Raw genomic sequence first — 57,671 nt, 5'->3', positions numbered from 1 at the left:
GGCAGTCGTCCAGCGGGGTGGGGAAGGGGTGTTCGGGGGCGAGCCGATAGTCGACGTGGACCACGGCGCACGGGACGAGCGAGGCGACGGGTCCGCACTCGGCCTCGGCGGTGTCCAGGTTGCCCAGGACCCAGCCGCCGCCGTGCAGGAAGAAGTAGGCGGGGACGGGCGTTTGCGGGTTTCTCGGCCGCCACACCCGCACGGCGATGGTGCCGTCGGCGACGGGAACCGTGTGCTCGGTGACCTCGATGTCGGGCCCCGGCGGGAATGCCGCGAGCCGCATCGTGGCGGCCGACTGCGCGCGCCGCAGCGCCAGATCCCGCGACTCGGGCTGCGCCCCGGCGGCCACACGCTGCAACAGCCGCACCACGGGCGGATCGATCCTCATCAGCATCTCCTTCAACGAGCCGGCCGAACGACCGGGAAATTCGGGGGAATCGGGGCCGGAACGCGGGGCCGGGTCGCCGGCTGTTTCGGCCTGCGCACAGCCGACGCCGGCACCGGAGCGGGTGGCCGGGTCGGTTTCGGGCACGGGCTCGGATGCGGTCGGGTCGCCTTCGGGCTCGGACTCGGTCGGGTCGGCCTTGGCGCGGTCGCCGGCCCAGGGGCCGTCCGGCTCGGCCTCGGTGCGGGTGGGCCGTGTTGTTCCGGTCGCCGTGTCGGGGGCGGGGTCGTGGAGTGCGGCTATGCGTCCGCTCGTGATGACCCGGCGGTAGGCGTGTGCGCTGGGGTGGATCACGCGCTCGAGGTCGTTGTCGCGGTCGATGCCGATCAGGCCGAAGCGGGGGCGGTAGCCGTGTGTCCACTCGAAGTTGTCGAACGCGGACCAGTGGAGGTATCCGCGCACGTCGACGCCGTCCGCGAGCGCGGCCCGGACGGCGCGCAGGTGGCTGTCGAGGTAGGCCACCCGCTCGGCGTCGTCGGTGGTGGCGATGCCGTTCTCGGTGATGTAGATCGGCAGGCCGGTGGTTTCGCCGGCCAGCCGCAGCATCTCGGTGAGGCCGTCCGGGTAGACCTCCCATCCCATCTGGGTGGTGGGCGTGCCCGCCGGCGGCTCGCCGAGTCGCTGCCGTTCCAGGGCCGCGTTCACCCGGGCGCGGGTGTAGTACTGCACGCCCACCCAGTCGCCGGGGTCGGGCGTGTCGCGCAGGTGTTCCAGGTGCCGGGTGACCAGCATCTCGCGGTACCAGTCGGCGAGTTCGACGTCGGCGGCGGTGTCCGGGTCGGCCGGTTGCACCAGCGGGAGTTGCAGGCACACGCCCACGCGCGTGTTCGGCGCGGTCGCGCGCAACGCGGTCACGGCGGCGTCGTGCGCGCGCATCAGGGTCTCGTTGGCGGCGACCATACGGTCGCGATCGCGGTATCCGGGCGGGTGGTTGCCCTTCAGGTAGCCGTTGAACGCGACGATCTGCGGTTCGTTGACCGTGCCGGCGAAGGGGATGCGATCCCCGAGCCGGTGCCCGGCCTCGGCGGCGAACTCGGCGAAGATCTCGGGCGCGTCGGGCGCCGACCAACCACCGCGCGCCGCGAACCACCGTGGCAGGGTGAAGTGTTGGAGGGTGACGAACGCGGTGAGGCCGTGCTCGCGCAGGCCGTCCAGCACCCGCGCGTAGTGGTCGAACGCGGCGGTGTCCCACACCCGCGCGAGGGGGCGAGCCGGGACCACTCGATCGACATCCGGTGTGCGGTGTGCCCGAGTTCGGCCAGCAGCGCGATGTCGGTCGGCCAGCGGCGCCACTGGTCGATGCCCACGCCGCTGGGCTCGGCGGTGTGGCCGGCGTTCTCCCAGTCGATCCAGTCGTTGTCGCTCAGGCCGCCCTCGACCTGGTGGGCCGCGGTGGCCGCGCCCCACAGGAACGCGGGCGGGAAGTCCCGAGCGCCGCCGTCGGTCATCCTTGTACCTCCTCGGGTGCGCCGGTCTCGGCCGGCTCGGGTTCGGTGGCCAGGTCGCGGATCAGCGTCCGGGCGTACTCCTCGATGCTGACCACCAGGTCGACCTCCTCGGGATCGAGCAGCCATTGGGAGGCGATGCCGTCGAGCGCGGCCAGGATCTCGATCGCCTTCAGCTCCGGGCTCACGTCCGCACGCATCTCGCCGCCGCGCTGACCCTCGCGGATCATCCCGGCCACCACCGCGCGCATCTCGCGGTAGCGCCGGACGAAGAAGTCGTGCTCCGGGTCCCCCGGATCCAGGTTCTCCGCGAGCAGCACCGCGAACAGCTTGGCCAGACCCGGCTGTTCGCGGTTGCGGTGGGCGAACGCGGGCATCTCGCGCAGCGCCTGGAGCCCGCCCACCGCGGCGATGTCCCGGGCGAACGCCTGGCTGCGCAGGTCCCGGTGCTCGACCACGGCCCGGAGCAGGCCCTCCTTGCTGCCGAAGTGGTAGAGCAGGCCGGGCTCGGTGATGCCGACCCGCTGGGCCACCTCCGCCATACCGGTGCCGCGAAAGCCCGCGCGGGCGAACAATTCCGACGCGGCGGCGACGATCTCCCGACGCCGTTCCTCCCCCTTCGCGGTCGGCGCCTTGGTGCGGCCGCGAGCGCGGCCGACGGCCGGTTTACGTGCATCCGAATTCTCAGTCACATCGGCACTCTAGATTATTTACTTAGTCCTTAGTAAGTTCCATCCCGTCGAAAGTTCACGACACCCGGATCGGAGCTCACGCCATGAGCAGATCGAGAACCTTCCTCGCCCTGGGCGCGCTGACCCTGACCGTGGCCGCCGCCGTCATCCCGACCGGCACGTCCGCCGCCTCGAACAGCACGCCGAACAACGGCACGAACATCTCTGCGAACAGCGCCACGAACAGCGCCACGAACATCTCTGCGCACACCACGTCGACCGCCGACCCGACCGGCAAAAGCCTGACCTCCCCGCTCAAGGAGACGGTCTGGCTCTGTCGTCCCGGCCTCGCGACCAACCCCTGCAACCAGGACCTCGCCGGCAACCCGCAACGCCCGGGCCCCGACGGCACGTTCAGCGCCCGCTACCTCAACGGGGCCACCACCACGCTCGACGCCACCTCGGTCCGCGCCGACGGCTCGCGCGTACCCGAGCCGTTCGCCGCACCGGCGAACCCGCAGATCGACTGCTTCTACGCGTACCCCACCGTCGACCTGCTGCCCAATCCGCTCCTGCGGGTCGGATCCCTGCCCCCGAGCCCGTCCAACAGCGCACTCGCGGCCGCCCTCGACCAGATCGGCCGCTTCGCCGGCACGTGTCGGGTGTTCGCCCCGATGTACCGGCAGGCTTCGCTCTCCGAACTGCTGGTCGGCGGCCTGGGCGTGCCGCTCGACGCGGAGACCGGCTCGCGCGACGTCCTGGACGCCTGGCGCGACTACTGGGCCAACCACAACATCGACCCGGTCACCCACCAGCGGCGCGGCGTGGTGCTCCTGGGTCACTCCCAGGGCACCGGCGTGGTGTCGCGGGTGATGCAGCAGGAGATCGACGGCAACCCGGCCGTGCAGGACCGGTTGGTGTCGGCGGTGCTGCTCGGCGGCTACCTCCAGGTGCCGATCGGCGGGACCCAGGGCGGCGGCGCCGACCCGGCCTCGACGTTCCAGCACATCCCGATGTGCGTACGCTCCGGGCCCCAGGCGCCGGTCCCCACCGGGTGCGTGGTGGCCTACAACAGCTACGCGCTGCCGCCCGGCGGCGGGCTCCCGGCCGGATCGGCCTTCGGCCGCACACCGATACCGGGGCACCAGATGATGTGCGTCAACCCGGCCGCGCTGTTGCGTGGCACGCCGGCCGACACGGCGACGCCGCTGGACATGTACATGCCCACCCGCCGCCTGATGGACGGCAATTGGCTCAACCCGCGCGGCCACCTCGCACACGTGTTGTCCGCGTACGAACTGGCCGACGACCCGTCCGGCTACACCCGATACCAGGGCAGGGTCAGCGGCAAGTGTGCCTTCACGCAGGACGCGAACGGCACCGCGACCTGGTTCGACATCACCGGCGGCGCCGGGATGTTCCCCGACGGCGGCCTGTCCGTTTCGCTGGGCACGCACACCGTCGACTACAACGTCGCGATGGGCGATCTCACCGCGCTGATCGCCACCCAGGCGAACACGTGGCGGGCGGCCCACCCGGCCTAGCCCGACCGGCCCGTACCGGCCCGGAACCGCCCGGTACGGCCCGCCCGGGACCCACCCGAACCCACCCGGACGCACCGGCCGGGCCCGCCCCGCGCCCCATCCGCTCCACCACACCCCGCACCCCCGCAGCACCCGCCGCGCCCACCCGCACCCCCGGGCCGTCCGGCGGCGATTCGAGCACGCCGCGAGGTCGGCCGAAATGCCCGGCCATATCCATCGACCCACGCAACCGTCGCGTGCCGTGAATACACCGAGTATCCCGACCGCACGCTTCCGTTACGTGTAACGGCCAACATTTCGGCCGGCCGACCGCACCGGGGAATTCGATTCCCGAATTCGTCCCGCGAATTCGACAAAGGACCAGTCATGACCATCCTGGGACGCCGCTGCGCAGCGGCCCTCGCCACCGCCGGACTCGTCGTGGCCGCCGTCGCCGGCTGCGGCGGCTCGAACACCTCGAAGGGCGCCGGCGGCAAGACGCTGACCCTGGCGGCCGCGGCCGACGCGGCCAGTCTGGACCCGGCGAAGACGGCCGGGGGCAACATGCTCGCCTACCTCCAGCCCCTGTACGACGCGCTCACCACGGTCAACCCCGACCAGAGCGTGGGCCCGGGCCTGGCCACCGCGTGGACCTACACCGATCCCGAGCGCCGGCACCTGCGGATGACCCTGCGCGAGGGCGTCGTGTTCAGCGACGGCACCGCGTTCGACGCGTCCGTGGTCAAACAGAACCTGGACCGCATGGCCGCGAGCAACGGGCCCAGCTCCTTCGCCGTCGCCACCGTCGCCGGCGTCACGGTCAACAGCCCCACCGAGGTCGAACTGGCCCTGAAGACCCCGATCCGGCGCTGTTGTTCAACCTCGGCCTGGTCGCCGGGATGATGGTCGGCCCCAAAGCCTTCGCCGACGCCAACGCGCAACCGGTGGGCACCGGCCCGTACATCCTGGACACCGGCCACACCACCCGCGGCGACCGCTACACCTACACCCGCAACCCGCGCTACCGCGCCCCCGCCGCGTACCCGTTCGACAAGGTCGTGATCAAGGCGATCCCGGACACCAACGCCCGCACCACCGCGCTGCTCACCGGCCAGGCCGACGCGGGCATCGGCGCCCCGGCCCGGATGGACGCCGCCAAGCAGGCCGGCCTGACCGTCACCCGCCAACCCGGCCAGGTCACCGGCCTGTGGCTGGTCGACCGCGACGGCAAGATCGCCCCGCCGCTCAAGGACGCCCGCGTGCGTCAGGCGATCAACCACGCCGTCGACGGCCCCGGCATCCTCAAGGCCATCATGGCCGGCGTCGGCACCCCCACCACGCAGATGTTCGCGGCCGGATCCCCGCGTACGACCCGGAGTTGGACCGCAAGTACCCCTACGACCCGGCGCGCGCCAAGCAGTTGCTCGCCGAAGCCGGCTTCCCCGACGGCTTCAAGCTCGGCCTGCCCAGCGAGAACGCCTTCGTGCCCGCGATCTACCCGGTGTTGGCGGAGCAGTTGAACCAGGTGGGCATCAAGGTCGAATACACCCCGGTGAGCACCAACCAGCTCTCCGTGCAGTACTTCAGCGGCCGGTTCCCGGCGTTCATGTACGTCTGGGGCACCACGCAGAACTGGATCGACGCCAACGCGCTGCTGTCGCCGACCGCGCCGACCAATCCGTTCAAGGTGAACGACCCGGTCGCGGTCGACCTGCTGGCGCGGATCGCCAAGGCGAGCGATCAGGAGCAGGGTCCGCTGTACCGGCAGTTGAACGCACACGTGGTCGAACAGGCGTGGTTCGCGCCGCTCTTTCGCGGTGAGACCGTGATGTTCTCGGCCAAGAGGATCACACTGAGCAACAAGCCCGGGCAGACCTTCTTCTCCCTGTCCGACTACAAGCTCGCCGGCTGAGCGCCGCCATGACCACCTTCCTCGCCCGTCGGTTGATCTCGGCCGTCGCCCTGCTGCTCGTGGTCTCCGCGCTGACCTTCTTCCTGATGGACCTGCTGCCCGACCCGGGCCGCGGCATTTTGGGCGTGTCCGCCACGGACGAGCAACTGGCGGCCAAACGCGCGGAGTTGGGCTTGGACCGACCGGTCGTGCCGCGCTACCTGGACTGGTTGTGGGCGGCGCTGCGCGGCGACCTGGGCACCTCGTGGACCACCGGCCTGGACGTCGCCGACTCGATCGGCACCAAACTGCCGGTGACGCTGTCCCTGACCCTGACCGCGACCGTGGTCTGCGCGCTGTTCGGCATCGCCCTCGGGCTGTTCGCCGCGATCCGGCGCGGGATCGTGGACCGTTCGGTGCACGTGCTCGCCGTGGCCGGCTTCGCGATCCCGGGCCTGTGGGTCGGCATCCTGCTGGTGGCCCTGTTCGCGGTCGAGCTCGAATGGCTGCCCGCCACCGGCTATGTGCCCTTCGACGAATCGCCCGTGGACTGGGCCCGTTCACTGGTGCTTCCGGTGGCCACCATCGCCGTGTCCGGGATCGCCGCGATCGCCCAGCAGACCCGCAACGCGGTGGCCACGGTCCTGGAGCGGGACTACGTCCGGACCCTGCGCAGCCGCGGACTGCCGCTGCGCCGCGTGCTGTTGGTCCATGTGCTGCGCAACGCGACCCCGCCCGCGCTGACCGTGGTCGGCCTCCAGTTCATCGGGCTGCTCGGCGGCGCGCTGGTGATCGAGCAGATCTTCGCGCTGCCCGGTCTCGGTTCGCTGGCCATCGGCGCGACCTCGCAGTCGGACGTGCCCACCGTGCAGGGGGTCGTCCTGGTCAGCGTGTGCGTCGTGGTCTCCGTCAACCTGGTCGTCGATCTGGCGACCGGCGTGCTCGATCCGAAAGTCGGCATGAGATGAACGACAACCAGACCGCGGCGGTCGCGCCGCCGACCGCCGCCGAGGCCCCGGCGCAGTCCCCGGATCGGGTGCAGCCGGCGGCCGGGTCCGTCCCGGCCGCCGCGCCGCGCCGGCACGGGCCCGCCGGGCGCTTCCTGCGGGACCCGATCGCGGTCGCCGCGGCGGCCGTGTTGCTGCTGGTGATCGTGACCGGCGTGTGCGCGGGGCTGCTGAGCGAACACGGGCCCAACAAGGCCGCGTTGGACGCGGTCCTGGCCGACCCGTCCGGCACCCATCCGCTCGGCGGCGACGGCTCCGGCCGCGACGTACTGAGCCGACTGCTGTACGGCAGCCGCACCAGCCTGTTCGCCGGCGCCATCGCCACCGGGGTGGCGCTGCTGATCGGCGTGCCCACCGGGCTCGCGGCCGGCTACGTGGGCGGGTGGTGGGACGCGCTGTCGAGTTGGGTGGCCAACCTGTTCCTGGCCCTGCCCGGCGTGGTGGTCCTGCTCGCGCTCGTCGCGGTGGAGGGGCCCGGCCTGGTCGGCTCGATGGTCGTGCTCGGCGTGCTCACCGCGGCCCCGGTCTTTCGGCTGGTGCGCGGCGAGGTCAAGCGGGTGCGCGGGGAGCCGTACGTGGACGCCGCGCGGGTGGCCGGGCTGTCCGACCCGCGGATCATGGGGCGGCACATCCTGCGCGTGGTGCGGGTCCCGATCATCACCCAGGCATCGCTGATCTTCGGCCTCGCGCTGATCATCGAATCCGGTATCGCCTTCCTCGGCCTGGGCGAGGCGGACCGGGCCAGTTGGGGTGCGATGCTCAACGACGCCTCGGTGCACGTGTACGACAACGCGATGTTGTCGGTGTGGCCGGGCGCGGCGATCACCCTCACCGTGCTGGCGGTCACGCTGCTCGGCGCGGGACTTCGCGACGCCTTCGAGGACGCGCCGAAGCCCGCCCCGGCGACGCGGCGCCGGCGGGTGCGGGGGCCGGCCCGGGAGCCGGTGGTGAACGTCGACACCGGCGCGCTGCTCGTGGTGGACGGTCTGGAGGTCGCCTACCCGGCGCCCGGTGGCGAGGCCGCCGTCGTGGACGCGGTGTCGCTGAGTGTGGATCGGGGCGAAATCCTGGGCCTGGTCGGCGAATCCGGGTGCGGCAAGACGCAAACCGCCTTGGCGGTGCTGCGCCTGCTGCCCGCCGGAGGCGAAATCCGGGCCGGACGGGTGGTGTTCGACGGCCGCGACCTCGCCGCGCTGTCCGAGCGGGAGGTGAACGCGCTGCGCGGGCGCCGGATCGGCTACATCCCGCAGGACCCGATGTCCAACCTCGACCCCAGCTTCCGGATCGGCAGCCAACTGGTCGAGCCGCTGCGCGCGCACCTGGGCCTGTCCCGCGACGCGGCCCGACGCCGGGCGCTGGAACTGCTCGACCGGGTGGGCATCGCCGACCCGCCCCGGGTGTTCGCCGCCTACCCGCACCAGGTGTCCGGCGGCATGGCCCAGCGCATCCTGATCGCGGGCGCGGTCGCCGCCGAACCCGATCTGCTGATCGCCGACGAGCCGACGACGGCGCTCGACGTCACCGTGCAGGCCGAGATCCTGGACCTGCTGCGCTCGCTCCAGCGCGAACACGGCATGGGGATGATCCTGGTCACCCACGACCTGGGGGTGGTCGCGGACATCTGCGACCGGGTGGCGGTGATGTACGCCGGGGAGATCGTCGAGACGGCGACCTCGGCGGACCTGTTCGCCCGCCCGGCGCACCCGTACTCCGCCGCGCTGCTCGCCGCCATCCCGGACGGCGCCGGCGCCCGAAGCCGGCTGCCCACCATCCCGGACCGGGTGCCCTCGGTCCACGACCGGCCGAGCGGCTGCCGATTCGCCCCGCGCTGCGCGTACGCCGCACCCGGCTGCGCGGTCCACCCGGAGCCGACCACCCACCGGGACGGCGCGGTGCGCTGCGTCCGGGTGGAGAACGAGGTGATCGTATGGAACCGGTGAACGCGACGCCCGCCGCTGCCCCGGGGGAGCCGCTGCTCTCCCTCGACGAACTGGTGGTGGAGTACCGCACGGGCGGTCGGCGGCGTCCGCCGCTGCGCGTCCTGCACGAGGTGAGCCTGGAGGTGCGAGCGCACGAAACGGTCGGCCTGGTCGGCGAGTCCGGCTCCGGCAAGACCACCCTCGGGCGCGCGGTACTCGGCCTCGCCCCGGTGGCCGGCGGCACGATCACCTTCGCCGGCACCCGGATCGACGGCCTGGGCCGCCGGGCGCGGCGCGCACTGAGCCGGGACATCCAGGTGGTGTTCCAGGACCCCTACGGCTCGCTGAACCCGTCGATGACCATCGGGGACATCCTCACCGAACCGCTCACCGCGCGGCACACGCACACCCGCCGGGCGGCTCGGGAGCGGATCGGCGAACTGCTCGACGCGGTCGGCCTCCCGGCGGACACCGCCGCCCGCTCGGCCCGTGAACTCTCCGGCGGCCAGCGGCAACGCGTGGCCATCGCCCGCGCGCTCGCGCCCGGGCCGCGCCTGATCATCTGCGACGAGCCGGTGAGCGCGCTCGACCTGTCCACCCGGGCGCAGGTGATCAACCTGCTCGTCGAACTCCAGCAGGCAACGGGCGTGGCCTACCTGTTCATCGCGCACGACCTGTCGGTGGTCGGCCACGTGAGCGACCGGGTCGCGGTGATGTCGCGCGGCGAGATCGTCGAATGCGCGGACGCGACCCGCGTCACCACCGACCCCGAACACCCGTACACCCGCGACCTGTTGCTGGCCGCGCCGGTGCCGGACCCGGCCCGCCAGGCGGAACGGCGGGCGGCGCGGCACCGGCTGGCGGCGCGGGGGGCGCCGGCGGGGGTGGGCGCGGCGGGCTCGACGGGGTGACGCGCGGGTCGGCCGGCGGGGCGGAGAGGCGGCAGGCCCACCGGTTCGGCGGCCACGCGGGGATCGACGCGCGATCGTCGCGCCGAGCGGGAGCGGGCCGGCCGTACCCGCTCTGGCATCATGGACAAGCGGAACGCTGTTCCGACGGCGGATCCGGGAGGCGAAAGGCGGCAGGGTGAAGGACGGCGTGGAGCGGCCCAAGCGGGTGGACGCGCGGCGCAACGAGGGGATCCTGCTCGACGCCGCCGCCGCGGTCTTCGTGACCTCGGGCGTGGAGGCCCCGGTGCGCGACATCGCGGCCCGCGCCGGAGTCGGCACGGGCACGATCTACCGCCACTTCCCCACCCGGGCGGACCTGATCATCGCGGTGTATCGGCACCAGGTGCAGACCTGCGCCGAGGCCGGTCCGGAACTGCTCGCGACCAGCGCGACCCCGTACGCCGCGCTGGGGCGCTGGATCGACCTGTTCGTCGACTTCCTGGTCACCAAGCACGGGCTCGCGGCCGTGTTGCAGGCGGACAACGCCGGCTTCGAGGCGCTGCTGCACTACTTCCTCGATCGACTCCTGCCGGTGTGCGCCGAGTTGCTGACCGCCGCGGCCGCCGCCGGCGAGATCCGCCCCGACATCGAGGCGTACGACCTGATGCGCGGCGTCGGGAACCTGTGCATCGGCGCCGACAACGACTCGCGCTACGACGCGCGGCGACTGGTGGGGATCCTGATCGCCGGGCTGCGGGCGACGCCCTAGCCGAGGGCCGTTGCCCGGCGCGGGAACCGGGGGAGTACGGCCGAGACGGCGATCCGGGTCGTTCCGCGGTCGGCCGTGGCGGCGGCGGCCGGGACTCACAACCAGTCGTTGCGGCGGAAGGCGCGGAACATCAGGGCGCAGGCACCGACCATCACGACCAGCACGGTCGGATATCCGTACGTCCACTTCAATTCGGGCATGTGTTCGAAGTTCATCCCGTAGATGCCGACGATCAGCGTCGGGACGGCCAGGATCGCCGCGATGGCGGCGATCTTGCGCATGTCGGTGTTCTGCCGCACCGTCACCCCGGCCAGGCTCGCCGACAGTATCGAGTCGAGCAGTTCGTCGAACGCCACGAGCCGTTCGCGCACCTGGGCCAGGTGGTCGGCCACATCGCGCAGATACGCGTCGAAGACCGTGTCGTCCCCCGGCAGACCCCCCTCGGCCAGCCGCTCCAGTGGCCGCGCCAGCGGCAGTACCGCGCGCTTGAACTCGATCAGCTCGCGTTTGAGCTGGTAGATGCGCTCCGCGTCGTTGCTCGGCCGGGGTGAGAACACCTCCTCCTCGAGGCGTTCGAAGTCGTCCTCGACCTTGTCCGCCACCAGCAGGTAGTCGTCCACGACCCGGTCGGTGATCGCGTGCACCACCGCGGCCGGCCCGTGCGCGAGCAGCTTGGGATCGGCCTCCAGGGACTGGCGCAGCTCGACCAGCGGCGGCGCGCTGCCGTGTCGGACCACCACGACGAACTTGTCGCCGGCGAAGACCATGATCTCGCCGGTGTCCACCACCTCGCTGGTCGCGGTCAGCGCGTCGTGCTCGACGTAGACGATCGTCTTGAGCACCAGGAACAGGGTGTCGTCGTAGCGCTCCAGCTTGGGCCGCTGATGCGCCTCGACCGCGTCCTCCACGGCGAGTGGGTGCAGGTGGAAGGCGGCGGCGATCTCGGCCAGGTCCTCGGCGAGCGGGGCGTGCAGCCCGATCCACACGAAGCAGTCCTCACTCGCCTCGGCCGCGTCGAGCGCGTCCTGCAACGGCACCTCGCCGGGGCGCCGGATCCCCTTGTCGTAGAGCGCGCAGTCCACCACCACGGGCGCCCGCCGAGCCCCCGCCGCCTCCGCACCCGCCGGTATCGCGCCGCCGGGCCGAAAGCGCTTCGTCGTCCGCCACGAGCTCATCGTCCTGCTCCCGAATCGAGGATGTCCCGCCCGATCGTAGGCGGCACCACCCCTTGGCGGGGGGCCTACATCACAGGAATCCCGGCGGCCCGGCCCCCGGCGGGCGGGCCGGAGCGCCGTCCGTGCGGACCCGCCGGCCCGGGGCAGGGGCGCGGCCGAGCGCGAGCGGTGGCGTCCTGCGGATTCGACCGAAGGGGCAACCGTCGGACGGCGATGGCGGGTTGCGATCACCGACCGACCCGGACCCCAAGGCGGCGCCGCTCGCGGGCGGCGAGCCCGTGCCGCGCCGTGACGGGCCGCCGTGGCGGCGGCGGTCGTGGATTGGGGAGCGGGGCCGCCGTCGGGGCGGAGCCGGGCTCCGGGTGTTGCTAGATTGGGCGCGCCCCCGCCGCACGTGTCTGCGGCCTCCGCCTATTTTGGGGATCTCGTGCCGCTCAGCACCGACGTGTCCAGTCCGGAAATCGACCTCGCGGCCGTTCGCGAGGAGTACGCGGCCCTGGCGGCCGAGGGACTTCGCCTCGATCTCACCCGGGGCAAGCCCTCGCCGCAACAACTGGACCTGGCGAACGGGCTGCTCTCGCTGCCCGGCGGCGACGACTTCAAGGCCGCCGACGGCACCGACTGCCGCAACTACGGCGGCCTCGACGGCCTGCCCGAGCTGCGGGAGATCTTCGCTCCACTGCTGCAGGTCCCCGCCGCGCAGCTGCTCGCCCTGGGCAACGCCAGCCTGACCCTGATGCACGACGTGATCGCGCACGCGCTGCTGTCCAAGGTGCCCGGGGCCGAGCGGCGCTGGGTGGACGAGCCCGAGGTGCTGTTCCTGTGTCCGGTGCCCGGCTACGACCGGCACTTCGCGCTGTGCGAGCGGTTCGGCATCGGCATGGTCCCGGTCCCGCTCACCGGCGAGGGCCCGGACCTGGACGCGGTCGAGGCGCTGGTCGCCGCCGACGCGCGGATCAAGGGCATGTGGTGCGTGCCCAAGTACAGCAACCCCAGCGGGGAGAGCTACGGCGACGAGACGGTGCGCCGGCTCGCGGCGATGCCCACCGCCGCGCCGGACTTCCGGCTGTTCTGGGACAACGCCTACGCGGTGCACCACCTGACCGACAAGCCGGTCGAGCTGCTGTCGATCCTGGACGCCTGCGCCGAGGCGGGCAATTCCGACCGCGCGTTCGTCTTCGGCTCGACCTCGAAGATCAGCCACGCCGGCGCCGGGGTGGCCTTCTTCGGCTCCTCCGCGGCCAACACCGCCTGGCTGACCGGGCTGCTGGCCAAGCAGACCATCGGGCCGGACAAGGTCAACCAGCTGCGGCACGTGCGCTTCTTCGGCGACGCCGAGGGCGTGCTCGCGCACATGGAGCTGCACCGCGAGCTCCTGGAGCCGCGCTTCGCCGCGGTGTACGAGGTCCTGGATCGCGAACTGGGCGCGCTCGGCATCGCGAGCTGGACCCGGCCCGAGGGCGGCTACTTCGTCAGCCTGGAGGTGCCGGACGGCTGCGCCGCCGAGGTGGTCCGGCTGGCCAAGGAGGTCGGTGTCGCGCTGACCCCGGCCGGCGCCGCGTTCCCCGAGGGCAACGACCCGCGCGACCACCACATCCGGCTGGCCCCCAGCTACCCGACGGTCGACGAGGTGCACCGCGCGATGCGGGCCGTCGCGGTCTGCGTCAAGCTGGCCGCCGCCGAGGCCGCAGCGAAGTAACGCCACCACACCCGCCGACGACCCGGCCCGCCCCCGAACCGAACCGGGGGCGGGCCGGGTCGCGTTTGCGCGCCGCCGCCTGGCCGTGGGGACCCGTGTCGGAGTGCGCGGGCGCGGTTCGGAGCGGCGGGCTCGATCAGCCGATCGATGGTGCGAGGTATTCCAGCGCGTAACCGTCGCCGGAGGGGGTCACGCGGGCGATGCCGGGCGAGTCGAGGTGGGCGCCGGCCACGAAGTGGTTCGGCCGGCTCAGTTGTTCGAGCAGGGCCGCCCGTGCGGCGCGGGCCTGGGACTGGTCGCCGTCGAACTCCCAGGCGACCTCGGGCCGTTCGAATTGGAGCGTGGGAACGTGCACGGTGTCGCCCCAGGCGAGCAGTCGGCCGGCGCCGCTGTCGACCTCGTAGACGGTGTGACCGGGGGTGTGGCCCGGCGCCGGGATCGCGGTGGTCCACTCGTTGATCGCGACCTTGTCCGACACGGGTACGACCCGGTCGCGGAGCGGTTCGAGCCGGCCCGTGAACACCGAGGCGTCGCCCGCGCCGATCCATACGCGCTCGAGCTCGGGGAACGCCTCCGAACCGTCCGGCGCGATCAGGCCGCTCACGTGGTCTTCGTGCCTGTGGGTGATGGCCACGTCGGTGACCTGTGCTCGGTCGATTCCGGCTTCGTCGAGCGCGTCGTGGAGCAAGCCCATGGTGGGCTCGTGCCAGACGTCGGACGCGCCGGTGTCGACGAGAACCGACCGCGTGCCGTCGGTGACGAAGAAGGCGTTGACCGACAGCCGCAGGTTGTCGCCGGCCAGTGGTTCGGCGGCCGGCAGCTCGGCGAACGTGCACCCGTGCTCGTCGCGGAGCCGGGTCGGCGGCATGTCGATGTACCCGTCTCGCAACGCGACCACCCGCAGATTGCCGAATGCGAACGTGGCATGGTGCCGGCCACTCGAGACCAAACGCATGGAACCCCTCCGTCGTGTCGGACGCACACTGCATGTCTTTGATGGAAGACGAAATCTCTTATAGAAGAAACCCTACACTGTGCGCAGCGAGGCATCCATCGATCGAGGAGCACGGTGGTCGAGCGAGACGAGAACGCGGCCGAGCCACGGCACGGTGACGACCTGGCGGGCGCGTTCGGCGGCAATGTGCGGCGACGCCGCGAGGAGGCGGGCCTGACGCTGGAGCAGTTGTCCACCCGGTCGTCGGTCAGCCGGGCGATGTTGTCCAAGGTCGAGCGCGGCGAGAAGAGCCCGACGATCGGCGTCGCGTCCAGGATCGCCCATGCGCTCGACGCGTCGCTCTCGGACCTGATCGGTGCGCCTGCCGCCGCCGTGTCCGGTGTGGCCGTTGCCATGCGCAGAAACGATCGCCCCGTTTTCCGTGACCCGGAAACCGGCTTCGAGCGGCACATCGTGTCGGCGGCCCCGGGTGCGGGACGGGCCGAGATGGTCGTCCACCACCTTCCGGCGCAGGTCTCCACGGGGTTGCTGCCCGCGTATCCGCCGGGTACGGAGAAACAACTCGTGGTGCTCGAAGGCACCCTCACCGTCGCGATCGGCGGGATCAACGAAACCCTGGACACCGGCGACTCGCTGTTCTTCCAAGCCGACGCGGACCACGGCTTCGCCAACCGAACGAACACCCCCTGCGAATACCTCATGGTCATCTCCCGCAGAACCTGACCCACAGCCACCCCCAGGCCCCCGCAACGCCACACCCACAAAAGCGAGAGCCGAACCCGACCCACCCCGGCACCCACCCCCGGCACCCACACGCGCGCCCGCACCGGACTCCGCGCCCGCGCCCGAGCGTCGGTGCGCGCCCGCCACCGTGCCTGCGGTCTGCGCCTGGTTTGTCGTGCTTTGGGGTCGTTCTTGGGGGTGGGTGGGGTCGTTGACTTTGTTTGGCTAACGGTGTTAGCTTCGGGGTGTTCGAGGATGTGTCACGGGGAAGAAGGCGGCGGCGATGACCGAGTTCCTGGAGATCGAGGGTGGGCGGCTTGCCTACGATGTGCGCGGCGAGGGGCGGCTGGTGGTGCTCTCGCCCGGCATGGGCAACAACCGGTCGGCCTTTCGGGACCTTGCGGACATCCTGGTCTCCGGCGGATACCGCGTCGCCTGCATGGACCTGCGCGGGCACGGCGAGTCGACCGTCGGATGGGCCTCCTACTCCCGTACCGACACGGCGAACGATCTGCTCGCCCTGATCCGGGAGTTGGACGGCGGCCCGGCCGTCATCGTCGGACACTCCTTCTCCGGCGGTTCGGCCACCATCGCCGCGGCGCGGGCTCCCGAACTGGTGGACGCCATCGTGGAGATCGCCCCGTTCACCCGGGCCCAGAAGGTCGACTTCCGGGCGCTGGCGTCGAACGCCCGCTACCGCAAGGGCATGACCCTGCTGATGGGTACCGGCATGTTCCGCAGCGTCGGGGTGTGGAAGCGCTACCTCGACCACGCCTACCCGGGTACCAAGCCGGCCGACTTCGCCGCCCGGGTCGCCACGCTCGACACCGAACTGCGCCGCCCGGGACGGATGGCCGTGGTGGCCAGGATGGGCATGGCCCCGCCCACCGACGCCGGCGCCGAACTGGGCAACATCCGATGCCCGGCGCTCGTCCTCGAAGGCACCCTCGACCCCGATTGGCCCGATCCCGCCGCCGAGGGCAGGGCCGTCGTCGACGCCATGCCCAAGGGCCTCGCCCGGCTCGAACTCGTCGAGGGCGCGGGCCACTACGCGCACGCCCAGTTCCCCGACCGGGTGGCCGAGACGATCCGCTCCTTCCTGGAGCAGCCGGCCCACAAGTGACGTCCGCGCCGATCCCCAGCGGGCCGCCGACCACCGCGCCGACGGCCCGCACGTGCGTAACCCCTCCGTCAGCGATCGCGCAGGCGGGTGATTGCCTCGGCCTTGGGGGTGTAGGGGCCGCGCGCCGGCCGGCCGGCGACCGCGTTGAGCACCCACGGCGACGGCGAGTCGACGGTGGACTCGATGGTCTGTCCCATCCCGCCCTCCCGCGCGCCGAGTCCGCCCGAACCGCGTCGAAGTTCCCTGCGCAGGAAACGAATCGGCGCCGACGCGTCGACCACCTCGAGCGGTGCGGCGGACACGCCGGTGGGGTACGACGTGGTGGACAGCCCGGGTTTGCCGGCCCGCGCGCCGACGCCGCCCGCGTAGGTGAACATCGCGGTGACGAACGGCCCGCCCTCCGCGTCGTGTCCGCTGACCTGCATGGTCCACACGGCCGCCGAACCCTCGGCCACCACCGCTTCGGGCAACGCCTCGGTTTCGCCTGACTCGCGCGCGGTGCGCACTGCGGGGCATTTCGACCACGCCGACAGCACGATCCGTGCCGCGAAGACGGCCCTGGTCGAGGAGTTCGCCGCGATTGCCCACGAAGCCGGGTGCAGCCTGCCCGAGTTGGTCCTCGCCTTCGACCTGGCCCACCCGCAGGTGACCTCCGCCATCCTCGGCCCGCGTACCCCGGACCAACTGACATCACAACTCGGCGCCTGCGAAGTGACGTCGACCTCGTCCACGCCGGCTCGCCTGGATGCGTTGGTACGCCCCGGCGCCGACGCCGATCCGGCCGATTCGCCCTATCCGCAACCGGTTTCGCGACACGAGTGAGCCTGACGCCGTGTGGTCGGAGCCGCGCGCCGCGCGGCCGCCGGCGCACTGCTGTGCGAGGAATGCGAGCGCTCGTCGGCGGAGCCGGGTACGATCCGACGATCAACCGCCTGGGGGGCCGGTCTGCACAGGGTTTCCGCAGGTGGGGGTGCAAAACAGCCGTGATCGCGCATGCCCTGGATCGGTGGTGCGGGAGGCCTCGTGTGTCGGGCTTCCGCGCGCCGGGCCGGGTAGGCGGCTCTTCGCTCCGATGGCAGTCGGCATGCCGTGAACGGCGTCTCTCTCCTAAAGGGGTTCAGTGCACATACGTCGCATACCCACCGAGCTTCGGCCGAGCGTGCCCGCCGACGAAGTGATCTCGGATTCGTCGCACTCGTCACTCACGGCGCCACTCGCGTCGCACTTCGTACAGATCGTCGCGCACGAGGACGACGACCTGCTGTTCATGAACCCGGACATCCAGGTGGGACTTTCCGCCGGGATATCCACCACCACCATCTATCTGACCGCGGGTCAGGGCTTCAAGACCGGCGACGACGCGGCCGCGTACACGGCCGAACGGCAGGCCGGCGTACTCGCCGCCTACGCGCAGATGGCCGGGGTGAGCGGTTGCGACGGTGCCGCGGCCGGACCGGCGGGGTGCTGGGATGCGACCGCGGTCACCGTACTCGGCCACACCGTGCAGAAGTTCGCGCTCAAGCAACGGCCCGACGTGCATCTGATCTTCCTCAGCCTGCCGGACGGGCTCGGCTCGCCGACCGGCTCGCTGGAGGGCCTGTTCGCGGGCACCGAGACCTCGCTCCAGACCATTCGGGTCAACGGCCAGGCGGCCGGGGTGGTCTGGCCGCAGAGTTACACCAGGGCCGACCTGATCAACGTGTTGCGGGAACTGCTGAGCACGCTCGGCGCCACCTCGGTGCGCATCCAGGACACCGCGCCCGACCCGAACCTGTTCCACGACCACGCCGACCACGTGGCCGCCGCCCGGTTCGGCGAGGCCGCCTACATCGCGTACGGCGCGACCAACAACCGGGTGTTGTTGGATCGCTACCGCGACTACAACATCACCAACATGCCGGTGAACCTCTCGCCCGCCGAGAAGGCCGCCAAGTGGGCCACGGCCAACGTGTACATCGCCCACGACAGTGTGTTGGTGGGTACCGACCTGACCCAGTACGAGGAGTGGTCGAGCCGCGAATACCCGCGCTCGCAGCGCGGTACGAACTGGATCGGCCCGGACTCGGCCGGTCGGCTGCGCGCGTTCGTCGTCCAGAGTGGCGACCTGCTGGAATGGTCGCAGGACGACGCCTTGGCGTGGAGCGGGCCGGTCACCCACGGCAACCCCGGCGGACCGCTGGACGCGGGCCTGACCGTCGCGGCGGACGAGGACGGCCGCCTCGAGGTCTTCGGCCAGCGGCGGGACACCGGCGAGATCGTCACCCGCTTCCAACTCGGCGGCGGTGGCTGGGCCTGGGGTGCCCTCGGCAACCCCAACGGCGGCGCCAACGCGCTCCTGGTGAGCGTGCCGGCGGTGATCGCCAACGCGGACGGCCGACTCCAGTTGTTCGTCCGCAACGCCGGCGGCGGGATCAGCTCGCGCTGGCAGACCCAGATCAACGGTGTCTGGAGCGGTTGGGCCGACATGGGCGGTTCGAGCATCCAGGGCCCGCCCACGGCGATCGTCACCGCCGACGGCCGGATCGAGCTGTTCGCGCCGACCGTTGACCACGTCCTGCACTGGTACCAGTCCACGCCCAACGGCGCGATGACCACGAACACCACCTTCCCGGTCGTGGTGCCCGCGAGTCGCCCGATGCCGGCCCGGGACCAGGACGGCCGGATCGAGCTGTTCTACCGCCAGCAGGGTACTGCCGAGGTCGCGGTCCGCTTCCAGACCGCCCCCGGCGGCGGCTGGCCCGGATCCACGGTCGTCGGCAGCGGCCAGTCCGGAATCGGCGAGCCCGCCGCGGTCACCGACGGCACCGGGCGGATCGTGCTGATGGCCCGCAACCGAAGCGGTGGCGTGAGCTACACCCGCCAGAGCACGCCGAACAACGTATTCGGTGCCTGGGTCAACCGGGGCGGCTTCCAGGTCGGTACGCCGGCTGCCGCGGTGGACCGCGACGGCCGGGTGGAACTGCTCATCGTCGACCCGCGCGGTCAGGTCCTGCACAGCCGCCAGGACGCCAACGGCGTGTTCCCGGCGTGGACGCTGATCGGCTGATCCGCAGATCCATCCATCGATCCATCCGGGCCGAAGCGCCGATCCGCACCGACGCGGATCGGCGCCGCGGCCGCCTCGTCTTCTCGGAGCGGTGGGGTAGGGACGGCCACGGCGGACGCGCGCCCTTGGGCGGCGTCGCCGAGGTCGAGGAAGCGGCGCGGTCCGGCCGCGTACTCGGGGTGGGGCTCGGGGCCGGGCGCGGGCCACCAGCGCGCGCCGGCGCCGGCGGCCAGGGCCGCGCCGTACGCGGCCAGGTCCGTCTCGGCGGGCACCTCGACCGGAACCCCCCGTACCGAGGCCTCGATCGAGCACCACAGCCGGCTGCGCGCGGGCGAGCCGGCGCACACCAGGGTGTCCAGGCGAACTCCCCGCGGGCCAGATTCGTTGCGATGTGCGCGAGGCCGTACGCGGTGCCCTCCAGGACGGCCCGGGCCGGTTCACCCGGTCCGCTGCCCGAGGTCGGTCCGAACACCTCGCCGCGCAACTCGCGGTTCCAGCGCGGCGCGCGCTCGCCCTCGAGGTAGGGCAGGACCAACACGCCCCGCGCGCCCGGCGGTACCTCGGCGGCCACAGAAGTTCGGCGGGGACAGCGGTGACCGAGACCCGGCGCAACGCGGGCGCCTACCTCGCGGCACTGCCGGTGACCGTCGCCGACGCGTGACCGCGCACGCCGGCCCGACCACGGCGGACGGGCTCCGGGTGTTCCCCCCGGAGCCCGTCGGCGGGTCAACCCCCGGCCGTCGCCCCCGCGAGCAGCCGCGCGCGCAGACCCTCGTCCAACGCGGCGTCCACGCACGTCCACGCCATCGCCAGACCGCCCTCCAGCAGCGCCCGATCCGCGGCCGGCCGGGCGGCATACGCGGCGAACTCGGCCTGGTGCAGCCCCACATCGCCGGAGTCGATGGAGACCAGCGGCTGGATGGACGGGATCGCCAGCGACACGTTGGCCATGTCGGTGGACCCGGCCTGCCGGTCGTCCTCGGCGGTCACCGTCGGGAACTCCCGCCCCGCCACCAGTGCGTTGCGCTCGTACGCCGCCAACAGACCCGGGTCGTGCCGGAATTCCGAGTACGCGGGCGAGGTCGAGGACAGCGTCAACCGCGACCGGGTGGCCACCGCACCCGCCCGGAAACAATCGCGCACCCGCTCCTCCAGGTCGGTCACCCCGGCCAACGTGGCGGCGCGGACGTAGTAGTCGGCCTCGGTGTGCTCGGGGATCACGTTCGGCACCTGCCCGCCGGTGGTGGTGATCCCGTGCACCCGCTGATCCGGCGTCATGTGCTGGCGCAGCAGCCCGATCGCCACCTGCGCGACGGTCAGCGCGTCGGCCGCGTTGACCCCGTCCTCCGGACAGGCCGACGCGTGCGCGGCCCGGCCGTCGTACTCGACGTGCAGTTGCGCACGGGCCAGGCAGGTCGGATCGAGCCGCTCCCGGGGCGACGGGTGCACCATCATCGCCGCGTGCACCCCGGCGAACACGCCGCGCTCCAGCATCAGCACCTTGCCCCCGCCGTTCTCCTCGGCGGGGGTGCCCAACACCCGTACGGTCACGCCCAGGTCGTCGGCCACCGCGCCCAGCGCCAGCGCGGCGGTGACCGCAGCGGACGCGATCACGTTGTGCCCGCACGCGTGCCCGATCCCCGGCAGCGCGTCGTACTCCGCGCAGATCCCGAGCACCAGCGGCCCCTCGCCGCGCTCGGCGACGAAGGCGGTCGGCAACTCGCCCACGCCCGCGGTGACGGTGAAGCCGTGTTCGGTCAACTGCTCACCCAACCATCCGCAGGCGCGCTCCTCGGCGAAGCCGAGTTCGGGATGGGCGTGCAGACGGTGACTGAGTGCAACCAGATCCGGTGCGGCGGCGTCCACCGCCGCCTGGGCGGCGGCCTTTGCGGACGCCGCGAGGTCGAAGGCTCGCATGGGCGCATCCTGCCCCACGACGGACGTAACGGGAAGTGACCGAACGAAGTACCCGTTCCGCGTGACAACGACCGGCCAAGGTGCGGAAATCCATGATCGACAAGGCGGAAGTTCCGGAAACCCGGACCTCGGTGCCGGACCGGGCCGAGGTGTTCGAGCGTGAGCTGAACGTCCTCGCCCTCTCCGGCGACGGCCGGCTCGCGATCCTGCGAGCCCCGGCCGGGCGCACCGGGCGCACCGCCCGACTGGTGGGCGTGCACGGTGGTGTGCTCGCCGCGACCGACGACGGCACCGAGTCGATGACCCCGGTCGCGGTGGCCCACGTGTTCGTCGAGGACCGCGTGGTCGAGGTCACCTGCGACGAGGGCCGGCGGGCCTCGGCGTTGCCCGTACGGGTCACCCAACGCCGGTTCGGGCTACTGCTGTTGGGCGAGCCGGACGGCGCCCCCGACGACGAGCCGCTGCCGCGCGCCGCGGTGACGGCGGTGGCGATCGAGGCGATCCGGCGGGACGCGGATGGCCACCGCGACCGCCGAGACCGCGGGTCGGCTGATCGACGAGCCGCGCTACGGCGCGCTGCGCAACCTGGGCGATGTCACGCGCACCGCCGCCCGGTTCGGCCTGCGCCTGGACCGCCCGCACCGCGCCGTCGTCTTCGCCTACTCCGGACCCAACCAGCGCACCCGGACCACCGCGCTGTCCTGGCTGGAGATGCCGGTGCCAGGAGGGCGAACTGGGCCTCACGGTGCTCTCCGGCAACGTCGAACGCGAGATCAGCCGAATCCGCATCCGGCTCCAGGGCATGGTCGGCGACGTCCCCGTACCGGCCGCGGCCGGCCCCACGGTCAGCGACCCGCGCGGGACGGCCCGCTCCTTCCGCGTCGCGGAGACCGTCCTCGGCCTGCTGCGCCGCCGCCCCGGCGAGGTCCAGCCGATGTTCTCCAGGCTCGGCCCGGCCCAACTGCTGTTCGGCGTGCCGTCGGCCCGACTCCAGGCGTTCGTGGACCAACACCTGGGCCCGATCCAGGAACGTGAGGGATGGGTGGCAACCCTCAGCGCGTGGCCGGCCACCAACGGCAGCCGCGCCGCGGTCGCCGAGCTGCTGCACCTGCACCGCAACTCGGTCGGCTACCGGATCGGCCGGATCCGCGAACTCATCGGCGCCGACCCCCTCGACCCCGAGGTCACCCTCCGACTCCAAGCCGCCCTGACCGCCCGCGAACTCCTCCTGGCCCTCCGCGAGGTCCCGTAACACCCCGCAGACGCGAGCAGGTACCCCGGGCCGTCCGCCCGCCGGCGCCCGTGTGGGGCCATCCGGATGACTCCCGGGCGAGAGTTCGCGTCGATCGGCCGCGCCTCGGCGGGATGGCGCCGAGTGTGGGTCACAGTCGTTCCAGCCCCGGTGCGGACCGCCGGGACGTCGACGAGCGGGCCGATTCGATCGAGCCCGCCGGATGCTCGGGGTGTTCCAGCGGTCGAGAGGCGATCAGCATGACCGAAACCGACGTGACCCGTACTCCGCAGGCGGCCACCCGGCTGCGCGAGCTGGCGTTCGGCGCGATGTCCGCCGGCGCGCTCCGAGCCGCGCTGCGCCTGGGCCTGCCCGACGCGCTGGGCGAGACCCCGGCGACCGTCGCGGACCTGGCCCGCGCGGTGTCCGCGCACCCCGGGGCCCTGCACCGCCTGCTGCGCGCACTCGCCTGCCAGGGCGTCTTCGCCGAGGAACCCGACGGCCGCTACACGCACACCGAGGCCTCCCGCCTGCTGCGCGCGGACGCACCCCGCAGCATGCGGGACGTGGCGCTGTGGACCACCGAGCCGTGGACCTGGGAGGCCTGGCCGCACCTGGACCGCGCGGTGCGCTCCGGCGGCAGCGTCTTCCCCGAACTGCACGGCAAGCAGTTCTTCGACTACCTGCACGAGGACGCCCCCGAGTCGGCCGCCGCGCTCGATCGGGCGATGACCCAGTCCAGCCGGACCTCCGCCCAGGACGTCACCGCGGCGCTCGACCTGACCGGCGTGGACACCGTCGCCGACATCGGCGGCGGCCAGGGCCTGGTCCTGGCCACCCTCCTGGAGCGCAACCCCACCCTGCGCGGCACCCTGCTCGACCTGCCCGGCGTGGTCGCCTCGGCGGATCGCCGGCTGCGCGACGGCGGCGAACTCGCCGACCGGGCAACCCTGGTGGGCGGGGACTGCCGGGTCGACATCGGCGTCCGGGCGGACCTGTACATCGTGAAGAACATCCTCGAATGGGACGACGACAGCACGCTCCGCACGCTGCGCAACATCGTCGCCGCGGCCGCGCCCGGCGCCCGGGTCGCGGTCATCGAGAACCTGGTCGACGAGACCGCCTCGATGCGCTTCACCGCGGCGATGGACCTCCTGCTGCTGCTCAACGTCGGCGGCCGCAAGCACACCAAGGACAGCCTGCTGACCCTGATCGAGCAGGCGGGCCTGCGCGGCCGGGACGTGCGCGCGGTGAACCCCTCGCTGCACATGTTCGAGTGCACCGTCCCGGCCTGATCGAGCCCCATCCGACCCGACCGACCCATGGAACCGGCCCCGACTACGGAACGTCATCCATGATCACCATGGGCTAAACATGCGACTGCTCCCCGGGGGTGAAGCCGGTCGGGATATCCGCCCGGCAGGCCCAGAGCGCGGCCCCGAATGCAGTCACGCGGGTCGCGGGGTCGCCGGCGCCGTTCGAAGGTGGTGAAGGCGTCTCGCCGATCCCCGTTGCCGATGCCCGTCGGCAGTTCGCGAGCGCCGGAAGGAATACCACGATGCGTCGTGCACGCGCTCTCGTCGCCGGTTCGGTCCTCGGCTTCGCTGCTCTGACCCTGGCGGTTCCGGCCGCCTACGCCGATGTCCCGGCGCCGGTGAAGCCGGACAGCGCCCCCTCGGCCCCCGGGAACGGCGGGCAGGAGAAGTCCTGGTCCGGTGAAGGAAAGTGGACGCCCGAAAAGGGCGGCGAGTCCAGCGAGGACAAGGGCGGCGAAGGCGGCTCGCACGAGAAGTCCTGGAAGGAGCACAAGAGCCCGCACGGCGGCGTGCACACCGGCATCGGCGGCTCCTTCCTCGACGACGGTGCCGCGCTCGGCACCGGTGCGGCCCTGATCGCGGGTGGTGTCGGCGTCGGCGTCTACGCGCTGCGTCGTCGCCCCGCCGTCTCGGCGGCCCGGGCCTGACCCGTCCCGCCCCGGACAACACCCGCCGTGGCCACCACCCTTCCGGGGCGGTGGCCACGGTGACGTCGTCCCCGCCCCGGCCCCCGACCCGCCGGTTCCCCCCGGAACCCGGCCCAGGCACCCTCCGGCCAGGAAAGAGGCATCGTCTTGTTCGACCCGGCCCCGCCCACCGAGACGTCCGAGCCCGCCGCGCCGCGCCGCGTCAGCGGCGCTCGACTGATGCTGATCGCCGCGGTGGCGATCCTCCTGGGCGCCCTGATGATCAAGCACGACCTGAGCGGCGACTCGGGCCCGCCACCGCGACCGGTGCCCGCCGCCGCGCAACCGAGCGCCTCGTCGAGCCCGGCCGCCGAGGGTGTATCGGCGATGAAACGCTCGGCGCCGGTGCGGATCAAGATCCCCCGGATCAAGGTCGACGCCCCGTTCGTCGGCCTCGGCCTGAACTCCTCCGGGGTCCTGGACGTCCCGCCCGCGGGCAACCCCAACCTGGCCGGCTGGTACGAGGACGGCGTCGCCCCCGGCTCCCGGGGCAACGCGCTCGTGCTCGGCCACGTCGACACCATGACGGGCCCCGCCGTCTTCTGGGGACTCGGCAGCCTCAAGTCCGGCGACACCGTGGAGATCTCGCGCGCCGACGGCAGCGTGGCCAAGTTCGCGATCGACTCGGTCGAGGCGTTCCCGAAGGACGACTTCCCCGACGAGCGGGTGTACGGGAAGACCCGGGACGCCCAACTGCGGCTGATCACCTGCGGCGGCACCTACGACCGCAAGGCCAAGGACTACAAGGACAACGTGGTCGTCTTCGCCCACCTGCTGCCCCCGGAGTAGACACCCCCGCCCCCGTACACCTGCCCGAACACACCGCGGCCGGCCCCGGATTCCCTCCGGGACCGGCCGCCGCGCATCCCGCTACACCTGCGCGCCCCCGCCGACCGTCGCGGCCTCACCGCCCCGCTCGCCCCGCAAGGTCCGACATGCCACCGCGCCCAACACCGCCATCAGGGTGTCCTCCGGATCCGGTTCGGCGACCGGGACCCGCCACGCGACGAACCCGTCCGGGCGTACCAACACCGCGCCCTCGTCGGTGACGCCGTGCGCCTCGGCCCAGTCCACGTCCGGCGCGGTGACCAGGTCCACCACCGCGGCCTCCGCCTCGGTGCCCACCCGGTACACCGCCACCGGCACGCCCAGGCGCCGGCTCGCGCGCTGCGCCGACCGCTGCCACGCGGCCCCGGCCGAACCCGCGCCGACCAGCAACACCGGCGAGGTCTCGTACAGGTCCAAAGTGGACACGCGAGCGTCGTTGCGGCGCAGCCACAGATGCGGCGCCCGGGCGCCCGGCTCGCCGCTCGGCGGCCGGAACCGCTCGGGCAGCACCGGCAGTTCGGGGTCCGCCCCGAGCACCGCGGCGGACGCGTAGCGATAGCCCAGGACCACTCCCAGCACTCCCGGCTGCCTGCCGGCGCCGACCGTCGGCGCGGCGTACCCCGGGTGGCTGTGTTCGGCCGAACGGGTGGACGCCCGCGCGGCCGTGGCCACCGCCACCGGCCGGCGCTCCGCCTCGTAGGTGTCCAACAGGCCGGCGTCCGCATGCCCGTTCAGCACCGCGGCCAGTTTCCAGGCCAGGTTGTGCGCATCCTGGATGCCGGTGTTGGACCCGAACGCGCCCGTGGGCGACATCTCGTGGGCCGAGTCGCCGGCCAGGAACACCCTTCCGCAGCGGTAACGTTCGGCCACCCGCTCGGCGGCGTGCCACGGCGCCTTGCCGGTGATGGTCACATCCAGGTCCGGCACCCCGGCGGCGGCGCGGATGTGCGCCACGCAGCGCTCGTCGGAGAACGCCTCGATCGGCTCGTCCTCCTCCGGATGCCACGGCAGGTGGAAGACCCAGCGCTCCCGGTTGTCCACCGGCAGCAGCGCGCCCTCGCCCCGAGGGTTCGTCAGATAGCAGACGATGAACCGGCGTTCGCCGACGTGCGCGGCCAGGTCGCGCGAGGTGAAGGTGACGCTCACGTTGTGGAACAGGTCGCCCGGACCGGTCACGTCGATGCCCAGCGCGTCGCGCACCGGACTGCGCGGGCCGTCCGCCGCGACCACGTAGTCGGCGCGTACGGTGAGCCGCTGCCCGGTCTCGCGGGTCTCCACGATCGCGGTCACCCCGTCCTCGTCCGGCACGCAGGACCGGAGTTGGGTACCGAAGCGCACGTCGCCGCCGAGTTCGCGGGCGTAGTCGGCGAGGACCGGCTCCAGGTCGTTCTGACTGCACAGGCACCACGACGACGGACTGAACTTCGCCAATCCGCCGCCCGGATCGATCTCCTTGAACAGCCACTCCTGGATGTCGCCGGCGATGGTGTCCGCCTGGAGGATGCCGTGGTTGTCGGCAAGTACGGCGGACGCGGCGCGGATTCGATCCTCGATCCCGGCGGTGCGGAACACCTCCATCGTGCGCACGTTGTTGCCGCGCCCGCGCGGATGCCGCGAGGTGTCGGCGTGCCGCTCCACCAGCATGTGCGGGACGCCGAGTCGGCCCAGGAAGACGGACGTGGACAGCCCGACCAGCGAGCCGCCCACGACCAGGACCGGCACCCGGTGTTGGATCTCGGGGTTCATTCCTACTCCTGCGTTGGCGAGGACTGCGGACCCGTTCCGCCGTCGCGGGCGGAGGAGGGTCCGTCGGGGTCCTCCTGTTCCCGCTGATCGCGGCCGGCCGGTCGTCGTCGCCCAATGTCACTCATATGCCCTCAAAAGATGCACAGGGTGATGATCGGCCGCCACGCTCGAAGTCGAAGCCGGGTCCCGACGGACGGATCGGGCGGATATCCGGGTGTGATCGCGCGAGCGGCGCGACCGCCCGGACCCGCTCGACCTCCCCGTTGCCCGGGCGGCGTCGGCGCGACCCGGTCCCCGGGAGCGCCCTCGGCGGGCGGGCACGACGTTCGAATCCCATGACCAAAGGACTGACATGGACACCCTCGTCCACTCCACGGCGAATCCCACCGCCGACACCACGTCCAAGCTCCGGGTGCTGCTCATGCTGGAGCTGCACGAAGGGTCGGAACAACGTTTCCTCGAGGCCTACGAAGGCATCCGCCACCAGGTGGCCGCCGTTCCGGGCCACCTGCGCGACCAGCTGTGCCAGTCCATCGAGGACCCCAGCCAGTGGCTGATCACCAGCGAGTGGGAGGGCACCTCCCAATACCTGGCGTGGGTGGACAGCCCCGAGCACCAGGTGATGGTCCAGCCGCTGCACGGCTGCGTGCGCGGCACCCGTTCGCTGCGCTTCTCGGTGGCCCGCGAGACCGACCTGCGCGCGCCCGACGGACCGGTGATCACCACCGGCACCCGCGCCCCGAAGGGCAAGGCGAAGGCCGGTACCACGACCAAGACGAAGGCGGCGGCCGACAAGGCCCGCGCCGCCGCGCCGGCCGCCGACGACGTGGTGCGCTGCGCGCTCACCTTCACCGTCAAGCCCGGCAGCGAAGCCGAGGTGGCCCGCATCCTCTCCGGCTACGAGTCGCCCGAGGCCCGGGTCAACCCGACCACCTCGCTGCGCCGCACCTCGGTGTTCATGCTCGGCAACCGCGTCGTACGGGCCATCGAGGTCGAGGGCGACCTGCGCGCCGCACTGCGCCATGTGGCCGAGCAGCCCCAGGTCCGCGCCGCCGAGGAGGCGCTGAACCCGCACCTGGAGGAGGCGCGCGACCTGAACGACTCCGAGGCCGCCCGCGCGTTCTTCATGCGCTCCTCGCTGGCCGAGGTCTACCACCTGAGCGCGCCGGCCAAGAAGTCGGCCGGGAAGTCGGCCGGGAAGTCGGACAAGGCGTCGGACCGGAAGGCGGACGCCACGAAGACCACCCGCCGCGCGTTCCTGTACCCGGTGCGGCACGGCTGCGGCGAATCCGCCGCGACGCTGCTGCGGCGGCACGACGAGCAGGCGATCGCCGTCGCCGGCGGGCCGATCGTGCACAGCCAGGTCTTCCTGCGCGGCGACACCCTGATTCGTGTGCTGGACCTGCGCGGCCCGACGGACGATGACCCGGCGCTGCTGCTCGGCGTCGACCGCCGCGAATCCGCCGCACGCCTGAGCCGACTGCTCGAACTCGGCGAGGACGGCGAGTTGGACACCGACGACGGCCTGCGCCGACTGCTCGCCGCGTGCGAGACGACCCCCGTCACCGACCGTCGCGCCGCCCGCGACGTCTGATCCCCCCGGGGCGGCGCCCGACGACGCCGCCCCGCCACTTGGAGGTGGCACAGATGACCACGCAGACCGTACGCATCGTCAACCTGGACGAGATCGAGCCGAACCGCCGCCGCGGCGGTGACCTCCGGGTCATGCTCGGCCCGGCGACGGTGGGGTCCACCAGCGGCTTCATGGGCCTGGCCCTGATCGAGCCCGGGGACATGATCGCCGAGCACTACCACCCGTACTCCGAGGAGTTCATCCACGTCGTGGTCGGCTCGATCGAGGTCGACCTGGACGGCGTCACCCACGAACTGCGGCCCGACCAGGGCCTGATGATCCCGAAGAACATGCGCCACCGCTTCCGCAACGTCGGTCGGGTCCAGGCGCGGATGGTCTTCCAACTCGCCCCGCTCGCGCCGCGGCCCGAACTCGGGCACGTCGACACGGAGGGAATCGAACCCGCCGAGACCGTGGGCGCCGACTCTTGAGGCGCCGGGTCGCGGTCACCGGCGTCGGGGTGGTGGCACCCGGTGGGGTGGGCGTCACCGCGTTCTGGGACCTGCTGATGGCGGGCCGCACGGCGACGCGCGGGATCACCTTCTTCGACCCCACCGGGTTCCGCTCCCGGATCGCCGCCGAATGCGACTTCGACCCGATCGCGTGCGGCGTCGACCCCGACCGGGCCCGACGCGCGGACCGCTACGTGCAGTTCGCGCTCGCCGCGGCGGCCGAGGCGGTCCGCGGCAGCGGCCTGGACCGCGACGCCGAGGACCCCTGGCGGATCGGCGTCTCCCTCGGCACCGCCGTGGGCGGCACCACCCGGCTCGAACACGACTACATCGCGGTCAGCGGCCCCGGCAAGACCTGGGCCGTCGACCACCGCAGGGCCGACCCCTTCCTGCACCGGGCCTTCTCGCCGAGCACCCTGGCCGCCGAGGTGGCCGAGGAGTTCGCCGCCAAGGGCCCGGTACAGACCGTCTCCACCGGCTGCACCTCCGGCCTCGACGCGATCGGCTACGCCGCGCACGCGATCGAGGAGGGCCGCGCCGACGTGTACATCGCCGGCGCCGCCGACTCGCCGATCTCGCCGATCACGGTTGCCTGCTTCGACGCGATCAAGGCCACCTCGACCCGCAACGACGACCCGGCGCACGCCTCCCGGCCGTTCGATGCGGACCGCGACGGGTTCGTCCTCGGCGAGGGCGCCGCGGTGCTGATCCTGGAGGAACTCGAACACGCCCACCGGCGCGGCGCCCATGTGTACTGCGAGGTCGGCGGGTTCGCCACGCGCGGCAACGCACACCACATGACCGGCCTGACCCGCGAGGGCCTGGAGATGTCCGAGGCGATCGACCGCGCACTGGCGGACGCGGAGGTCGCCCCCGACGCCGTCGACTACGTCAACGCGCACGGCTCGGGCACCAAGCAGAACGACCGCCACGAGACCGCGGCCGTCAAGCGCTCGCTCGGCGCGCACGCGCACAAGATCCCGATGAGCTCGATCAAGTCGATGGTCGGCCACTCGCTCGGCGCCATCGGCGCCATCGAACTCGCCGCGTGCGCCCTGGCGATGGAGTACAAGGCGGTGCCGCCCACGGCCAACTACGAGACGCCGGACCCCGAGTGCGACCTCGACTACGTGCCGGGCACCGCCCGGCCGATGGGCCTGACGACGGTGTTGTCGGTGGGCAGCGGGTTCGGCGGCTTCCAGTCCGCGGTGGTCCTGGACCGTCGGGAGAGGAGACCCCGATGAACAGCTCCGCAGCACGGCGCACCGTGGTCACCGGCGTCGGCGTCGTCGCGCCCAACGGCATCGGCGCCGACGTGTTCTGGAAGGCGACCCGGGAGGGCCGGTTCGTGTTGGACCGGATCTCCCGCGAGGGCTGCGGGCACCTGCCGCTGACCGTCGCGGGCGAGGTACGCGACTTCGACCCCGCCGCCGTGGTCGAGGAACGCTACCTGGTCCAGACCGACCGCTTCACCCACTTCGCGTTGGTCGCCGCCGACCAGGCCCTGGCCGACGCGGCACTGGGCCCGACGTCCACCTTCGGAGTCGGGGTGACCACCGCGAGCTGCTCCGGCGGCGGCGAGTTCGGCCAGCGCGAACTGCAGAACCTGTGGGGCAAGGGACCCGGCTTCGTCGGGCCGTACCAGTCGATCGCCTGGTTCTACGCGGCCACCACCGGCCAGATCTCCATCCGCGGCGGCTTCAAGGGCCCGTGCGCGGTGCTGGCCAACGACGAGGCCGGCGGCCTGGACGCGCTCGCGCACGCCGTCCGGACCATCCGCCGAGGCACCGACGCCGTCGTGGTCGGCGCCGCCGAGGCACCGCTCGCCCCCTACTCGATGGTCTGCCAACTCGGCTACGACGCGCTCAGCCTCGCCGTCGACCCCGCGCGGGCCTACCTCCCGTTCACCTCCGCCGCCCGCGGCTTCGCCCCCGCCGAGGGCGGCGCGATGTTCGTCGTCGAGGAGGCCGAATCGGCCCGCCGGCGCGGCGCCCGGATCCGGGCCGAAGTGCTCGGTCACGGCGCGACGTTCACCGGCACCTCCGGCTGGGGCCCCTCCCGGCACGGACTGGCCCGGGCGATTCGCGACGCACTGGCCGAGGCCGAATGCGGACCCGCCGACATCGACGTGGTCTTCGCCGACGCGCTCGGCACCCCCGAGGCCGACCACGCCGAAGTACTCGCCCTGTCCGACGCGTTGGGCGCCCGCGCCGCCCGGGTGCCGGTGACCGCCCCCAAGGCCGGCATCGGCCGGGCCTACTGCGGCGCGCCGATGCTCGACTGCGCCGCCGCGATCCTGGCCATGGAACACGGCGTGCTGCCGCCCACCCCGGGCGTGTTCGACGTCTGCCACGACCTCGACCTGGTCACCGGCCGGGCCAGGAGCGCCGAACTGCGCACCGCCCTGGTACTCAGCCGCGGCCTGATGGGTGGCAACGCCGCGCTGGTGCTGCGCCGAGGCGACGGCCATCCCGACACGGCCTAGCCCGCCGGCAACCTCTGCGGCCGGTACGACCCGAGCCCCCTCGTACGCCTCATCCGACTCATCCGAAAGGAAGCCCGTGATGAACGGACCGCTCACCCACGAAGAACTCGCCGCGCTGATGAAGTCCTGCGCCGGCGTCACCGCCGACCCCGAGCAACTGCGCCGACCCGACGCCACGTTCGACGAGTTCGGCCTCGACTCGCTGGGCCTGCTCGGGATCGTCTCCGAGCTGGAGCGGCGCTATCAATTCCCACTCGGCGCGGACGTGGACCAGTGCAAGACCCCGCACGAGTTCCTGGAAACCACCAACTCCCAACTCACCTCCGGAGTGTGACATGGCCGGCCATACCGACAACGACATCGTCATCGCCGCCCCGTTCGACCTGGTCTGGGACATGACCAACGACGTGGACAACTGGACGAACCTGTTCAGTGAATATGCCTCGGTGGAGGTCATCGCGCGCGAGGACGCCAAGGTCACCTTCCGCTTGACCATGAAGCCCGACAAGGACGGCAAGGTCTGGAGCTGGGTGTCCGAGCGCGAGGCCGACCGCGAGACGCGCACGGTGTGGGCCCGCCGGGTGGAGACCGGGCCGTTCGCGCACATGCACATCCGCTGGGAGTACCACGAGGTCCCCGACGGCGTACGGATGCGCTGGGTACAGGACTTCGCGATGAAGGAGACCGCGCCGGTCGACGACGCGTGGATGACGGACAACATCAACCGCAACTCGCGCGTGCAACTCGAACTGATCCGGGACCGGATCCAGGAGCGCGCCCGGGAGACGGGCGTCGCGCCCACCGTGCGCACCTGGTGAACCCCGCGTCGTCGCCCGCCCCGGCGCGACGACGCCCCGCCGGCGGGGCCGCGCTGTCGCGGCCCCGCCGGCCCACCCCTCGACAAGGACGGCAACCCATGCACCGCACCCTGATCGTCGCCCGGATGAAGCCCGACTCGGCGACCCCGATCGCCGACATCTTCGCCGCCTCCGACACCGGCGAGCTCCCGCACCTGGTCGGGGTCACCGGCCGCAGTCTGTTCCAGTTCGGCGACCTGTACCTGCACCTGATCGAGGCCGACCGGCCCCCGGGGCCCGCGGTCGCGAAGGTCGCCGGACACCCGGAGTTCCGCGACATCAGCGAACGGCTCTCGGAGCATGTGAACGCGTACGACCCGCAGACCTGGCGCTCGCCCCAGGACGCGATGGCCCGCGAGTTCTACCGCTGGGAGCGCGACGCGCGGCGGTGACGTCGCCGCCCGTCCCCGCCGTCCGGGGCCCACCGTCCAAGGCTCGACCGTCCAAGGACCAGATGCCATGATCGAGACCCGTCCGGGGCTCACCGTCGACAGCCGACCCGACTGGGTCAAGTGCGGACGCTGCGCCGAACTCGTATACGGCAAACGTTTCACCCGGGACCTGCGGGTGTGTCCCGACTGCGGCGAGCACGCGCGCCTGACGGCGCGTGAACGCCTGGATCAACTCCTCGATCCCGGCTCGGAGACCGCGCTGCGCGCCGACCCCGCCCCGCACGACCCGCTCGGCTTCGTCGACTCCCGCCCCTACCCGGAACGGCTGGATCGGGCCCGTGCGGAGACCGGCATGGACGAGGCCGCGGTGTGCGCGCGGGGCGCCATCCACGGACAGCCGGTGGTGGTCGCCGCGATGGACTTCCGCTTCCTCGGCGGCAGTCTGGGCTGCGCGGTGGGCGCGCTGGTCACCGCCGCCGCCGACGAGAGCCTGCGGACGGGGATCCCGCTGCTGCTGATTCCCGCCTCGGGCGGGGCGCGCATGCAGGAGGGCGTGCTCTCGCTGATGCAGATGGCCAAGACCGCGCACGCCCTGGCGGAACTGGACGAGGCGGGCGTGCTGGTGTTGTCGCTGATCACCGATCCCACGTACGGCGGGGTGGCCGCCTCGTTCGCGACGCTCGCCGACGTGATCCTGATCGAACCCGGCGCGCGGATGGGCTTCGCGGGGCCTCGGGTGATCGAGCAGACCATCGGCGAACGGTTGCCCGAGGGGTTCCAGACCGCCGAATTCCTGCTCGAACACGGGATGGTCGACACGATCGTCGCGCGCCCCGCGCTGCGCGCGACGTTGCGGCACTTCCTTGCGGTGGGCGGGGCGAAGACGGGGCGGCGGGACGGGGGGAGAAGCGGGGCGGCATCGAACGGGAGCGATGCGAAGGGCCTCGGCGCGAAGGGGACTGCCGGGGATGGGCCGGGTGGGAACGAGTCGGGCGCGAACGGCTCGACGTCGAACGGGACCGATGGGTCCCCCGCGTATGGGTGCGCGTCGGATGAGCCGACCCTCGACGAGCCTGCGGGGGAGCCCTGGGAGGCGGTTCGGCTGGCGCGGCATGCGGGTCGGCCGACGATGCTCGACTACGCGGGTCGGCTCCTGGAGGACTTCCACGAGTTGCACGGGGATCGGATCGGCGCCGACTGTCCCGCGATCGTGGGCGGCATCGGTCGGCTCGACGGCCGGCCGGTGATGCTGATCGGGCATCAGAAAGGCGGCGACAACCTCGCCGAGCGGCAGTACCGCAAATTCGGCATGGCCACCCCGGCCGGCTTCCGCAAGGCTGCCCGATTGATGCGGCTCGCCGCCAAACTCGGCCTGCCGGTGATCACCCTGGTCGACACGCCGGGAGCCAACCCCGGACCGGACGCCGAACGTGACGGCCAGGCCGTCGCCATCGCGGAGAACCTGCGCCTGATGGCCCGGTTGGCCACCCCCATCGTCACGGTGATCACCGGTGAGGGCGGCAGCGGCGGCGCACTCGCACTGGCCGTCGCCGACCGGGTGCTGATCGGCGAGCACGGCGTCTACTCGGTGATCAGCCCCGAGGGCTGCGCCGCCATCCTGTGGAAGGACCCGTCGGCGGCCCCCGCCGCCGCGGCGGCGCTCCGTATGGGGCCGCGCGACCTGCTGCGCCTCGGCGTGGTCGATCGGATCGTCCCCGAACCGCCGGGCGGCGCCCACACCGACCCCGGCCGCGCCGCCACACTGCTGCGCACGGCCCTGATCCCGGTCCTGGACGAACTCCTCGCCCTGAACCGCACCCGCCTGCTCCGCGAACGCGGCGAGCGCTTCCGGCGGTTCGGCGCCCCCGAGGCCGCGCGCGCCGAGGCGGACCGCACCGAGGCCGCTCGTGTCGAATCCGGCCACGCCGAGACCGTTCGCGCCGAGGATGTTCGGGCCGACTCCGTTCGTGCCGGCTCTGTCCGAGGCGACGTTGCTCGTGCTCGTCCCGCCCGGGTCGACGTCGCTCCGGGTGAGGCCGCGCGGGTCGAGCCGGTCCGTGCTGAGGCCGTCCCCGTCGAAGTCGCCCCTGTCGAAGGAAGTGCCCGATGAGTTCGCCCCATGGACCGTCCCAGGCGCGCGACGCGCACGCCGACGATCGACCCGACCGTCACCCCGCCGGTTACGCCGACGAGCGCTGGGTCAGACCCTTCGATCCCGCGCACGCGTCGGGGCACCCTCGGCCGGCCGCCCCCGAGGCGCCGGGCCCGGTGCAGCCTGCTTCCGTGCCGCCGCGGTGGATCCGGCTGCGCTGCGGCGACACCAGCATCGAGATCGAGTGGCCCGAGGCCGCCGCGCCCTCCGGCGCCGCGCCCGCCGCCCCCGGTGCCACGCCCGTGGCCGCCATCCCCGGCGAGCGGCCGGCCGAGCCGGACGGCGGACGCCGCTACGTACCGGCTCCGATGGTCGGCACCTTCTACCACGCTCCCGAGGTGGGCGCGAAGCCGTTCGTCAGCGTCGGCGACACCGTCCGTCCCGGTCAGACGGTGGGCATCCTCGAGGTCATGAAGATGATGAACACCATCACCGCCGAGGTGTCCGGGCTGGTGGTGGAGGTGCTGGTGGCCGACGCGCAACCGGTCGAGTACCAGCAGCCGTTGTTCGTGATCGAAACCGGCGGCGCCGATCCGGACACGGCCGCCGACGACCGCCCCGGCGGCTCCCACACCCGGCACTGACGACGACCCGAGGTGGTCCCCGTGTTCTCGACCGTGCTCATCGCCAACCGCGGCGAAATCGCCCTGCGGGTCGCCCGCACCTGCCGCGAAATGGGCATCCGCAGCGTGGCCGTGTACTCCACCGCGGACCGGGAATCCGCAGTGGTGCGCTTCGCGGACGAGGCCGTGCACATCGGTCCGCCGCCGGCCAGGTCCAGCTATCTCAACATGCCCGCGATCATCGAGGCGGCCCGGACCACGGGGGCGGAGGCGATCCATCCCGGCTATGGATTCCTGTCCGAGGACCCCGACTTCGCCGAGATCTGCGAGGCGAACGGGATCACCTTCATCGGTCCGCCGCCGCACGTGATGCAGCGGCTCGGCGACAAGAGCGATGCGCGTGCGGTGATGGCGGCGGCCGGACTGCCGGTACTCCCGGGCAGCGACGGCGCGTTGGGCTCGCCGACGGAGGCCGCCGAGATCGCCGCGCGAGTCGGCTATCCGGTGATCCTCAAGGCGGTGGCCGGCGGCGGCGGTCGCGGGATGAGCGTGGTCCGCGACCCGGACGAGCTGGCCTGGGCCTACCAGGACACCCGCGCCCGTGCCCGAGCCGTCTTCGGTGACGAACGGCTCTACCTGGAGCGCTACATCGACGGCGCCCGGCATGTCGAGGTGCAGGTGTTGTGCGACGGCCGCGGCGGCGCCGTGCACCTGGGCGAGCGGGACTGCTCCGCGCAGCGCAGGCACCAAAAACTGGTCGAGGAGTCGCCTGCCCCGAACCTGCCGGCCGAGACGCGCGAGGCGATGTGCGCGGCGGCGCTGCGCGGGGCGACGGCGGTCGGCTACGTGGGTGCGGGCACCTTCGAGTTCGTGGTCACGCCCGCGAACCGGTTCCACCTCCTGGAGATCAACTGCCGGATCCAGGTGGAGCATCCGGTCACCGAGATGGTCACCGGCGTGGACATCGTGCGCGAACAGCTCACCATCGCCGCCGGCGCGCCGCTGACGTTCGGTCAGGACGACGTGGTCCCACGCGGGGTGGCGATCGAATGTCGCGTCAACGCCGAGGATCCGGCCCGGGCCTTCGCGCCCACGCCGGGCCGATTGGCGGAGTTCGTGCCGCCGGGCGGCCCGTGTGTGCGGATCGATACGCACGCCTATGCGGGCTGGACGGTCGGTCCGGACTACGACTCGCTGCTCGCCAAGGCGATCGTCTGGGCACCCGACCGGGAGCGGGCCATCGCGCGCGCCGAACGGGCGCTGGGCGAATTCCGGGTGGCCGGTGGCGGGGTGCACACCACGCTGGGCTTCCTGCGGCGACTGCTGGCACACCCGAGGTTCCGGGCCGGCGAGCACACCACGGACCTGGTGGACACGATGACCTCGGACGTCACCGAGCCCGCACCGGCCGAGCCCGCATCGGTGCCGTGAGGCCCGGCCCGGTCCGATCCGGTGCCCGGACCTGCTCCCGTTCCCGGACCCGTACCCGCTCCTGTTCCCTCACCCGTTACGGCTTTTCCCGGTTTCCCGGCTGTCCATCCCCGGTTTTCTGCGAAGGCGGATCATTCCCCATGCACTCCATGCACCCCTTGCACGCTCTGCCCGTACAACGGCTGCTTCCCCTCGGCTGCGTCACCGCGCTCGCGATCCTCGGCTCGGTGTTGGCGCCGACCGCGCGGGCGGACACCCGGCACGTCGTCCATCCGGGCGAGTCGATCCAGGCGGCGGTGGATGCCGCCGCGCCCGGGGACATCATCGAGGTGGCGCCCGGTACGTACGCCGGCAGCGTCCTGGTCCGCACCGATCGGCTGACGATTCGCGGGGCGGGTGAGCGTACGGTGCTCACTCCGGGTGAGGAGGACGCCACGAACGAGTGCGCGGCGGCCGGGAACGGTCTGTGCGTGGTCGGCACGGCCGAGCATCGGGTCGCGGACGTGCGGATCCAGTCGTTGACCGTCACCGGCTTCACGAAGACGGGTGTGATGGGCAGCGGCACCGAACGTATGCGGGTACGCCGGGTGTTCGCGCATCACAACGGTGAACACGGAATCGGCCAGGAGGATTCGGTCCGGGGCGAACTCACCGACAACACCGCCGAGGACAACGGCCAGGCCGGATTGTTCCTGGCGGACACCGCCGATGCGATGGGCGCGAGTATCGCCCGCAACCACTCGACCGGCAACCGGCTCGGCGTACTGATCCGGCGCGGACGGGAGTTGGCGATCGAGCGGAACGAGCTGACCGGGAACTGCGCCGGGGTCTTCGTCGTGGGCGACGACAAGGAGCCCGCCGCCGGGTCGCTGGCGATCCGGGGCAATCGCATCGACGAGAACAACAAGTATTGCCCGCCGAATCCGCGACTGGCCTTCATCCAGGGTTCCGGCATCGTGCTCACCGGCGCCCGGGAGACGCAGGTGACGGACAATCAGGTGCGGGACAACCAGGGGGAGTCGCCGATGTCGGGCGGCATCGTGGTGATGCCCAGTCAGGCCGGGCGGCCGACCGTGGGCAACCTGATCCGGGGCAACGTCGTGACGGGCAACGCGCCTTCGGACCTGGCGAATCGGGTCGACACCGAGATCAACACGTTCGAGGCGAACGTATGTGAGCGGTCCGAGCCCACCGGGCACTGCTGACGGGCCGTCGGGAAGGGGCCGACCCACCCGGGCCGGAGGCGCGTCGGCGTCTCCGGCCCGGGTCAGTGCCGTTCGGGGGCCATGCCGGGCATGATCGTGTCGGGCGGGGCGTCGCCGTAGCCGAGGGTGGCCATCATTCCCAACTCGCTGTGGTAGACGTTGTGGCAGTGCAGCATCCACTCGCCGGGGTTGTCGGCGAGCAGGTCCACGGTGACGGTCTCCCGGGGGCGGACCACCACGGTGTCCTTGAGCGGCCCGCCGCCGCCGGACCGGCGCACCCGGAAGGTGTGTCCGTGCAGGTGGACGGGGTGCCAGATGCGGGAGTTGTTGGTGAAGGACAGGCGGACCCGTTCGCCGTCGGCGACCGCCACCCGCACCGATGTGTCGTCGGGCGCGTCCGCCGTGCCGATCGTCCACGACGTGCCGCGCGCACCACCCGTGCGCAGTACCAGGTCCACCTCGCGGGCCGGTTCGTCGCCCGGGTCGACCGACGGGTCGGCGGTCAGGTCGGCGAGGTCGAGCACCCGGCGATCCAGTTCCGGGACGTCGGCCGAGGCCGGCGGGGCGTCGCCGGTCGAGGTGCGGACCACCGCGAAGGCCCGGGCGTTCTTGCCCTCCGCGGCGGCGACCAGCGGGAACACCCCGTCCTCGAGGGTGACCAGCACGTCGTAGCGCTCGCCCATCCCGATCAGCAGCGTGTCCACCCGCACCGGCAGCACCGGGAAGCCGTCGGTGTGGGTGACGGTCAGCCGGTGGCCGCCCAGCGCGACCCGGAACGCCGTGTCCGCGCCGGCGTTGATCAGGCGCAGGCGCACCCGCCGACCCGGTGCCTCCTCGAACACCTCCGGGGCCTCCGGGGCGCGGCCGTTGACCAGGTAGTGGGGGTAGGCGACGTGTCCGGCGCTGCCGCCGAGGAGGGTGCTTCGCATGTCCTGCGGTGATTTGGGGTTGCCGCGCAGTTCCGTCAGGACCGCGTCCGGGTCGGTGCCCGTGCCGTCGATCCAGTCGTCGAGCACGACGGTCCACTCCGCGTCGTAGGACAGCGGCTCGGCCGGGTCCTCGACCACCAGCGCGCCGTAGAGCGCGCGGTCGAGTTGGGTACCCACGTGCGAGTGGTAGAAGTACGTGCCCGGGTCGGGCACGACGAAGCGGTAGTCGAAGTCGCCGCCCGCCGGAACCGGGGCCTGGCTGAACCCGGGGGCGCCGTCCATCCGCTGGTCGATCCGTACTCCGTGCCAGTGCACCGTGGTGTCCTGCGGCAGGTCGTTGCGCAGCCGAGCGGCCACGGTGCCGCCGGCCGCGACGCGGATCTCCGGGCCGGGGATGCGGTCGCCGAATCCCCAGGTGGCCACGTCGCGCGCGCCCAGGTCGACCGTGGTCGGCGCGGCGGTGAGCAGGACCGCGACATCGGCGGCCGAGCCGGCGCGGGAAACCGGCGCGAGGGTCGCGGGGGCGCCGGTGCCGAACCGGGTGCCGGTGCCGGCGGCGAGCAGCGCGGCGGTGCCGGCCGTACCGAACAGCAGCGAGCGGCGGGTGGGGTGGGAGGGGACAGGCAACGGTGCGGCCCTGCTTCCTTGAGGTCGGCTCGCGATGGGGGCGTCGCCCGCCGGAGGTGCCGGCGGGATCCGGCGCGAGTACCCCGCCCCGGTCCCGCGAACACGCCCTGGCGCCGGGCCACTCCGTCGGCCGCGATCCGTGCCGCCGGTCGGGTGAACGAGCGCGAACGCCAGTTGCCTCCCGGAATTCCCCTCGTTGCACCGGTCGATCGCGCCACCCGCGGCGCCATCCGAAACGGAGATCACATGTACACGTTCAAGAAGTCGGCCTCCGTGGCCGCCGGTGTCGCAGCTCTCGTCATGGCGGGTGCCGGCGTCGCCAGTGCCGGGTCCGAGGCGAATGGCGCGGCGGTCGGCTCGCCCGGCGTGTTGTCCGGCAACAACATCCAGGTTCCGATCCACGTGCCGATCAACCTCTGCGGCAACAGCATCAACATCATCGGGCTGTTCAACCCGACGATCGGCAACGTCTGCGCGAACGTCGACGGCGGCTACGGCGACGAGCACGGCAAGCACGAGGCCCCGCACCACGGTGACCACCACGAGGCCCCGCACCACGGTCAGCACGGCTGATCCGAGGTTCGTGCCGTCCGTCCTCCGCTGACGGCGCGTGACACCGATGTACCGGCGGCCCCCCGATGCGGACGGATCCGAGGGGCCGCCACACGCGGCCGGTGGCGGCGCTCCCCCTGCGGCGCGGCCCCGGCTTCGTCGTGTGCGCGACGGGCTACGGTTTGCGGCCCACCGCGCCCCACATGGCCACCTCGGGGGCGCGGACCGCGGTGTCCGGCCGCCAGTGGGAACAGGTGACGACGCCCGGTTCGAGCAGTTCCAGGCCGTCGAAGAAGCGGGCGATGCCCTCTGGTGAGCGCTGCTTGAGCTTGGGCGTGCCGTGCGCGTTCCAGAAGGCCACCGCGTCGTCCACATCCGGCGGCGCGGGCGGACTGGTCACCGTGTGGGACAGCGCGAGATGGCTGCCGGACGGAAGCGCGTCCAGGAGGCGGCGTACCGTGCCGTAGGCCTCGTCGTCGTCGTTCACGAAGATGATCACGCCGAGCAGGACCAGGGCGATGGGGCGGTCGAAGTCGAGGGTCTTCGACGCCCGGGCCAGGATCTCGTCGACGTCGCGCAGATCGGCGTCGATGTAGCGGGTGGCCCCCTCCGGACTGCTGGTCAGCAGCGCCCGGGCGTGCACCAGCACCAGGGGATCGTTGTCGACGTAGACGATGCGGGATTCCGGCGCCACACTCTGTGCGATCTCGTGGGTGTTCCCGGCCGTCGGCAGTCCGGTGCCGATGTCCAGGAACTGCCGGATGCCCAGATCGTGGGCCAGATAGCGGATCGCCCGACCGAGGAACTGCCGGTCGGCGAGGGCGTAATCGCGGGTGCCGGGGTGGATCGCGGCGATCTGGTCGCCGGTCTCCCGGTCCACGGGGTAGTTGTCCTTGCCGCCGAGCCAGTAGTTCCACACCCGGGCGGTATGCGCCACCTCGGTGTCGATCTTCCGCTCTGGTAAAGCCGATTCGGCGTCGGGTATGAACTCGGCCACGAACTCTCAACTCCGGATGCCGTGTGGGGTGGTCCAGGCCAATCTAGGGGCCCGTCGCCCCGAGACGGCAGGCGTGGCGGTGAATCTTCCGTCGCGGTCGGCAAAGTTTTCCGGGCGGCGGCGGAACGCCCCGTTTCGGTGGGCCTGTTCGGCCACCATCGGACGTGGCGTTCAGCCGGAACTCGTGGACATCGTCCCCGGGTTCGTGGACATGGCTTGTTCGGGTGGTCGATGGGTGTTGATGACCGTTGGGCGAACGATAGCCGTCCATTGGCCGACATGGGGCGATTGTGCTCATCGGATGCCCCCGGACTGCCACCGCCGGCCGGTCGGGGTCGGGGGCGGGATCGTGGATGAGCGAGGAAATCGTGGCAGACGAAACCATGGAAGATGTGCGTGCCGGGGTGCGCGCGACCTACGTGGCGGCAGCGAGCGCCGTGCCGGCCGGGGGCACCGGGCCGACAAGCCGCAGGTGTGTTGCTGCGATCGGTGATTTCGGGGTCGGCGGCGGGGGCGGGGATGTGACCCGCCGTCGACTCCGCCGCCGCCCGGTCGGTGGGGCGGTGCGGCATCCTGGAAGGGAACCGAAGTCGTCGTGCGGAGGAGGAGTTCCGTGACCGAGCGCAAACCGCCCGAGGTTCCGTTCGATTCGTGGGTGGACCGGCAGATCGACGCCGCCGCCGCACGGGGCGAGTTCGACGACCTTCCCGGGGCCGGCAAACCCTTGGCCGCGATCGATGCGCCCTATGACGAGCTGTGGTGGGTGCGCCGCAAGATGCAGAGCGAGGGCATCTCCGTACTGCCGCCGACCCTGGCGCTCCGCAAGGAGGCCGAGGACACGATGGCGGCGATCGAGCGGGCTCGCTCGGAGCGTGAGGTCCGGCGCATGGTCACGGAGATCAATACCAAGATCGTCGCCGCGTTGCGGATGCCGCCGCCCGGACCGGTGTTGGGCCTTCGGCCGTTCGACGAGGAGGAGGCCGTCACCCGGTGGCGGGCGGCGCGGCCGGAGCCGGCGGCGCCGGCTGATCCGGTGGGTACGGACGGGCGCCGGCGCGGGTCGTCGGGGTGGCGGCCCTGGCGGCGGCGTCGGGTGGGGTAGGCGCGGGGCGGGACCGCCGGCGGGTCGGCGCCCGGCCGGGACGGAGACCGCCGGCTCGACGTGGCCCCGGTGGTGCCGAGGCGGGTCGTCGAGCCGGCGATCGTCCGCGGAACCGGGCGGACCCGGGCTGGTTCAGGCCGCGGGGCCGGTGAACAGGCCGCGACCGGTCTTGACCGCTCGTCCGGCCTTGACCAGACCCTCGGTCGAGGTGCGCACGCTCTCCATGCGGCTCTTGGTGGCGACCTCCCCCAGGGCCTCGGTGAGCTGACGTACGTTCATCGGCTCGCCGGTGCCCGCCAACAGCGCGGCGATCTCGTCGCGCAGGTGGGAGCGGACCGGACGGGTCGCCGGCGCGGCCTCGGGCGCGGGCGCCTCCGGAGCCTTGGCCTTGGCGACCGGGGTCGCCTTGGCGGCCTTGGTCGCGGTGCCCGCCTTGGCGCCGGCCCGCTTGGTGGCGCTCGGCTTGGCGGTGCTCGGCTTGGCGTTGGTCGCCTTCGCCGCGGCGCCGGCCTTGGCGCGGGTGGACTTCCTGGCCGCCGGCTTGCCGGCCGGAGCCTTGCGGGCGGAGGCGGACTGTATCCGCGTCTGCTCCGCCACCGCCGCGACCGCCTGCTTCTTGCGGCGCGGGGCCGGAACGGTCGCCGCCGGGGTCTCCGGAGCGGCCGGTTCGGGCGTTGCCTCGACGACCGGCTCGGGCGAGGCGGTGGCCTCGACCTCGGGCGCGGCCGCCACGGCGGGCTCGGCCTCGGGCACCGGGGCGACCTCGGCGACCGGCTCCGCCGCGGCCTCCTCGGCCGGCGCCGGCGCGGGCGCGGTCAGCGGGCGAATCAGCGCCAGTTGCTCCACCGCGCTCAGTCGAGCGCTCAACTGGGCCTCGACCAAGGCCAGTTCCTCTTGCAGCCGGTCCCGTCGCCCGGCGAGTTCCGTGGCCTCCTTTTCCAATGCAACTCTCAGTTCGTCAACCGACGATGCGACCATCCGGCGACTCCTTTTCGTGGTTCGGCATCGGGTCGGGGCAGTCGTGTTCCGGCGGACCGGAGCACGTTGTTCCCCCTCGGCGGGCGGGGGCATCCCACCCGCGCTGGGTCCATGATCGCCCGTTCCGCGCGTGACATGCACCAAAACACGTTTCCGCGTGCGGAATTGCCCGAAGAAAGCTTGGATCGGCCGCTCTGTGTGCGGTGTTGCGGACGGGTTGTGACATGGGAAACCGGGTTCGGGGGTTTCGCGGCGGTGTCGAGGCCCGGATTCGGCAGTGCCGATGTGATGTCGAGCGCGGTTCGGGTGTGGTTTCGGCGCGGGAGTGAGGGACGGGTGCCGGTGGGTGCGGTGGGTGCGGTGTGCGTCGGCGGGTGCCGGATCCGGGCCGGAAGCGCTGCCCGGTGGCGACGGCTTCCGTTGATGTTGTATTGAAAATGAAAACCATTCCCGATACCGTCGCGACGGATCGATGCTCTGCGAGAGAGCCGTCGCCGCGGTCGGAGAGGGAGTTCGGTGGGTCATCTGTTGGTTGTCGAAAGCTGGGTCGGGGCGATGAGCGGGTTGTTGCCCCGGGCGATCCACGAGGCCGGACACGAGTTCACGTTCCTCACCCGGGATCTGCACCACTACCTGCGCGCAACGTCCGGCGCGGCGCCGCATCCGCTGTTGTCCGCGCGCAACATCGTCACGACGGAGACCAACGACGCGGCGGAACTGCCGGCCGCGGTCGAACGACTGCACGAGGTGTTCGCGTTCGACGGGGTGTTGTCCGCGTGCGACTACTACCTGCCGGCCACCGCGCGGATCGCCGCCCGGCTCGGGCTGCCCGCTCCCGCGCCGGAGGCGGTGGAGGCGGCCTGCCGCAAGGATCTGACCCGACTGCGCCTGGCCGACGCCGGCGTCCCCGGCCCGCGCTTCGCGCTGTGCGCGGACCGGGCGCGGGCACGTGCCGCGGCGCGCGAGATCGGCTACCCCGTCGTGGTCAAGCCGGTGGACCTGTGCGCCGGGATGTTGGTCCGCGTCGTCCACGACGAGGTCGAACTGGCCCGCGCACAGCGGGCGATCACGGACCTCACGGTGAACGCGCGCGGACAGCGCCGGGCGCCGGTGGTGCTGATCGAGGAATACCTGACCGGCCCCGAAGTCAGCGTCGAGACGGTCACCCGGGCAGGGCACACCCACGTCGTCGGCGTCACCGACAAGAGCCTGGGCGCCGAGCCGACGTTCGTGGAGACCGGACACATGTTCCCGGCCGCCCTGGACCCGGACGGGATGCGGGCCGCCGCGGACACCGCCGTACGCGCGGTGGAGGCGCTGGGCCTGGACCACGTCGTGGCGCACACCGAGATCCGCCTCACCCCCGGCGGGCCGCGAACGATCGAGGTCAACCCCAGGCCGGCGGGCAATCGCATCACCGAACTGATCCGGCACGTCACCGGCGTCGACCTGGTCGTGGCCTGTGTCGACGTCGCGCTCGGCCGGCGTCCCGACCTCACGGTGCGCGAGACCGGCGTCGGCAGTGCGGCCATCGGTCTGCTGCTGCCGGACGAACGCGACCTGTCGGCCGACGGGACGGGTACGCTCGCCGGCATCGACGGCGCCGACGCGGTACGCGGCGAGCCGGGCGTGGTCGAGCTGACCCTGGCCGAACCGGGGCGGGCGGTACGGGCCGCGACCAGCAACAACGAATACCTGGGCCACGTGCTGACCGCCTCCCGGGGCGCCGGGGCGCGCGAGTCGGCCGAGCGCATGCTGGGTCGGCTGCGCCCCCGCTACGCGGCCGTGTCGGCGGTGTCCGGGTGAGCCGGCCGCGATCCGTGCCCAAGCCCCCGGGCACCCTCGACGAACTGCTCGTCCGGGTCCGCGCCGGGGAGTTCGGGGCCGACCCGAACCAGGAGCGGGTGAGCACCGCCTTTCGCACCGTGCAGGCCGTCCGGCACGCGGAACGCGCCACCGGCTACCGCAACGAGGTGCTGAGTGTGCGATTGGGCGCGGTGGTCGGCTCGTGTGGCGCCGAACCGGGCACGCTGCCCGCCGACACCATCGACGACTGCGTCGGGGCCCGCGTCGCCGACCTGCTGGCGCATCCGCTCGCGCCGGTCCGGATCGCCGCCCTGGACGCCCACCTGATGCGGGCCCGCCCGCACGGCCCCGAGCACGGCGCCAGGGCGTACCCGCTGCCGGCCGGGAGCTCGCTGACCAAGTCCCGGGCCCGCGCCCGCGCCGTGGTCGACCTGCTGCCGCCGGAGCGGGTGCGCACCGTACTGGTCGTGGGCGTGGTCAATTCGCTGCTGGAGCGGCTGCGCACGCTCGGAATCGGCTGCGTGCCGTGCGATTTCGCGGGTGGGCGCACCGAATGGGGCGAGGAGATCCGCCGCGACGCCGAAGCCGAACTGGACCGCTGCGACGCGATCCTGGCCTCCGGCATGACGCTGGGCAACGACACCTTCGAGCCGCTGCGCGTCCACGCCGCGAGCACCGGCAAGCCGCTGGTGATGTTCGCCCAGACCGGCAGCGCGATCCTGCCGCACTTCGTCGGCGCGGGGGTGAGCGCGGTGTGCGCCGAGCCCTATCCGTTCTTCTGGCTGGACGGCGGCCCCGGTGTGGTCCACCGCTACGGCGGGCCGAGTGCCGGGCGCCGGTCCGGAGATCCGGGCGCGGTGCGCCGGGCCGAGGGTGCGAGTGCGGCGCGTCGATCCGGAGGTGCCGCGTGAACACCGTCCCGTTTCCGCGCGCCGCCGGTTCGACCGGTGCCAACCCCGACCTGCTGGCGCTGCTCGGCCACACCCCCGTGGTCCGCGTGGGCATCGAACTGCCCTGCCCGCACCCGGGGTTTTGGGCCAAGCTCGAATACCTGGGCGCGGGCGGCATGAAGGCGCGGGCCGCCGTGTCGATGCTGCGCGGCGCCCGCCGACGCGGCGAACTGCGCCCGGGCGCGCTCGTGGTCGAGTCCACCTCGGGCACGCTGGGCATCGGCCTGGCCTTCGCCGGCCAGGCCCTCGGCCATCCGGTCCGGCTCGTCGGCGACCGCGAACTCGAACCGTCCATGCGGCAGTTGTTGCGCGCGCACGGCGCCGAATTGGACCTGGTGGAACAACCGGCGGCGGTCGGCGGCTGGCAGGCCGCCCGACTCGCCCGGTTGCGCGAGATCCTGCGCGGCATCCCCGGCGCCTATTGGCCGGACCAGTACAACAACCCCGACAACCCGGCGGGCTACGCGTCGATGGCGGCCGAACTCGTCGATCAGCTCGACCACGTGGACATCCTGGTGTGCAGCGTGGGCACCGGCGGGCACAGCGCCGGACTGATCGGGCCGCTGCGCCGGCGCTGGCCGGCGCTGACCGTGATCGGCGTCGACTCGGTCGGCTCGACCATCTTCGGCCAGCCCGCCCGACCACGCCTGATGCGCGGCCTCGGCAGCAGCATCCGGCCGCGCAACGTCGCCCACCACGCGTTCGACGAGGTGCACTGGGTCGGCCCGGCCGCCGCCGTCGACGCATGCCGTCGGCTGGCCCGGGGCAGCTTCGTCAGCGGCGGCTGGAGCACCGGCGCGGTCGCCCTGGTCGCCGCGTGGGCGGCCCGGGTCCACCCCGGCACGACCGTGGCCACCATCTTCCCGGACGGCCCGCACCGGTACCTGGGCACCGTCTACGACGACGCGTTCTGCGCCGCGCACGGCCTCGACGGCGTGCGCGTGCCCACACACCCGGTGGAGATCCTGGACCCGGGGATCGTCGAGGTCGGCGGCTGGGCGCGCTGTCGGACAGTCGCGCGCACGCCGGGCGGCCCGGGGCCGTCGGCGCGGGAACACGCGCCCGCGTCGGCCGCCGTGCCCGTGCCCCGCGTGGCGAGCACGCCCGAGACCTCCATATCGGGGTCCGCATGAGGCTCACATGGCAGACCACCCGGCTCGAACTGGCCGAGCCGTTGCGCATTTCGCGGTCGGTGATGGCCGGGCGCGATGCCGTCTGGGTGCGTGTCGAGCACGAGGGCACGCACGGGTGGGGTGAGGCGCTGGGCAGCACTCGACTGGGGCTGGCGGCCGATGACATCGGGGCGGCGCTGGCGCGGGTGGCTCGGCCGTGGCTGGGGCGGTTCGGCGAACCGGAGAGTGCTTCGAGGGAGTTGGCCGGAACCGGACCGAGCGGGCTGCCGCTCGGGGTGCGGGCCGCGCTCGACGCGGCGTTGCTCGACCTGGTGGGCAAGCGTGCCGGGCGGCCCGTACATCGGCTGCTGGGCGCCGAACGGGCGCCCGTCGCGGTGACCGCCAGGACCATCGGGCTCGGCGGGATCGAGCACGCGGCCCACGCGGCGACACGGTGGGCCGGACTCGGGTTCACCGTGCTCAAGGTGAAGGCCGGTGCGCCCGATCCGGCGCACGATCTGGCCCGGGTCGCGGCCGTGCGCGACGCGGTGCCGGACGCGCGGCTGCTGCTCGATCCCAACGGCGCGTGGAGCGAGGCACGGACACTGGAACTGCTGCCGCGATTCGCCCTTCTCGGAGTCGAGGCGGTGGAGCAGCCGATCGCCGCCGGGCGGCCCGATGTGCTGGCGCGGATCGCCCGGCACGCGCCGATTCCGGTGATCGCCGACGAGGACGCGGTCACCCGTGAGGACGTACTGCGACTGGCGGGACGGATTCCCGGGGTCAACCTCAAACTCGCCGAATGCGGCGGTCCGCGCGCGGCGTCGCGGCTCGTCGAGGAACTGCGCGGCAGCGGTACCGAGATCATGTTCGGCTGCCTGACCGGCAGTTCGCTCGGCATCGCGCCCGCCGTACACCTCGTCGACCGGGCCCGCTGGGTCGACCTGGACGGGCATCTGCTGCTCGCGCACGATCCGTGGACCGGCGTGGGCGGCACCGACGGCACGGTGCGCGCCGCCGCACACACGCCCGGGCTCGGCGTGCGGCGCACGATCGGGGCCGACCGATGAGGACACTTCGCGCGGTGCGCGAATTCCCGCTCGCGGTGCGGCTGTTGCTGGTCAACCAGCTCGGCGTGAACACCGGCTTCTACCTGCTGATCCCGTATCTGGCCACGCACCTCACCGACGACCTGGGAATGTCCGCCGCCGTCGTCGGAATCGTCCTGGGCGTGCGCAACCTCGCGCAGCAGGGCCTGTTCATCCTCGGCGGATCCGCCGCCGACCGGCTCGGCGCGCGCGGCGTGATCATCGCCGGATGTGCGCTGCGCACCGTGGGGTTCGGGCTCTTCGCGCTGGGCGACGGACTGCCGGTACTGCTGGCCGCCGCGCTGCTCAGCGGACTGGCCGGCGCGCTGTTCAACCCGGCGGTGCGCACCTACCTCGCCCGTGAGGCGGGACCGCGCCGGGCCGAGGCGTTCGCCCTGTTCAACGTCTTCGCCACCACCGGCGCCCTGCTCGGCCCGCTGCTCGGCAGCCTGCTGCTCCTGGTCGACTTCACCGCCGCCGCACTGACCGCGGCCGTGCTGTTCGCGGCGCTGACGATCGCCCAGGCGCTCGTCCTGCCGGCGCGTCCGGTGCCCGCGCCGGAGCGGTCGGTGATCGCCGACTGGCGCGAAGTCGTGGGCAACCGCGCCTTCGTGGCGTTCTCGATCGCGATGGCCGGGCTGTACGGCCTGGAAACGCAGCTGTATCTGCTGCTCCCGGACGGGGTTCGGCACGCGACCGGCCAGGAGGCCGCGGTCGGGCTGCTGTTCCTCACCGGGACGGTCGCCAACCTGCTGCTGCAACTGCGGATCACCCGCCTCCTCCAGACCCGCGGCGACCGGACGCGGTGGATCACGATCGGAACGGTCGTGACGGGCCTGGCCTTTCTGCCGCCGATGGTGGTCGCCGGCGGCGCCGGCCCGGACGGGACCTTGGACGCGGTGGTGCGGATGGTGCCGCTGATCGTCGCCGCCCTGCTGCTGCATCTGGGCGTGATGATCGCCCAGCCGTTCGTGCTCGAACTGGTTCCCGCCTTCGGCCCGGACCGCTTGACCGGCACCTGCTTCGGGTTGTTCTACGCGGCGTCCGGCATCGCCGCGGCGGCCGGGAACGCCGGGATCGGCTGGGCGATGGACACCGGTTCGGACAGCGGCCGGGCGTGGTTGCCGTGGGCCTGCTGCGCGCTCCTCGGCCTGGTGTCGGCCTCGGCGATGGGATGGCTGCGCCGGGGCGGGACGCTGCCGCCGATCCCGCCCGGAACCGCCGCCGCCGAGCCGGCCGCGGCGCCGCGTACCCCCGACCACCCCGGGGCCGACCGCCGCGCGGCCGAGAACCCGCCCCGATGAGCATCCGCGACCAGTACGAAGCCGAGAGCGAACCGACGTGAATACCCGCAACCTCCTGACCGATACCCCCGAACTCTACGAACGCCGCTTCCCCGACCCCGGCCGGCTCGCCGCCCGGTGGACCGACGCGACCCTGCGGCGCCACGGCGCCGGGCCGCGCGTGCTGGACGTGGGGTGCGGCACCGGACGCGACGCGGCCTGGTTGCAGGCGCACGCCGGCCGCGAGGTGATCGGCATCGACACCTCGGCGGCGATGGTGCGCCACGCCCGCACCCACCACCCCGGCCCGGACTACCGCCTCGCCGACATGCGCGACTTCGACCTCGGCCGCGTCTTCGACGCCGTGGTCTGCCTGGACAGCGCGCTCCTGTACTGCCACGAGAACACCGACCTCGCGGCGTTCCTCGACCGGTGTCGGCAACACCTCGTGCCCGGCGGCCTGTTCGTCGCCGAGCTGCGCAACGGCGCCTATTTTCTGCAGGGCGCCGAGGGTGCCCGCCCCGAAACCGAACCCCGTACCGACACCGTCGTGCGCGCCGGGGTCACCTACACCTCGCGCACCACCCTGTGGATCGACCACAGAGCCCAACTGCTGCGCCGGCGACGGGAATGGACGTCGAACGACGGAGTGCCGGCCCGGGTGCAACTCTCCGCGTGGCGGCTGCTGTTCCCCCGCGAGCTGGGCTACTTCCTCGACGTCGCCGGCTTCGACGTGCTCGACCTCCACGACCGCCCGGGACCGCGTACCGACCCGCCCTGGACCGAGGGCGCCCCGTCCGCCACGACCGGGCACGGCGACCGCATGCACGTGGTCGCCCGCCGCCGCTGACCCGGCACCACCTCGCCCATTCCCACCGCCGACACGGAGAGAACGACCCATGAGCCGGATCCACCCCCGCATACCCCTCGGCGCATCCCGCGCCGGCACCTCACGCCGGGCCTTCCTGACCGCCGGGGGCGTCGCCGCGCTCACCCTGGCGGTGGGCTGCACCGGCGGCACGGCCGAGCCCGGGGCGCGCGCCGGTACGCCGGGCGAGGGAACCCCGAGGCGCGGCGGGCGGTTGCGGGCGGCCTTCCCGGGCGGCGGCGCCAACGAGACGCTGGATCCGCACCTGGCCAATCTGTTCGTCGACGTGGCCCGGGCCAAGGCGCTGTTCGACAAGCTCGCCGACTACGGCGCGGACCTGGCCCCGGTACCCCGACTCGCCGCCGGGTGGGAGCCGAACGCGACGCTGGACACCTGGCGGGTGCGGCTGCGCCCGGCGACCTTCCACGACGGCCGGCCGGTGACCGCCGAGGACGTGCTGTACAGCTTCCGCCGGATCGCCGACCCCGCGCGGGCGTTTCGGGCCAAGGCCGCGCTGGAGTCGATCGACCATGCCGCGAGCCGGGTGGTCGACCCGGCCACGGTGGAATTCCGGCTCAAGCTGCCCTATGCCGAGTTCCCCAACGTGCTCGCGGCTTTCGGCGCCTATATCGTGCCCGCCGGTGCGGACTCCTTCGAGCGGCCCGTGGGATCGGGGCCGTTCGTGTTCGGGTCGTTCAAACCCGGGAGTTCGCTGCTGCTGCGGCGCAACGACGGCTACTGGGACGGCGGTCCGCACCTGGACGAACTGGAGTTCGTGATCGCGGGCGAGGAGTCGGCGCGGACCAACGCGCTGCTCGGCGGTCAGGTCGAGTACGCGCACGAGTTGAACCCGGCCACCGCGCGGGTGCACGAGGGCCGGGGGCGGATCACCGTGCTGCGGCTGCGGAACAGCGCGATGCAGGGCTTCGTGATGAAGACCGATCGGCCGCCGTTCGACGACCGGCGCGTCCGGCAGGCGTTCTGCCTGATCGCCGACCGTCGAGAACTGGTGGACGGGGCGCTGTCGGGAGCCGGAGAGGTGGGCAACGACCTGTTCGGCAAGGGATATCGCTACTACGCGGCGAGCCTGCCGCAGCGCACCCAGGACCTGGCCCGGGCCCGGGCGCTGCTGCGCGAGGCCGGTGCCGAGGGATTGACGGTCACCCTGGACACCGCGCCCGCCGCCACCGGATTCGTCGAGGCCGCGGGGATCTTCAAGGAACAGGCGGCAAAGGCCGGGGTCACCGTGCAGGTGCGGATCGGCAACAAGGACACCTACTGGAAGGACATCCTCACCTCCGGCACCCTCGCGTCCTACCGCTCGGGCGCGATGCCGATCGAATCGCACGTCTCCCAGCGGCTGTTGACCGGATCCACCACCAACGCCACACACTGGCGGGACCGGGACTTCGACGAGTTGTACCGGCAGATCCAGTCCACCCCCGACGAGGCGTCGCGCACCGCGCTGTACGAGCGCATGCAGCGCCGCCTCCACGATGAGGGCGGGTTCTTGATCTGGGGCTTCGCGGACTGGATCGTGGCCACCGCGAACCGGGTGCGCGGGGTGGCGACGAACGCGCCCGCCAATACGCTGGACTGGGCCCGATTCGACAAGGTCTGGCTCGGGTGAGCGCGGATCGTGGCCGCCCGGCACGCCGACTGCTGCTCGGTCCGGTCCAGATCGCGGCCGTGGTGGTGCTGATCTTCGCGTTGACCGAGGCGCTGCCCGGGGACGCGGCGGTGGCCCTGGCGGGCGACCAGCCCGACCCGGAACGGATCGCGCGGATCCGGGAGTCGATGGGTCTGGATCGTTCGGTCGGTGGGCGGCTCGGCGCCTGGATCGAGCGTCTGGCGCACGGTGACCTGGGCACCTCGCTGGTCTCGGGCCGGCCGGTCGCCGACCTGCTCGCCGACGGGTTCGGCCCGACGCTGGTACTGGCCGGGGTCACGGTCGTGCTGCTCGTGCCGCTGTCGGTGGGTCTGGGGGTGCTCGCCGCGCGGCGCGAGGGTGGTCCGGTGGATCGCCTGATCAGCGCGCTGACGGCGGCGGTGCACGCGGTTCCGGAGTTCGCGCTCGGAGTGTTGCTGGTCACGCTGTTCGCGCTGGAACTGCGGTGGTTGCCGCCGACGGCGGTGGGCACCGACGGTGATCTGCTCGGCCGTCCGGCAGTGCTGGTGCTGCCGGTGGTGGTGCTGCTGTCCCGGCCGGTGTGTACGATCGCCCGGCTGGTGCGGGCGGGCATGATCGAGGCGATGGCGTCGCCGTACGTGGCACACGCGCGACGGCAGGGCCTGTCCGGTGCCCGGGTGTGCTGGACGCATGCGCTGCCGAACGCCCTTGCCCCCGCGAGCCAGCAACTCGCCCGTACCTGCGACTGGTTGCTGGGCGGCGTGATCGTGGTCGAGGCGCTGTTCGTGATCCCCGGACTCGGCACCGTGCTGGTGGACGCGGTCGCCGCCCGCGACATCCCGGTGATCCAGGGGCTGGCGCTGGTGTTCGGTGTGGTGACCGTTTCGGTCAACCTCGTCGCCGACCTTGTGACGTTGCGGCTGGCGCCACGCGTGGAGGTGGCGGCGTAGTGAACTCGACTCCCGAAAGGCCTAGGCGGGGCGAGCGGGCCGGCCGGCGGTATGCGGTGGCGCTCGGGTTGATCGGGCTGCCGCTGCTCATCGCGTTGATCGGGCCGGAGTTCGCGGGACCGGTGCAGCCGCGGGCGGTGTCGTTCAGCGCCGGCGAAGGGCATTGGCTGGGCACCGACTTCGCCGGACGCGACGTGTGGCGGCAGGTGTTGCTCGGCGGGCGATCGGTGGTGTTGGTGGCGGTGGCCGCGACGGTCCTGGCCTACGTGGTGGCGGTGCCGCTCGGGCTGGCCGCCGCGGCGACGCGGCGCGGATGGGTGGCCGAGGCGCTGATGCGGCCGCTGGACGTGCTGATCGCGGTGCCGTCACTGCTCGTCGTGCTGCTCGTGGCCGCGCTGTTTCGGCCGGGACCGGCCGAACTGGTCCCGGTGATCGCCCTGGTGGCGATGCCGGACGCCGCACGGGTGGTGGCCGCGGCGGGCACCGAGGTGGCGGCGCGACCCGCCGTCGAGGCGCTGCGGATGCAGGGCGAGTCCTGGTGGCGGATCACCGTCGGCTACCCGCTGCGGGCGATCCGGCGCACGCTGGCCGCCGACGCGGGGACCCGGCTCGCGAGTGCGCTGTACCTGGTGGCGACCGCCGCGTTCCTGGGCGTGGGCGTGGCCCCGGACGCCGCCGACTGGGCGGTGATGGTGGACCGCAACCGGCCCGGTCTGTTCCTTCAGCCGTGGGCCGTGGGAGTACCGGCGGCGCTGATCGTGGCGCTGTCGATGGGCACGAATCTGGCGTTCGACACGGCTCTGCGGACGCCGCCGGGCGGGCGGGGGAGGAACGATGAACGACGCTGAACCCGTGGCGGTCGTCCGCGCGTTGCGGGTGGAGGCGGGTGGTCGGACGATCGTGGACGGGGTGGATCTGACCCTGCGGGCCGGGCGGATCACCGCGCTGGTGGGGTCGTCGGGCAGCGGCAAGACCACCACCGCGCTGGCGCTGCTCGGCGAATTCCCGCCCGGCGCCCGGGTGACGGGCGAGGTACGGGTCGTGGGCGGGGGAGCGGTCGGGTACGTCCCGCAACATCCCGGCACGGTGCTCAACCCGGTGCGTCGGGTCGGCGTGTTGTTGCGGGACATCGCGCGGACACGCGCGCGGGGCCGGGGTTCGCGCCGGGCAGCGGTGGACGCGGCGTTGCGGGCGGCGCGGATCGAGCACCCGGAAGAGGTCGTACGGCGCTTCCCGCATCAGCTCTCCGGCGGGCAGCAGCAACGTGTCGTGGTGGCCCAGGCGTTGCTGCTCGGAGCGCGGGTCGTGGTCGCCGACGAGCCGACCACGGGACAGGACGCGCTGACCAAGCAGGGTGTCGTGGAGCGGCTGGCGGCCCTGGCCGGGGAGGGGATCGCGGTGTTGTTGCTCAGCCACGACCTCGACGTGGTGCGCCGAATCGCGGACGAGGCGGTGATGTTGGCCGATGGGCGGCCGGTCGGGTTCGGGCCGCCGACACGGGTGCTGCCGGCGCCGGAGCGGGTGGAGGTTCGGCCGCCGGCGCCGGGGGCCGACACCGACCCCGACACCGACACGGACCCCGACACCGCCGTTCGGCTGGAGGTTCGAGACCTCACGGCCGGATACCCGGCGGGCATGCGACGCCGGGTGAGCGTACTGGATCGGGTGAGCCTGTCCGTCGCGCCCGGCGAATGCCTGGCCCTGGTGGGCCGTTCGGGCAGCGGCAAAACGACGCTGGGACGCTGCCTCGCGGGCCTGCACAGCGGATACCGAGGACGGGTCCGGTTCGAGGGGACCACGTTGCCCCGCTCGCTGCGTGGTCGTACCGCCGGTCAACTGGCGTCCGTGCAATACGTGTTCCAGGACGCACGGGCCTCGTTCGACGAGGGACGGCCGGTCGTGGACCAGGTGGCCCGAACCGCCGTGCGGCTGCGCGGGGCGCATCCGGACGCGGCTCGGACGCAGGCGCTGGACACGTTGGCCGAACTCGGTCTGGCCGCGCCCGTGGCGCAGCGGCGACCGGGCGCTCTGTCCGGAGGCGAGGTGCAGCGTGCCGCGTTGGCCCGAGCACTGCTTGCCCGACCCGGCGTGCTGGTCTGCGACGAGATCACCTCGGGCCTGGACGGCGCGGCCCGGGTCGAGCTGCTGGACCTGCTCGCCCGTTCCCGGGAACGCAGCGGCCTGTCTCTGGTGTTCATCACCCACGACCTGGCGGCGGCCGCACGGCTCGCGGACCGGATCGCGGTCCTGGACGCGGGCCGGCTGATCGAACAGGGCCCGGCCGGGCGGATCCTGACCGACCCTCGACAGACGTTCACCCGCAGGCTGGTACGCGCGGCCGGCGGTGCCGGGTCACGGCGCCGGGGAGACGACCACGGCGACCCGGCCGGTACGGACCTTCCCGGTCCCCCGCGGAGCGGCCGGGAGTGAACGCCGGCGATCGCGTCGAATCCGACCGGAGCCGGGCGAGCGGGCAACGCGGCCCGATCGGAGGTTGACGGACGCGCTCCGGGGGGTACCGGCGCGTCGGTGGTGGCCCGATGTGGGTGGCCCACGATGGCGAGTGACGACGGATTCGGGGGCGTCGTTTGGCTCTGGAGGTTCCGTCATGCCCGAGGTAACCAGTCCCTATACACCCGGCACACCCTGTTGGGTCGACCTGATGGTGCCCGACCAGCAGGCCGCCCTGGACTTCTACCGCGACCTGTTCGGCTGGCAGGGCGAGGTGGGCCCGCCGGAGACCGGTGGCTATGCGGTGTGCACGCTCCGCGGCAAGGCCGTCGCGGGCATCATGAAGGCGATGTCCCCCGACGGCGGCCCGACCCCGCCGACCGCGTGGACCACCTACCTGGCCACCGCCGATGTGGACGCCTCGCAGGAGAAGATCACCAGGGCCGGCGGCAAGGTGATGATGCCGGCGACGGACGTGATGACCCTGGGCCGGATGTGCGTCGCCGCCGGTCCCACCGGCGCGGTGTTCGGTCTGTGGCAGGCGCGGGACTTCGGCGGGGCGCAGGTGGTCAACGAGCCCGGCTCGGTAATCTGGAGCGAGCTGAACACCAGCGATACGGGCGCCGCGGCGAAGTTCGCCAAGGCCGTGCTCGGTCTGGAGGCCGCGCCGATGGAGGGGGCCGAGGGCTACTTCTCGCTGAGCGCGGGTGGGCGGGTGGTCGGCGGGATGCAGGGGCTCGACCAGCTGCCGCCGGGCACGGCGTCGCACTGGCTGACCTATTTCTCCGTCGACGACACCGACAGCGTCGTCGACGCGCTGATCCGGGCCGGCGGCAATGTGCTCAAGCCGCCGTTCGACATGATGGCCGGCCGGATGGCCGTGGTCACGGACCCGCAGGGCGGCGCGTTCGCGGTGATCAACGCGACCGCTCCGGCACCGTACTGACCCGACGGCATCGCCCGGCGGCCTACGCGGGCGCCGGGCGGTGCCGTGCGTTGGCGCCGCCGGGCGGTGCCGTGGAGCGGGCCGGCGTGATCCGGCGGCCGAACGGGTGACCACCGGTGCGCGTCGCCGCCGCCGGTCCCGCGAGGCGTACGTACCCGACGGTGGGCGCATGTCTCACCACCTCGGCGGGCCCAACCCGCGGTCTCCCAAGGACGACGCCCGGCTCGACCTCACCGACCTGTTCGTGTTCTCCCGGCCCGCCGCCTATCCCAGCGGCCGCACACTCACGACGACGTCGCCTCGGCCCGGCTGACCATGTTGTCCTACGGCACCCCGCCCGAGTCGGCCGGTCGCGCATACGCACGGTCCGCCCCTCGGAGTGTGAGGGGCGGACCGTGCGCACTGTCGAGTCGGGACTACGGGGTCGGGTGGGTGTCGTCGGCCAGGGCCTTGAAGCCGCGCAGTCGCAGGCTGTTGCCGACCACGAAGACCGAGCTGAAGGCCATCGCGGCACCGGCGAGCATCGGGTTCAGCAGGCCGGAGGCGGCCAGTGGGAGAGCGGCGACGTTGTAGGCGAAGGCCCAGAACAGGTTGGACTTGATCGTGCCCAGGGTCTTGCGGGCGAGGCGGATGGCGTCGGCGGCGGCACGCAGGTCGCCGCGTACCAGGGTGAGGTCGGAGGCCTCGATGGCGACGTCGGTGCCGGTGCCCATGGCCAGGCCGAGGTCGGCCTTGGCCAGCGCGGCGGCGTCGTTGACGCCGTCGCCGACCATCGCCACGATCCGGCCCTCCTCCTGGAGGCGGGTGACCACGTCGACCTTGTCCTTGGGCATCACCTCGGCGAACACGTGCTCCGGGTCGATGCCGACCTGTGCGGCGACGGTGTGCGCGACCGTGGTGTTGTCGCCGGTGAGCAGGATCGGGGTCAGGCCCAGCTCGCGGAAGCGGCGGATGGCCTCGGCGGAGGTGGGCTTGATCGCGTCGGCGACGACCAGGACCGCGCGGGCCTTGCCGTCCCACGCCACCGCGACGGCGGTACGGCCCAGCGCCTCGGCGTCGGTCATGGCCCGCTCCAACTCCACGGGGAGGTCGAGCGCCCACTCGGTGAGCAGCCGGGTGCGGCCGACCAGGACGGCGTGGCCCTCGACGATGCCCTGCACGCCGAGCCCCTCGACGTTGGCGAAGTCCTCCGGGTCCGGCAGGTCGCCGACCCGCTCGGTCGCGCCC

Annotated in this window: 51 protein-coding genes and 3 pseudogenes (2 of these 54 running past the window's edge); 40 read left to right on the top strand and 14 right to left on the bottom strand. The window is 72.6% G+C overall.

The genetic code is table 11. The annotated features are described in order from the left end of the window. From B4N89_RS52840 to B4N89_RS40385, 3 genes and pseudogenes are all read right to left on the bottom strand, one after another. Positions 1 to 1,639: the 5' portion of a family 1 glycosylhydrolase gene (locus tag B4N89_RS52840; RefSeq protein WP_101897504.1), read on the bottom strand. 617 nt of this gene lie to the left of the window's left edge; only the first 1,639 of its 2,256 coding nucleotides appear in the window; it begins with the start codon at positions 1,637 to 1,639; its stop codon lies off the left edge, out of view. Between the two features lie 17 nt (positions 1,640 to 1,656). Further along, positions 1,657 to 1,893: pseudogene (locus tag B4N89_RS53535) on the bottom strand (family 1 glycosylhydrolase); the annotation flags it as partial. Then, complete coding sequence (locus B4N89_RS40385) at positions 1,890 to 2,582, bottom strand: TetR/AcrR family transcriptional regulator (protein WP_078981498.1); 693 nt, start codon at positions 2,580 to 2,582, stop codon at positions 1,890 to 1,892. The pseudogene B4N89_RS53535 and the gene B4N89_RS40385, both read right to left, overlap by 4 nt. A gap of 83 nt (positions 2,583 to 2,665) precedes the next feature. Between B4N89_RS40385 and B4N89_RS40380 the strand changes: the two genes are divergently transcribed. From B4N89_RS40380 to B4N89_RS40345, 6 genes and pseudogenes are all read left to right on the top strand, one after another. Continuing rightward, positions 2,666 to 4,105, top strand: coding sequence for a DUF3089 domain-containing protein (locus B4N89_RS40380; protein ID WP_078981497.1), 1,440 nt, complete (start codon positions 2,666 to 2,668; stop codon positions 4,103 to 4,105). 366 nt (positions 4,106 to 4,471) lie between these two features. Beyond that, positions 4,472 to 5,996, top strand: a pseudogene (locus B4N89_RS53530) (ABC transporter substrate-binding protein). Between the two features lie 8 nt (positions 5,997 to 6,004). Beyond that, positions 6,005 to 6,943 carry an ABC transporter permease gene (locus B4N89_RS40360; protein WP_078981493.1) on the top strand — a complete coding sequence of 313 codons (939 nt, stop codon included), beginning with the start codon at positions 6,005 to 6,007 and terminating at the stop codon, positions 6,941 to 6,943. Then, positions 6,940 to 8,922, top strand: coding sequence for a dipeptide/oligopeptide/nickel ABC transporter permease/ATP-binding protein (locus B4N89_RS40355; RefSeq protein ID WP_078981492.1), 1,983 nt, complete (start codon positions 6,940 to 6,942; stop codon positions 8,920 to 8,922). Before B4N89_RS40360 ends, B4N89_RS40355 begins: the two co-directional genes overlap by 4 nt. Continuing rightward, positions 8,910 to 9,812 carry an ATP-binding cassette domain-containing protein gene (locus B4N89_RS40350; protein WP_078981491.1) on the top strand — a complete coding sequence of 301 codons (903 nt, stop codon included), beginning with the start codon at positions 8,910 to 8,912 and terminating at the stop codon, positions 9,810 to 9,812. Before B4N89_RS40355 ends, B4N89_RS40350 begins: the two co-directional genes overlap by 13 nt. A gap of 175 nt (positions 9,813 to 9,987) precedes the next feature. Then, complete coding sequence (locus B4N89_RS40345) at positions 9,988 to 10,560, top strand: TetR/AcrR family transcriptional regulator (protein WP_101897502.1); 573 nt, start codon at positions 9,988 to 9,990, stop codon at positions 10,558 to 10,560. A 95-nt stretch (positions 10,561 to 10,655) separates the two neighbouring features. Here B4N89_RS40345 and B4N89_RS40340 read toward each other — a convergent pair whose 3' ends face one another. Next, a complete protein-coding gene (locus tag B4N89_RS40340; RefSeq protein WP_078981489.1) occupies positions 10,656 to 11,735 on the bottom strand; it encodes a magnesium and cobalt transport protein CorA in 1,080 nt (359 codons plus the stop codon). A gap of 427 nt (positions 11,736 to 12,162) precedes the next feature. Between B4N89_RS40340 and B4N89_RS40335 the strand changes: the two genes are divergently transcribed. Next, positions 12,163 to 13,434, top strand: a complete 1,272-nt coding sequence (locus B4N89_RS40335; RefSeq protein WP_235619241.1) for an aminotransferase class I/II-fold pyridoxal phosphate-dependent enzyme — start codon at positions 12,163 to 12,165, stop codon at positions 13,432 to 13,434. 136 nt (positions 13,435 to 13,570) lie between these two features. Here B4N89_RS40335 and B4N89_RS40330 read toward each other — a convergent pair whose 3' ends face one another. Continuing rightward, a complete protein-coding gene (locus B4N89_RS40330) occupies positions 13,571 to 14,389 on the bottom strand; it encodes an MBL fold metallo-hydrolase (protein ID WP_078981488.1) in 819 nt (272 codons plus the stop codon). 114 nt (positions 14,390 to 14,503) lie between these two features. On the opposite strand from B4N89_RS40330, the gene B4N89_RS40325 reads away from it, so the two are divergent. Continuing rightward, entirely contained in the window at positions 14,504 to 15,112 is a 609-nt protein-coding gene (locus B4N89_RS40325) for a helix-turn-helix domain-containing protein (protein WP_078981487.1), read from the top strand. Positions 15,113 to 15,395: 283 nt separating this feature from the next. Continuing rightward, positions 15,396 to 16,235: an alpha/beta fold hydrolase gene (locus B4N89_RS40320; RefSeq protein WP_078981486.1), complete on the top strand. Its 840-nt coding sequence runs from the start codon at positions 15,396 to 15,398 to the stop codon at positions 16,233 to 16,235. A 68-nt stretch (positions 16,236 to 16,303) separates the two neighbouring features. Here B4N89_RS40320 and B4N89_RS40315 read toward each other — a convergent pair whose 3' ends face one another. Continuing rightward, positions 16,304 to 16,816, bottom strand: a complete 513-nt coding sequence (locus B4N89_RS40315) for a hydantoinase B/oxoprolinase family protein (protein WP_235619263.1) — start codon at positions 16,814 to 16,816, stop codon at positions 16,304 to 16,306. Here B4N89_RS40315 and B4N89_RS40310 point away from each other — a divergent pair. Beyond that, positions 16,734 to 17,057 (top strand): aldo/keto reductase, encoded by a 324-nt coding sequence (locus B4N89_RS40310; protein WP_235619240.1) that lies wholly within the window; start codon positions 16,734 to 16,736, stop codon positions 17,055 to 17,057. The genes B4N89_RS40315 and B4N89_RS40310 overlap by 83 nt on opposite strands. 337 nt (positions 17,058 to 17,394) lie before the next feature. Continuing rightward, entirely contained in the window at positions 17,395 to 19,281 is a 1,887-nt protein-coding gene (locus B4N89_RS40305; RefSeq protein WP_078981484.1) for a PIG-L family deacetylase, read from the top strand. Here B4N89_RS40305 and B4N89_RS50305 read toward each other — a convergent pair. The 3 genes and pseudogenes from B4N89_RS50305 to B4N89_RS40290 all read right to left on the bottom strand — a co-directional run bounded on the left by B4N89_RS50305 (position 19,218) and on the right by B4N89_RS40290 (position 21,198). Continuing rightward, positions 19,218 to 19,640: an FGGY-family carbohydrate kinase gene (locus tag B4N89_RS50305; protein ID WP_078981483.1), complete on the bottom strand. Its 423-nt coding sequence runs from the start codon at positions 19,638 to 19,640 to the stop codon at positions 19,218 to 19,220. The genes B4N89_RS40305 and B4N89_RS50305 overlap by 64 nt on opposite strands. A gap of 74 nt (positions 19,641 to 19,714) precedes the next feature. Continuing rightward, a pseudogene (locus B4N89_RS53525) lies at positions 19,715 to 19,819 on the bottom strand (hypothetical protein); the annotation flags it as partial. A 188-nt stretch (positions 19,820 to 20,007) separates the two neighbouring features. Beyond that, positions 20,008 to 21,198, bottom strand: a complete 1,191-nt coding sequence (locus B4N89_RS40290; RefSeq protein ID WP_078981482.1) for an amidohydrolase — start codon at positions 21,196 to 21,198, stop codon at positions 20,008 to 20,010. A gap of 745 nt (positions 21,199 to 21,943) precedes the next feature. Between B4N89_RS40290 and B4N89_RS40285 the strand changes: the two genes are divergently transcribed. The 4 genes from B4N89_RS40285 (at position 21,944) to B4N89_RS40270 (ending at position 25,220) form a co-directional block, all read left to right on the top strand. Then, the gene (locus B4N89_RS40285) at positions 21,944 to 22,450 is read left to right on the top strand and encodes a PucR family transcriptional regulator (protein ID WP_078981481.1); all 507 of its coding nucleotides are present in this window, start codon (positions 21,944 to 21,946) and stop codon (positions 22,448 to 22,450) included. A gap of 239 nt (positions 22,451 to 22,689) precedes the next feature. Continuing rightward, complete coding sequence (locus B4N89_RS40280; RefSeq protein ID WP_078981480.1) at positions 22,690 to 23,724, top strand: methyltransferase; 1,035 nt, start codon at positions 22,690 to 22,692, stop codon at positions 23,722 to 23,724. A gap of 263 nt (positions 23,725 to 23,987) precedes the next feature. Further along, positions 23,988 to 24,392 (top strand): hypothetical protein, encoded by a 405-nt coding sequence (locus B4N89_RS40275; RefSeq protein WP_078981479.1) that lies wholly within the window; start codon positions 23,988 to 23,990, stop codon positions 24,390 to 24,392. Between the two features lie 147 nt (positions 24,393 to 24,539). Next, positions 24,540 to 25,220, top strand: a complete 681-nt coding sequence (locus tag B4N89_RS40270; RefSeq protein ID WP_235619237.1) for a class F sortase — start codon at positions 24,540 to 24,542, stop codon at positions 25,218 to 25,220. An 81-nt stretch (positions 25,221 to 25,301) separates the two neighbouring features. Here B4N89_RS40270 and B4N89_RS40265 read toward each other — a convergent pair whose 3' ends face one another. Continuing rightward, a complete protein-coding gene (locus B4N89_RS40265) occupies positions 25,302 to 27,005 on the bottom strand; it encodes an FAD-dependent oxidoreductase (protein WP_078981478.1) in 1,704 nt (567 codons plus the stop codon). 352 nt (positions 27,006 to 27,357) lie between these two features. Here B4N89_RS40265 and B4N89_RS40260 point away from each other — a divergent pair, with 352 nt between their 5' ends. The 11 genes from B4N89_RS40260 (at position 27,358) to B4N89_RS40210 (ending at position 38,175) form a co-directional block, all read left to right on the top strand. Continuing rightward, entirely contained in the window at positions 27,358 to 28,599 is a 1,242-nt protein-coding gene (locus B4N89_RS40260) for a SchA/CurD-like domain-containing protein (RefSeq protein WP_078981477.1), read from the top strand. A 53-nt stretch (positions 28,600 to 28,652) separates the two neighbouring features. Next, positions 28,653 to 29,069 (top strand): cupin domain-containing protein, encoded by a 417-nt coding sequence (locus B4N89_RS40255; protein WP_078981476.1) that lies wholly within the window; start codon positions 28,653 to 28,655, stop codon positions 29,067 to 29,069. Then, on the top strand, positions 29,066 to 30,334 hold the full coding sequence (locus tag B4N89_RS40250; protein ID WP_078981475.1) for a beta-ketoacyl-[acyl-carrier-protein] synthase family protein: 1,269 nt from the start codon (positions 29,066 to 29,068) through the stop codon (positions 30,332 to 30,334). The genes B4N89_RS40255 and B4N89_RS40250 overlap by 4 nt, the downstream gene beginning before the upstream one ends. Beyond that, complete coding sequence (locus B4N89_RS40245) at positions 30,331 to 31,575, top strand: beta-ketoacyl synthase N-terminal-like domain-containing protein (protein ID WP_078981474.1); 1,245 nt, start codon at positions 30,331 to 30,333, stop codon at positions 31,573 to 31,575. The genes B4N89_RS40250 and B4N89_RS40245 overlap by 4 nt, the downstream gene beginning before the upstream one ends. A 79-nt stretch (positions 31,576 to 31,654) precedes the next feature. Then, entirely contained in the window at positions 31,655 to 31,909 is a 255-nt protein-coding gene (locus tag B4N89_RS40240) for an acyl carrier protein (RefSeq protein WP_078981473.1), read from the top strand. Position 31,910: 1 nt separating this feature from the next. After that, entirely contained in the window at positions 31,911 to 32,393 is a 483-nt protein-coding gene (locus tag B4N89_RS40235; protein ID WP_078981472.1) for an SRPBCC family protein, read from the top strand. A 98-nt stretch (positions 32,394 to 32,491) separates the two neighbouring features. Further along, positions 32,492 to 32,824 carry a TcmI family type II polyketide cyclase gene (locus tag B4N89_RS40230; protein WP_078981471.1) on the top strand — a complete coding sequence of 111 codons (333 nt, stop codon included), beginning with the start codon at positions 32,492 to 32,494 and terminating at the stop codon, positions 32,822 to 32,824. Positions 32,825 to 32,891: 67 nt separating this feature from the next. Beyond that, positions 32,892 to 34,934, top strand: coding sequence for an acetyl-CoA carboxylase, carboxyltransferase subunit beta (gene accD, locus B4N89_RS40225; RefSeq protein WP_078981470.1), 2,043 nt, complete (start codon positions 32,892 to 32,894; stop codon positions 34,932 to 34,934). Further along, on the top strand, positions 34,931 to 35,560 hold the full coding sequence (gene accB / locus B4N89_RS40220; protein WP_078981469.1) for an acetyl-CoA carboxylase biotin carboxyl carrier protein: 630 nt from the start codon (positions 34,931 to 34,933) through the stop codon (positions 35,558 to 35,560). Before accD ends, accB begins: the two co-directional genes overlap by 4 nt. A gap of 21 nt (positions 35,561 to 35,581) precedes the next feature. Further along, positions 35,582 to 36,970 carry an acetyl-CoA carboxylase biotin carboxylase subunit gene (locus tag B4N89_RS40215; RefSeq protein ID WP_078981645.1) on the top strand — a complete coding sequence of 463 codons (1,389 nt, stop codon included), beginning with the start codon at positions 35,582 to 35,584 and terminating at the stop codon, positions 36,968 to 36,970. Positions 36,971 to 37,119: 149 nt separating this feature from the next. Further along, positions 37,120 to 38,175, top strand: a complete 1,056-nt coding sequence (locus tag B4N89_RS40210; protein WP_078981644.1) for a right-handed parallel beta-helix repeat-containing protein — start codon at positions 37,120 to 37,122, stop codon at positions 38,173 to 38,175. Between the two features lie 62 nt (positions 38,176 to 38,237). Here the strand turns inward: B4N89_RS40210 and B4N89_RS40205 are convergent, their stop codons facing one another. Then, complete coding sequence (locus B4N89_RS40205) at positions 38,238 to 39,731, bottom strand: multicopper oxidase family protein (protein ID WP_078981468.1); 1,494 nt, start codon at positions 39,729 to 39,731, stop codon at positions 38,238 to 38,240. Positions 39,732 to 39,977: 246 nt separating this feature from the next. Here B4N89_RS40205 and B4N89_RS40200 point away from each other — a divergent pair, with 246 nt between their 5' ends. Then, positions 39,978 to 40,304, top strand: coding sequence for a chaplin (locus B4N89_RS40200; RefSeq protein WP_078981467.1), 327 nt, complete (start codon positions 39,978 to 39,980; stop codon positions 40,302 to 40,304). A gap of 154 nt (positions 40,305 to 40,458) precedes the next feature. Here B4N89_RS40200 and B4N89_RS40195 read toward each other — a convergent pair whose 3' ends face one another. Then, positions 40,459 to 41,280 (bottom strand): SAM-dependent methyltransferase, encoded by an 822-nt coding sequence (locus tag B4N89_RS40195; RefSeq protein WP_078981466.1) that lies wholly within the window; start codon positions 41,278 to 41,280, stop codon positions 40,459 to 40,461. A 613-nt stretch (positions 41,281 to 41,893) separates the two neighbouring features. Here B4N89_RS40195 and B4N89_RS40190 point away from each other — a divergent pair. Then, positions 41,894 to 42,382 (top strand): DUF1992 domain-containing protein, encoded by a 489-nt coding sequence (locus B4N89_RS40190; protein WP_078981465.1) that lies wholly within the window; start codon positions 41,894 to 41,896, stop codon positions 42,380 to 42,382. Positions 42,383 to 42,514: 132 nt separating this feature from the next. Here B4N89_RS40190 and B4N89_RS40185 read toward each other — a convergent pair whose 3' ends face one another. After that, the gene (locus tag B4N89_RS40185; protein WP_143658251.1) at positions 42,515 to 43,360 is read right to left on the bottom strand and encodes a hypothetical protein; all 846 of its coding nucleotides are present in this window, start codon (positions 43,358 to 43,360) and stop codon (positions 42,515 to 42,517) included. A 516-nt stretch (positions 43,361 to 43,876) separates the two neighbouring features. Here B4N89_RS40185 and B4N89_RS40180 point away from each other — a divergent pair. The 12 genes from B4N89_RS40180 to B4N89_RS50295 all read left to right on the top strand — a co-directional run bounded on the left by B4N89_RS40180 (position 43,877) and on the right by B4N89_RS50295 (position 56,757). Continuing rightward, a complete protein-coding gene (locus B4N89_RS40180) occupies positions 43,877 to 45,166 on the top strand; it encodes an ATP-grasp domain-containing protein (protein WP_078981463.1) in 1,290 nt (429 codons plus the stop codon). Then, positions 45,163 to 46,077 carry a hypothetical protein gene (locus B4N89_RS40175; protein WP_235619236.1) on the top strand — a complete coding sequence of 305 codons (915 nt, stop codon included), beginning with the start codon at positions 45,163 to 45,165 and terminating at the stop codon, positions 46,075 to 46,077. Before B4N89_RS40180 ends, B4N89_RS40175 begins: the two co-directional genes overlap by 4 nt. Then, positions 46,074 to 47,249: a PLP-dependent cysteine synthase family protein gene (locus tag B4N89_RS40170; protein WP_078981462.1), complete on the top strand. Its 1,176-nt coding sequence runs from the start codon at positions 46,074 to 46,076 to the stop codon at positions 47,247 to 47,249. Before B4N89_RS40175 ends, B4N89_RS40170 begins: the two co-directional genes overlap by 4 nt. After that, entirely contained in the window at positions 47,246 to 48,298 is a 1,053-nt protein-coding gene (locus B4N89_RS40165; RefSeq protein ID WP_078981461.1) for an enolase C-terminal domain-like protein, read from the top strand. The genes B4N89_RS40170 and B4N89_RS40165 overlap by 4 nt, the downstream gene beginning before the upstream one ends. Then, entirely contained in the window at positions 48,295 to 49,620 is a 1,326-nt protein-coding gene (locus tag B4N89_RS40160) for an MFS transporter (RefSeq protein ID WP_078981643.1), read from the top strand. Before B4N89_RS40165 ends, B4N89_RS40160 begins: the two co-directional genes overlap by 4 nt. Positions 49,621 to 49,657: 37 nt before the next feature. Further along, entirely contained in the window at positions 49,658 to 50,449 is a 792-nt protein-coding gene (locus tag B4N89_RS40155) for a class I SAM-dependent methyltransferase (RefSeq protein WP_078981460.1), read from the top strand. 49 nt (positions 50,450 to 50,498) lie between these two features. After that, a complete protein-coding gene (locus B4N89_RS40150; protein WP_078981459.1) occupies positions 50,499 to 52,097 on the top strand; it encodes an ABC transporter substrate-binding protein in 1,599 nt (532 codons plus the stop codon). Next, entirely contained in the window at positions 52,094 to 53,047 is a 954-nt protein-coding gene (locus tag B4N89_RS40145) for an ABC transporter permease (protein ID WP_078981458.1), read from the top strand. The genes B4N89_RS40150 and B4N89_RS40145 overlap by 4 nt, the downstream gene beginning before the upstream one ends. Next, the gene (locus B4N89_RS40140) at positions 53,047 to 53,895 is read left to right on the top strand and encodes an ABC transporter permease (protein ID WP_078981457.1); all 849 of its coding nucleotides are present in this window, start codon (positions 53,047 to 53,049) and stop codon (positions 53,893 to 53,895) included. The genes B4N89_RS40145 and B4N89_RS40140 overlap by 1 nt, the downstream gene beginning before the upstream one ends. Beyond that, positions 53,882 to 55,477 carry an ABC transporter ATP-binding protein gene (locus tag B4N89_RS40135; protein ID WP_078981456.1) on the top strand — a complete coding sequence of 532 codons (1,596 nt, stop codon included), beginning with the start codon at positions 53,882 to 53,884 and terminating at the stop codon, positions 55,475 to 55,477. The genes B4N89_RS40140 and B4N89_RS40135 overlap by 14 nt, the downstream gene beginning before the upstream one ends. Before the next feature lie 178 nt (positions 55,478 to 55,655). After that, positions 55,656 to 56,444, top strand: coding sequence for a VOC family protein (locus B4N89_RS40130; protein WP_078981455.1), 789 nt, complete (start codon positions 55,656 to 55,658; stop codon positions 56,442 to 56,444). 169 nt (positions 56,445 to 56,613) lie between these two features. Further along, the gene (locus B4N89_RS50295) at positions 56,614 to 56,757 is read left to right on the top strand and encodes a hypothetical protein (protein ID WP_161500975.1); all 144 of its coding nucleotides are present in this window, start codon (positions 56,614 to 56,616) and stop codon (positions 56,755 to 56,757) included. Positions 56,758 to 56,860: 103 nt separating this feature from the next. Here the strand turns inward: B4N89_RS50295 and B4N89_RS40120 are convergent, their stop codons facing one another. Next, on the bottom strand, positions 56,861 to 57,671 hold the 3' portion of the coding sequence (locus B4N89_RS40120; protein WP_078981453.1) for a heavy metal translocating P-type ATPase. 1,493 nt of this gene lie beyond the right edge of the window; the window shows 811 of its 2,304 coding nt (coding positions 1,494-2,304); the start codon falls outside the window, past its right edge — the gene reads right to left on this strand; its stop codon occupies positions 56,861 to 56,863.

It is taken from the genome of Embleya scabrispora, from assembly GCF_002024165.1.
Classification (GTDB): Bacteria; Actinomycetota; Actinomycetes; order Streptomycetales; family Streptomycetaceae; genus Embleya; species Embleya scabrispora_A.
This window is presented reverse-complemented; position numbering and strand designations above follow the sequence as displayed.

Bases quoted from the DNA above. Each gene is read 5' to 3' on its own strand.
- B4N89_RS40240 (WP_078981473.1), top strand. From the start codon at position 31,655: ATGAACGGACCGCTCACCCACGAAGAACTCGCCGCGCTGATGAAGTCC.
- B4N89_RS50295 (WP_161500975.1), top strand. From the start codon at position 56,614: ATGTCTCACCACCTCGGCGGGCCCAACCCGCGGTCTCCCAAGGACGAC.
- B4N89_RS40280 (WP_078981480.1), top strand. From the start codon at position 22,690: ATGACCGAAACCGACGTGACCCGTACTCCGCAGGCGGCCACCCGGCTG.
- B4N89_RS40380 (WP_078981497.1), top strand. From the start codon at position 2,666: ATGAGCAGATCGAGAACCTTCCTCGCCCTGGGCGCGCTGACCCTGACC.
- B4N89_RS40320 (WP_078981486.1), top strand. From the start codon at position 15,396: ATGACCGAGTTCCTGGAGATCGAGGGTGGGCGGCTTGCCTACGATGTG.
- B4N89_RS40245 (WP_078981474.1), top strand. From the start codon at position 30,331: ATGAACAGCTCCGCAGCACGGCGCACCGTGGTCACCGGCGTCGGCGTC.
- B4N89_RS40235 (WP_078981472.1), top strand. From the start codon at position 31,911: ATGGCCGGCCATACCGACAACGACATCGTCATCGCCGCCCCGTTCGAC.
- B4N89_RS40130 (WP_078981455.1), top strand. From the start codon at position 55,656: ATGCCCGAGGTAACCAGTCCCTATACACCCGGCACACCCTGTTGGGTC.
- B4N89_RS40165 (WP_078981461.1), top strand. From the start codon at position 47,246: ATGAGGCTCACATGGCAGACCACCCGGCTCGAACTGGCCGAGCCGTTG.
- accD (WP_078981470.1), top strand. From the start codon at position 32,892: ATGATCGAGACCCGTCCGGGGCTCACCGTCGACAGCCGACCCGACTGG.
- B4N89_RS40255 (WP_078981476.1), top strand. From the start codon at position 28,653: ATGACCACGCAGACCGTACGCATCGTCAACCTGGACGAGATCGAGCCG.
- accB (WP_078981469.1), top strand. From the start codon at position 34,931: ATGAGTTCGCCCCATGGACCGTCCCAGGCGCGCGACGCGCACGCCGAC.
- B4N89_RS40340 (WP_078981489.1), bottom strand. From the start codon at position 11,735: ATGAGCTCGTGGCGGACGACGAAGCGCTTTCGGCCCGGCGGCGCGATA.
- B4N89_RS40355 (WP_078981492.1), top strand. From the start codon at position 6,940: ATGAACGACAACCAGACCGCGGCGGTCGCGCCGCCGACCGCCGCCGAG.
- B4N89_RS40265 (WP_078981478.1), bottom strand. From the start codon at position 27,005: ATGAACCCCGAGATCCAACACCGGGTGCCGGTCCTGGTCGTGGGCGGC.
- B4N89_RS40160 (WP_078981643.1), top strand. From the start codon at position 48,295: ATGAGGACACTTCGCGCGGTGCGCGAATTCCCGCTCGCGGTGCGGCTG.
- B4N89_RS40185 (WP_143658251.1), bottom strand. From the start codon at position 43,360: ATGGTCGCATCGTCGGTTGACGAACTGAGAGTTGCATTGGAAAAGGAG.
- B4N89_RS40290 (WP_078981482.1), bottom strand. From the start codon at position 21,198: ATGCGAGCCTTCGACCTCGCGGCGTCCGCAAAGGCCGCCGCCCAGGCG.
- B4N89_RS40210 (WP_078981644.1), top strand. From the start codon at position 37,120: ATGCACCCCTTGCACGCTCTGCCCGTACAACGGCTGCTTCCCCTCGGC.
- B4N89_RS40360 (WP_078981493.1), top strand. From the start codon at position 6,005: ATGACCACCTTCCTCGCCCGTCGGTTGATCTCGGCCGTCGCCCTGCTG.
- B4N89_RS40260 (WP_078981477.1), top strand. From the start codon at position 27,358: ATGGACACCCTCGTCCACTCCACGGCGAATCCCACCGCCGACACCACG.
- B4N89_RS40350 (WP_078981491.1), top strand. From the start codon at position 8,910: ATGGAACCGGTGAACGCGACGCCCGCCGCTGCCCCGGGGGAGCCGCTG.
- B4N89_RS40150 (WP_078981459.1), top strand. From the start codon at position 50,499: ATGAGCCGGATCCACCCCCGCATACCCCTCGGCGCATCCCGCGCCGGC.
- B4N89_RS40330 (WP_078981488.1), bottom strand. From the start codon at position 14,389: ATGCGTTTGGTCTCGAGTGGCCGGCACCATGCCACGTTCGCATTCGGC.
- B4N89_RS40135 (WP_078981456.1), top strand. From the start codon at position 53,882: ATGAACGACGCTGAACCCGTGGCGGTCGTCCGCGCGTTGCGGGTGGAG.
- B4N89_RS40230 (WP_078981471.1), top strand. From the start codon at position 32,492: ATGCACCGCACCCTGATCGTCGCCCGGATGAAGCCCGACTCGGCGACC.
- B4N89_RS40200 (WP_078981467.1), top strand. From the start codon at position 39,978: ATGTACACGTTCAAGAAGTCGGCCTCCGTGGCCGCCGGTGTCGCAGCT.
- B4N89_RS40275 (WP_078981479.1), top strand. From the start codon at position 23,988: ATGCGTCGTGCACGCGCTCTCGTCGCCGGTTCGGTCCTCGGCTTCGCT.